This is a genomic window from Rhizobium sp. CF142 (genome assembly GCF_000281145.1).
Classification (GTDB): domain Bacteria; phylum Pseudomonadota; class Alphaproteobacteria; order Rhizobiales; family Rhizobiaceae; genus Rhizobium.
On record NZ_AJWE01000118.1, the window covers coordinates 1 to 52,156 of the forward strand.

The 52,156-nt window shown below is 59.4% G+C and carries 49 protein-coding genes; 1 reads left to right on the forward strand and 48 read right to left on the reverse strand.

Going from position 1 to position 52,156, the window contains the following annotated elements:
* The 18 genes from PMI11_RS30065 to PMI11_RS30155 form a co-directional block, all read right to left on the reverse strand.
* Positions 1–638: methionine ABC transporter permease (locus PMI11_RS30065; protein WP_007824948.1), on the reverse strand; the 638-nt coding region annotated here is incomplete at its 3' end.
* Positions 619–1,701 (reverse strand): methionine ABC transporter ATP-binding protein, encoded by a 1,083-nt coding sequence (locus PMI11_RS30070; protein ID WP_007824949.1) that lies wholly within the window; start codon positions 1,699–1,701, stop codon positions 619–621. The genes PMI11_RS30070 and PMI11_RS30065, both read right to left, overlap by 20 nt.
* Positions 1,702–1,787: 86 nt before the next feature.
* Positions 1,788–2,624 (reverse strand): MetQ/NlpA family lipoprotein, encoded by an 837-nt coding sequence (locus PMI11_RS30075; RefSeq protein ID WP_007824952.1) that lies wholly within the window; start codon positions 2,622–2,624, stop codon positions 1,788–1,790.
* Positions 2,625–2,865: 241 nt separating this feature from the next.
* Positions 2,866–3,426 carry an FMN reductase gene (gene msuE / locus PMI11_RS30080; RefSeq protein ID WP_007824954.1) on the reverse strand — a complete coding sequence of 187 codons (561 nt, stop codon included), beginning with the start codon at positions 3,424–3,426 and terminating at the stop codon, positions 2,866–2,868.
* Between the two features lie 206 nt (positions 3,427–3,632).
* The gene (locus PMI11_RS30085) at positions 3,633–4,835 is read right to left on the reverse strand and encodes an MFS transporter (protein WP_007824956.1); all 1,203 of its coding nucleotides are present in this window, start codon (positions 4,833–4,835) and stop codon (positions 3,633–3,635) included.
* A gap of 302 nt (positions 4,836–5,137) precedes the next feature.
* A complete protein-coding gene (panB, locus tag PMI11_RS30090; RefSeq protein WP_007824958.1) occupies positions 5,138–5,959 on the reverse strand; it encodes a 3-methyl-2-oxobutanoate hydroxymethyltransferase in 822 nt (273 codons plus the stop codon).
* The gene (gene panC, locus PMI11_RS30095; RefSeq protein ID WP_007824960.1) at positions 5,956–6,831 is read right to left on the reverse strand and encodes a pantoate--beta-alanine ligase; all 876 of its coding nucleotides are present in this window, start codon (positions 6,829–6,831) and stop codon (positions 5,956–5,958) included. Before panC ends, panB begins: the two co-directional genes overlap by 4 nt.
* A 167-nt stretch (positions 6,832–6,998) precedes the next feature.
* Positions 6,999–7,592 (reverse strand): transglutaminase-like cysteine peptidase, encoded by a 594-nt coding sequence (locus PMI11_RS30100; RefSeq protein ID WP_007824962.1) that lies wholly within the window; start codon positions 7,590–7,592, stop codon positions 6,999–7,001.
* 703 nt (positions 7,593–8,295) lie between these two features.
* Entirely contained in the window at positions 8,296–8,892 is a 597-nt protein-coding gene (locus PMI11_RS30105) for a 2-hydroxychromene-2-carboxylate isomerase (protein ID WP_007824963.1), read from the reverse strand.
* A 38-nt stretch (positions 8,893–8,930) separates the two neighbouring features.
* Positions 8,931–9,968, reverse strand: a complete 1,038-nt coding sequence (locus PMI11_RS30110; RefSeq protein ID WP_007824964.1) for an LLM class flavin-dependent oxidoreductase — start codon at positions 9,966–9,968, stop codon at positions 8,931–8,933.
* 11 nt (positions 9,969–9,979) lie between these two features.
* Complete coding sequence (locus PMI11_RS30115) at positions 9,980–10,933, reverse strand: ABC transporter substrate-binding protein (protein ID WP_037072496.1); 954 nt, start codon at positions 10,931–10,933, stop codon at positions 9,980–9,982.
* A 63-nt stretch (positions 10,934–10,996) separates the two neighbouring features.
* The gene (locus tag PMI11_RS30120; RefSeq protein WP_007824968.1) at positions 10,997–11,941 is read right to left on the reverse strand and encodes an ABC transporter substrate-binding protein; all 945 of its coding nucleotides are present in this window, start codon (positions 11,939–11,941) and stop codon (positions 10,997–10,999) included.
* 90 nt (positions 11,942–12,031) lie between these two features.
* A complete protein-coding gene (locus PMI11_RS38440) occupies positions 12,032–13,810 on the reverse strand; it encodes an amino acid ABC transporter permease/ATP-binding protein (RefSeq protein ID WP_007824970.1) in 1,779 nt (592 codons plus the stop codon).
* 38 nt (positions 13,811–13,848) lie between these two features.
* On the reverse strand, positions 13,849–14,406 hold the full coding sequence (locus tag PMI11_RS30135; RefSeq protein WP_037072497.1) for a GNAT family N-acetyltransferase: 558 nt from the start codon (positions 14,404–14,406) through the stop codon (positions 13,849–13,851).
* On the reverse strand, positions 14,403–15,602 hold the full coding sequence (locus PMI11_RS30140; RefSeq protein WP_007824972.1) for a M20 aminoacylase family protein: 1,200 nt from the start codon (positions 15,600–15,602) through the stop codon (positions 14,403–14,405). Before PMI11_RS30140 ends, PMI11_RS30135 begins: the two co-directional genes overlap by 4 nt.
* An 18-nt stretch (positions 15,603–15,620) precedes the next feature.
* The gene (locus PMI11_RS30145; protein ID WP_007824973.1) at positions 15,621–16,970 is read right to left on the reverse strand and encodes an LLM class flavin-dependent oxidoreductase; all 1,350 of its coding nucleotides are present in this window, start codon (positions 16,968–16,970) and stop codon (positions 15,621–15,623) included.
* Positions 16,971–16,993: 23 nt separating this feature from the next.
* Positions 16,994–17,986, reverse strand: a complete 993-nt coding sequence (locus tag PMI11_RS30150) for an LLM class flavin-dependent oxidoreductase (RefSeq protein WP_007824978.1) — start codon at positions 17,984–17,986, stop codon at positions 16,994–16,996.
* A 447-nt stretch (positions 17,987–18,433) separates the two neighbouring features.
* Complete coding sequence (locus tag PMI11_RS30155; protein WP_007824980.1) at positions 18,434–20,218, reverse strand: APC family permease; 1,785 nt, start codon at positions 20,216–20,218, stop codon at positions 18,434–18,436.
* 247 nt (positions 20,219–20,465) lie between these two features.
* On the opposite strand from PMI11_RS30155, the gene PMI11_RS30160 reads away from it, so the two are divergent.
* Positions 20,466–22,835 carry a DUF1989 domain-containing protein gene (locus PMI11_RS30160; protein WP_007824981.1) on the forward strand — a complete coding sequence of 790 codons (2,370 nt, stop codon included), beginning with the start codon at positions 20,466–20,468 and terminating at the stop codon, positions 22,833–22,835.
* Between the two features lie 6 nt (positions 22,836–22,841).
* On the opposite strand, the gene PMI11_RS30165 is transcribed toward PMI11_RS30160, so the two are convergent.
* The 30 genes from PMI11_RS30165 to PMI11_RS30310 all read right to left on the reverse strand — a co-directional run bounded on the left by PMI11_RS30165 (position 22,842) and on the right by PMI11_RS30310 (position 51,883).
* Positions 22,842–23,441, reverse strand: coding sequence for a PAS domain-containing protein (locus PMI11_RS30165; protein WP_007824983.1), 600 nt, complete (start codon positions 23,439–23,441; stop codon positions 22,842–22,844).
* Between the two features lie 118 nt (positions 23,442–23,559).
* On the reverse strand, positions 23,560–24,897 hold the full coding sequence (locus PMI11_RS30170; protein ID WP_007824984.1) for an NAD(P)-binding domain-containing protein: 1,338 nt from the start codon (positions 24,895–24,897) through the stop codon (positions 23,560–23,562).
* Positions 24,898–24,964: 67 nt separating this feature from the next.
* Positions 24,965–26,005 (reverse strand): heme-dependent oxidative N-demethylase family protein, encoded by a 1,041-nt coding sequence (locus tag PMI11_RS30175; protein ID WP_007824986.1) that lies wholly within the window; start codon positions 26,003–26,005, stop codon positions 24,965–24,967.
* 28 nt (positions 26,006–26,033) lie between these two features.
* A complete protein-coding gene (locus PMI11_RS30180; RefSeq protein WP_007824994.1) occupies positions 26,034–26,996 on the reverse strand; it encodes a PDR/VanB family oxidoreductase in 963 nt (320 codons plus the stop codon).
* The gene (locus PMI11_RS30185; RefSeq protein WP_007824997.1) at positions 26,993–27,598 is read right to left on the reverse strand and encodes a dimethylamine monooxygenase subunit DmmA family protein; all 606 of its coding nucleotides are present in this window, start codon (positions 27,596–27,598) and stop codon (positions 26,993–26,995) included. The genes PMI11_RS30180 and PMI11_RS30185 overlap by 4 nt, the downstream gene beginning before the upstream one ends.
* Before the next feature lie 12 nt (positions 27,599–27,610).
* A complete protein-coding gene (locus PMI11_RS30190; protein WP_007824999.1) occupies positions 27,611–28,744 on the reverse strand; it encodes an aminomethyltransferase family protein in 1,134 nt (377 codons plus the stop codon).
* Positions 28,745–28,858: 114 nt separating this feature from the next.
* Complete coding sequence (gene folD, locus PMI11_RS30195; RefSeq protein WP_007825001.1) at positions 28,859–29,758, reverse strand: bifunctional methylenetetrahydrofolate dehydrogenase/methenyltetrahydrofolate cyclohydrolase FolD; 900 nt, start codon at positions 29,756–29,758, stop codon at positions 28,859–28,861.
* 120 nt (positions 29,759–29,878) lie between these two features.
* Positions 29,879–31,660, reverse strand: a complete 1,782-nt coding sequence (locus PMI11_RS30200) for a succinoglycan biosynthesis protein exop (RefSeq protein WP_037072499.1) — start codon at positions 31,658–31,660, stop codon at positions 29,879–29,881.
* Positions 31,661–31,781: 121 nt separating this feature from the next.
* On the reverse strand, positions 31,782–32,630 hold the full coding sequence (locus PMI11_RS30205) for a WecB/TagA/CpsF family glycosyltransferase (RefSeq protein ID WP_007825005.1): 849 nt from the start codon (positions 32,628–32,630) through the stop codon (positions 31,782–31,784).
* Positions 32,631–32,920: 290 nt separating this feature from the next.
* The gene (locus PMI11_RS30210; protein ID WP_007825007.1) at positions 32,921–33,463 is read right to left on the reverse strand and encodes a hypothetical protein; all 543 of its coding nucleotides are present in this window, start codon (positions 33,461–33,463) and stop codon (positions 32,921–32,923) included.
* Positions 33,463–33,828 carry a hypothetical protein gene (locus PMI11_RS30215; protein WP_007825008.1) on the reverse strand — a complete coding sequence of 122 codons (366 nt, stop codon included), beginning with the start codon at positions 33,826–33,828 and terminating at the stop codon, positions 33,463–33,465. Before PMI11_RS30215 ends, PMI11_RS30210 begins: the two co-directional genes overlap by 1 nt.
* 11 nt (positions 33,829–33,839) lie before the next feature.
* Positions 33,840–34,406 (reverse strand): rod-binding protein, encoded by a 567-nt coding sequence (locus PMI11_RS30220; protein ID WP_007825009.1) that lies wholly within the window; start codon positions 34,404–34,406, stop codon positions 33,840–33,842.
* 34 nt (positions 34,407–34,440) lie between these two features.
* Positions 34,441–34,851 carry a hypothetical protein gene (locus PMI11_RS30225; protein ID WP_007825010.1) on the reverse strand — a complete coding sequence of 137 codons (411 nt, stop codon included), beginning with the start codon at positions 34,849–34,851 and terminating at the stop codon, positions 34,441–34,443.
* Positions 34,852–34,857: 6 nt separating this feature from the next.
* On the reverse strand, positions 34,858–35,610 hold the full coding sequence (gene fliR, locus PMI11_RS30230) for a flagellar biosynthetic protein FliR (RefSeq protein ID WP_007825011.1): 753 nt from the start codon (positions 35,608–35,610) through the stop codon (positions 34,858–34,860).
* Positions 35,607–37,694, reverse strand: a complete 2,088-nt coding sequence (flhA, locus tag PMI11_RS30235; RefSeq protein ID WP_007825013.1) for a flagellar biosynthesis protein FlhA — start codon at positions 37,692–37,694, stop codon at positions 35,607–35,609. Before flhA ends, fliR begins: the two co-directional genes overlap by 4 nt.
* A 91-nt stretch (positions 37,695–37,785) precedes the next feature.
* A complete protein-coding gene (fliQ, locus tag PMI11_RS30240) occupies positions 37,786–38,052 on the reverse strand; it encodes a flagellar biosynthesis protein FliQ (protein ID WP_007825014.1) in 267 nt (88 codons plus the stop codon).
* Between the two features lie 122 nt (positions 38,053–38,174).
* Entirely contained in the window at positions 38,175–38,633 is a 459-nt protein-coding gene (gene flgD / locus PMI11_RS30245) for a flagellar hook assembly protein FlgD (RefSeq protein WP_007825015.1), read from the reverse strand.
* Positions 38,624–39,073, reverse strand: coding sequence for a flagellar biosynthesis repressor FlbT (gene flbT, locus PMI11_RS30250; protein WP_007825016.1), 450 nt, complete (start codon positions 39,071–39,073; stop codon positions 38,624–38,626). Before flbT ends, flgD begins: the two co-directional genes overlap by 10 nt.
* Entirely contained in the window at positions 39,070–39,417 is a 348-nt protein-coding gene (flaF, locus tag PMI11_RS30255; RefSeq protein WP_007825020.1) for a flagellar biosynthesis regulator FlaF, read from the reverse strand. The genes flbT and flaF overlap by 4 nt, the downstream gene beginning before the upstream one ends.
* A gap of 36 nt (positions 39,418–39,453) precedes the next feature.
* A complete protein-coding gene (locus PMI11_RS30260; protein ID WP_007825022.1) occupies positions 39,454–40,506 on the reverse strand; it encodes a flagellar hook-associated family protein in 1,053 nt (350 codons plus the stop codon).
* A 3-nt stretch (positions 40,507–40,509) separates the two neighbouring features.
* Complete coding sequence (flgK, locus tag PMI11_RS30265) at positions 40,510–41,964, reverse strand: flagellar hook-associated protein FlgK (protein WP_007825024.1); 1,455 nt, start codon at positions 41,962–41,964, stop codon at positions 40,510–40,512.
* Between the two features lie 19 nt (positions 41,965–41,983).
* On the reverse strand, positions 41,984–43,285 hold the full coding sequence (locus PMI11_RS30270; RefSeq protein ID WP_007825026.1) for a flagellar hook protein FlgE: 1,302 nt from the start codon (positions 43,283–43,285) through the stop codon (positions 41,984–41,986).
* A 127-nt stretch (positions 43,286–43,412) separates the two neighbouring features.
* Positions 43,413–44,084: a transcriptional activator Rem gene (locus PMI11_RS30275; protein ID WP_007825028.1), complete on the reverse strand. Its 672-nt coding sequence runs from the start codon at positions 44,082–44,084 to the stop codon at positions 43,413–43,415.
* 280 nt (positions 44,085–44,364) lie between these two features.
* Complete coding sequence (locus PMI11_RS30280; RefSeq protein ID WP_037072501.1) at positions 44,365–44,928, reverse strand: lytic transglycosylase domain-containing protein; 564 nt, start codon at positions 44,926–44,928, stop codon at positions 44,365–44,367.
* Positions 44,870–46,315, reverse strand: a complete 1,446-nt coding sequence (locus tag PMI11_RS30285; RefSeq protein WP_037072504.1) for a flagellar hook-length control protein FliK — start codon at positions 46,313–46,315, stop codon at positions 44,870–44,872. Before PMI11_RS30285 ends, PMI11_RS30280 begins: the two co-directional genes overlap by 59 nt.
* A gap of 4 nt (positions 46,316–46,319) precedes the next feature.
* On the reverse strand, positions 46,320–47,618 hold the full coding sequence (motC, locus tag PMI11_RS30290; RefSeq protein ID WP_007825033.1) for a chemotaxis protein MotC: 1,299 nt from the start codon (positions 47,616–47,618) through the stop codon (positions 46,320–46,322).
* A gap of 4 nt (positions 47,619–47,622) precedes the next feature.
* Complete coding sequence (locus PMI11_RS30295) at positions 47,623–48,903, reverse strand: MotB family protein (RefSeq protein ID WP_007825035.1); 1,281 nt, start codon at positions 48,901–48,903, stop codon at positions 47,623–47,625.
* Positions 48,900–49,538: a hypothetical protein gene (locus PMI11_RS30300; RefSeq protein WP_007825036.1), complete on the reverse strand. Its 639-nt coding sequence runs from the start codon at positions 49,536–49,538 to the stop codon at positions 48,900–48,902. The genes PMI11_RS30295 and PMI11_RS30300 overlap by 4 nt, the downstream gene beginning before the upstream one ends.
* A gap of 196 nt (positions 49,539–49,734) precedes the next feature.
* Positions 49,735–50,688, reverse strand: coding sequence for a flagellin N-terminal helical domain-containing protein (locus tag PMI11_RS30305; RefSeq protein WP_007825045.1), 954 nt, complete (start codon positions 50,686–50,688; stop codon positions 49,735–49,737).
* A 286-nt stretch (positions 50,689–50,974) separates the two neighbouring features.
* Positions 50,975–51,883: a flagellin N-terminal helical domain-containing protein gene (locus PMI11_RS30310; RefSeq protein WP_007825047.1), complete on the reverse strand. Its 909-nt coding sequence runs from the start codon at positions 51,881–51,883 to the stop codon at positions 50,975–50,977.
* Positions 51,884–52,156 lie beyond the last annotated feature (273 nt).

Below are 52,156 nucleotides of genomic sequence, written 5' to 3' on the forward strand. Positions count from 1 at the left end.
CGGGCGACCAGCCGGTCCCCCAGCCACTGGATGCCGCAGACGAGAACGATGAGAACGACAACAACGGCAATCATGACATTGGTCTCGAAGCGCTGGTAGCCATAGCGGATGGCGAGATCGCCCAGACCGCCGGCACCGATGGCGCCGGCCATCGCTGAAGCGCCGATCAGTGTCACCAACGTGACGGTAAAGCCGGCAACGATGCCCGGCAGGGCTTCGGGCACGAGAACCTCGCGGATGATTGTCCAGCGATTGCCGCCCATGGCGCGCACTGCATCGATCAGTCCGCGATCGACCTCACGCAGCGAGACTTCCGCGATACGGGCATAGTAGGGAGTGGCCGCGATTGCGAGCGGAACGATGGCCGCCCAGGTGCCAATCGCCGTGCCGACGATAAGGCGCGTCAGCGGGATCAGTGCCACCAACAGGATGATGAATGGCACTGAACGAAAGCCGTTGATGACGGCGCCGAGAATGCGGTTGATCCAGAGACTTTCGGCAATGCCGCCGCGGTTCGTCAGCACCAGCGCCAGACCGAGCGGCAAGCCTGCTACCAGCGAAATCAGGCCGGATGCTGCCGTCATGAGCACCGTCTCCCAAAGCGAGCGCAGCAGCAGATTAATCATGATCGGTGACATAACCAAGCACCTCCACCCGGGCGGACCGGGCCTTCAGAAACTGTTCGACCGTCCCGGCAAGCGCGGGATCGCGCGCAGGAACGGCAATGAAGAACCGCGCCACGGGCTGGTTCTGGATATGATCGATACCACCGTGCACCAGGCGGAAGGAATGCGGCAACGCTGCCGAGAGGTCAGCAAAAAGCGCGCCCTGCGCTTCCGGTCCAGCAAGATCGACACTGAGGATAGCTTCCGTGCCGCCGGTCTGCGACAGGCGTGCAGCAATGTGTTCCGGAAGCTGCGGGCGGATGCCGCCGAGCAGGCTTTTTGTGATCACCGCCTGCGGATCGCCGAAGATCGACCAGACTTGGCCTTCCTCCACGATGCGCCCCGCATCGATGACGGCGACGCGATCGGCAATGCCGCGCACCACCTCCATCTCATGGGTAATCAGAAGAATGGTAAGACCAAGCTTACGGTTGATATCCTTCAACAGGGCGAGGATCGAACGCGTCGTCTCCGGATCGAGCGCCGAGGTCGCTTCGTCGGACAGCAACAGGGCTGGGCGGGCGGCGAGTGCGCGGGCAATGCCGACACGCTGCTTCTGGCCGCCAGAAAGCGAGGATGGATAGGCTTTGGCCTTGTCGGAAAGGCCGACCAGTTCCAGAAGCTCCCGCGCCCGCTTCAGTCGTTCGGCCTTAGCAATACCCTCGATCTTCAACGGCAGGGCGACATTCTCCTCGACCGTCTTGGCCGAGAGCAGGTTGAAATGCTGAAAGATCATGCCGATGCGGCGGCGTAAGGGCTGCAGCTCCTGCTCGGCAAGACCAGCAATGTCGCGGCCCTCGATGACGATCTCGCCGCTATCAGCCCGTTCGAGACCGTTGAGGCAGCGGATCAGCGTCGATTTGCCGGCACCGCTGCGGCCGATAATGCCGAGGATTTCGCCCTTCTTCACGCTGAGCGAAACGCCGTCGAGTGCTGCAGTCACGCCGAACTTGCGCATGACATCCTTCAGGCGCACGACCTCTTCGGCATCGGCCTGCCGCGTCTCGATGCCTGAAGCGGAGACAATTGAATTCATGCTCGTTCCTTCACAAACGCTGAAGGCGGCCCTGGCAAAAGTCCAGGGCCGCCTCGGTTGCTGACGCCCTTCCAAGGACGGCGAAATCAATAGGCGCTGAGGCCAGTACCTTTATAGACCTTATCGAATTCGGCCTTCACCGTCTCGTTCTGATAGGAGGAGACGAGGGTCTTTACCCAGTCGGCATCCTTGTTCTCTTCCTTGACGGCGATGAAGTTGCGATAGGGATTGTCGGCGATCGGCTCCTGCGCGATGCGCTCCTTCGGGGACAGACCACTCTTCAGCGCCCAATCGGTGTTGACGATGCCGGCGTCGAGATCATCGATCGAACGGCCGACGATACCGGCGTCAAGCTCGCGGATCTCGATGTTCTTCGGGTTTTCTGAGACGTCGACGATCGTTGCCAGAATGCCCGTGCCATCCTTCAGCTTGATCAGGCCCTCGTTCTGCAGAACGCGGAGCGCACGGCCTTCGTTGGACGGATCGTTCGGAACACCGATTACGGCGCCGTTGGGCAGTTCGGCAACGGACTTGTGCTTCTTGCTATAGAGGCCGATCGGCCAGACGCCCGTGTAGCCGACGGATACGATATGGTAGCCGTGCTGCTTGACCTGATTGTCCAGATAGGGCTGATGCTGGAAGGCGTTCGCGTCGATTTCGCCGCGCTCCAGAGCCTCGTTCGGCTGCGTATAATCGTTGAAGGTGATCGTCTCGATCTTGAGACCCTTCTTGGCGGCTTCGCTGATGACGACGCGCCAGACATCCTCGTCCTCGCCGCTCATGATGCCGACCTTGATCGACTTGTCTTCGGCAAAGGAAGGAGCCGGCGCAGCAAAGGCGATGAGCGCAGCCGCAGAGGCGGCAACAGAGAGAGCCGCGCGGCGCGAAAGCGAAATGGCGCCGAAATTCTTGTTCTTGGTCATTTTTTTATCCCGTCTGACTGAATGAGGCCGAGCCCCGAGCAGGCGGATAATTGCAAATGCGCTCACTGCGAGCGAAGCACGAACGTCTGATGTCTTCTCGCCACCGGAAAAACTCTTGCCGCGTCTTCGAGAGCGGCAGGATAAAATTCCACCAAATTTATGGATTAAATGCCAGCTGCAAGGCACACTCAAAACAAAACGGCGCCCGAAGGCGCCGCCGAAATCCCTCTTGCAATATCGTTCATTCCGCTGCGATCAGTCTCGAATTTCTGCCCGGAAAGAAGGCAGCGAGTTCGCCGATGACCTCCCCGATGCGCTTGGAAAGCTGTTCGGAGGAAACGCGATAGTCGGTGAAATCGCGGTCCGAGGCATAGACGGCGGTCGGCAGCGTGTGGGCCATGAAGAAGCCGAAGAGCGGGCGCAGCTGATGCTCGACCATCAGCGCATGGCGGTCGCCGCCGCCGGTCGCGGTGATGACGATCGGCTTTGCACGCAGCTCGTGCGGGTCGATGAGATCGATCAGATGTTTGAAAAGGCCTGGATAGCTACCCTTGAAGGTCGGCGCACCGATGACGAGGACGTCGGCATTGGCGATGTCGGCGATGATTTCCCTGGCGCGATTGTCGAGATCGTCGCGGCGCAACGCCTGGCCGAGCGAGGGGCCGACGTCCGTCAGGTCGTAAATCGTATTGTCGAAGCCATATTTTTCGGCGGCGAGGCCGGCGATATTCTCGACCAGCGCAAAAGTCTTCGAGGGACGATTGAAGCTGCCGGCAAGACCGACCAGTTTGGGTGCAGACATATCATTTCCTTCCACTATCGCGCCGTCGATGGCTGCATCATATGACGGATATTATCCATCAAAATAGTAGATTAAAGAAATGACGATCCGTCTTCGCCGAAGGCCGGGGAAAAAATGTTCGTTCGAACGCAACGCCGCGCCGTGCGCTTGCCCTGACGCAAAAGAGGCACCGAAACGCTTTAGGTGCCTCCTTCGGAGTGCGAAACTTAAACCGCTCGATGCTTCGGGATGCGCGGTAGGAAGATGGTGAACAGGCCGAGCAGCGGCAGGTAGGAGCAGATGCGGTAGACGAAGGCGATACCGTGCGTATCGGCAAAGCCCCCGAGCAAGGCCGCACCGAGACCGCCCGCACCGAAGGCGAAACCGAAGAAGACGCCGGCGATCAGGCCGACGCGCCCCGGCACCAGCTCCTGCGCGAAGACGACGATGGCCGAGAAGGCAGAGGCGAAGATCAGGCCGATGACGACGCTGAGCACGCCCGTCCAGAAGAGGTTCGCATAGGGCAACAGCAGCGCGAAGGGAATGACGCCGAGGATCGAGAACCAGATGACGAAGCGGGCGCCGAAACGATCGCCGATCGGGCCGCCGAGGAAGGTGCCGGTGGCAACGGAACCTAAGAACAGGAAGAGCATGAGCTGCGCCTGCTGCACATCGAGCTGGAAACGGTCGATGACGTAGAAGGTGAAGTAGCTTGAGACGCTTGCCATGTAGACATTCTTCGTCGCCGTCAGCAACACGAGGATGAGTAGCGCCCAGACGACCTTGCTCTGAGGCAGCGGTAGCGTGCGGCTTGGGGCCGCCTTGCTGGCGTGCTGGCGGCGGTGACTTATGTACCAGTTCCCGACCCAGCTCAGGACCACCATGCCGACCATGGCGATGCCGGAAAGCCAGGACACGCTGTGCTGACCGTTCGGCAGCACGATGAAGGCGGCCAGCAGCGGACCGATCGCCTGGCCGGCATTGCCGCCCACCTGAAAGAAGGACTGGGCGAAGCCGTGACGGCCGCCGGAAGCAAGACGCGCGACGCGCGAGGATTCCGGATGGAAGACGGCCGAACCAAAGCCGATCAGGCTTGCGGCAACCAGGAGCAACTCAAAACTGCCGGCATTGCCGAGGAGGATCAGGCCGCAGAAGGTGCTTGCCATGCCGACCGGCAACGAATAGGGCATCGGCCAGCGGTCGGTGACGATGCCCACGAGCGGCTGAAGCAGCGAGGCCGTGACCTGGAAGGTCATGGTCAGGAGACCGATCTGCACGAAATCGAGGTTGTAATTGGCCTTGAAGAGTGGATAGAGCGAGGCAAGCAGCGACTGCATGATGTCGTTGAGCATGTGGCAGAAGCTGACTGCCACCAGGATGGACATTGCGGTCTTTTCAAAGCGGGGGGCGCTCTCGGCAACGGATGCCATTGGTCTTCCTCCTGCGCGGCCGGAATCGTGCCGGGCCATCGTCGGTTTTCGTGCGGGCTGTTCTTAAGGCGATCGGGGCTTGGGAAGTGAATTGTCAGCGGCGGTCGCTGAAAAAGCATTTATCGTATGAAGAGGAACGATTACAGCCCAGTTTTACGCGGATCGGTACGCCGTTTTTAAGATTTTTGTTCCCGATCCTGCAATTCGGCCACCTCACGCGCCGATCCCGCTCTGGCGACTGTTCCAGGGGTTGGAGCCGATATGGCTTATTGCCGGGCTCTCCAACGCAATAGGCCGCGTGATCAAGACCGGCGCTTGAATGTATGTTTTTCCGTGGGGAATGCGCGGGAGCGCACCTCCTCTGCATAGGCGGCAGCCGCCACCCCGACCCTCTTTCCAAGTTCGTCGTATCGTTTAACGAAGCGCGGCGTGAAATCGTTGAACAGTCCGAGTATGTCGTCCGAAACCAGGATCTGGCCGTCACAGGCAGCCGAGGCACCGATCCCGATCGTCGGAACAGGAATTGCCGTCGTCACCTCGCGGGCAAATGTTTCGACCGTGCCCTCGATGACGACCGCGAAGGCTCCCGAGTTGCCGATCGCGTCGGCGTCACGCCGGATCTTGGCAACCTCCTCCTCGGAATGTCCGACAGATCGGTAGCCGCCTGCGGTGTGAACCTGCTGCGGCATGAGCCCGATATGCCCGAGGGCCGGAATACCGCGCGCGGTGAGGAAGGAAATTGTCTCGGCCATCTCCTCGCCACCTTCGAGCTTGACCGCGTCGCACCCGGTTTCCTGCAGAATGCGTACAGCATTGCGATAGGCCAGCTCCTTCGACTCCTGGTAGCTGCCGAAGGGCATGTCGACGACCACGCAGGATTTAGCGACGCCACGCATCACCGCCTTGCCATGGGCAATCATCATGTCGAGCGTCACCGCCACGGTGCTCTCCATGCCGTAAAGAACCATGCCGAGCGAATCCCCAACGAGCAGGAGATCGCAGTGTTCGTCCAGGAGCCGCGCCATCGGCGTAGTATAGGCCGTCAAACACACAATCGGCGTTCCGCCCTTCATCGCCCGGATTCGTGTTGGCGTCAGGCGTTTTGCGGAGCTGACAGCGCTCATTGTGCGTCTCCCGTTCCAGACGAACCTTTTCTCGCGATCACCCGGTTATCGAGAAGCTTGGTCGAACCAATCCGCACGAACAGTGCGACAACCACCGCGTCCTCGATTTCCGCCACATGCTTCAACGTCGAGGCGTCCCTTACAGCGACGACTTCCGGCTTTGCCAGGGGTTCACGGCCGATGAAGCCGACTAGCTTCGCTTCAAGGACCTGCGGGTCGGTGAGGCCCTGAGCGACAAGGCGCTCTGCCTCGTCCAATGCGCGCGGGATGATGACCGCTGCGCGTCGCTCCTCCTCGTTGAGATAGACGTTGCGAGAAGATAGAGCGAGACCATCCGCATCCCGAACCGTCGGCACCGAAACGATGCGCACTGGCAGAGCCAGATCGTCTGCCATCCGTTTGATGATGACGACTTGCTGGTAATCCTTCTCGCCGAAATAGGCGTTGCCTGGCTGGACGATATTGAAGAGCTTGCTGACAACGGTAGCAACGCCCGCGAAATGCCCCGGTCGAACGGCGCCTTCGAGCTCGCAGCCAAGCTCCGGCACATCGACCACGGTTTTCATCGGGTGCGGATACATATCCTCAACACCGGGCGCAAACAGAATATCGACGCCAGCCTTTTCCAGCATCGTTCTGTCGCGTTCCAGATCACGCGGGTATCTGGTCAGGTCCTCTGTTGGCCCGAACTGGAGCGGATTGACGAAGATCGAGGCAACGACGATTTCGTTTTCAGCGCGCGCTCGCGCGACAAGTTCCATGTGCCCCGCGTGAAGATAACCCATCGTCGGCACGAAACCGACAGCTCCGCCATCTGTCTTCACCGCTGCAAGCGCTGCGCGCACCGCCTCAATGCTCGATAGGACCTGCATGTGCCCTCCCTGGCCGCCTTCCTGACATTGGGGGCGGATAGAAGATGTAAGCGGGGGCCCAGGTCAATGGTTTCTTTTCGATAAGACTGATTAGATGAAGAAGCTTCCATCAGGGCGTGTTCAAATATTGCGGACCGCAACCGAAGCGGCGGATTTCCTACTGGCATCTAAAGTTCGTACCATATCCGCGGATTGTCACCCGACTGGATCATCAGCCAGCGAAGATCCGTGTCCCTCCAGCTCTTGATTGCATTCGTGCGGTTATCGAGCACCAGATCGCCACGATCGGTCTTGACGACCAGAACCGCATGGCCCTTGCCGGCGGGCGTCTTGGTCACCGCGATCCGAAGTGCCTTCGTCGACCAGCCCAAGGCGATGAGGTGGTCGCGCTTCGTCAACGCAAAATCCTCGCAATCGCCCGCCGTGACGTTCACCTGCCAGACATCGCCCTGATCGGGCCGGTCGTCGAGCGAGCGGATCGAGCGGTTGACCGAGGTGTTGACAGCGCGAAGCTGCTCGTCCGCCAGGGGACTTAAGGAGACTTCTGAAGCATCGCCACGAGCAGTGCACTCATCGGGATTTCGAGCGCAAAACATCACATGCGCGAAAGGCGCGGCAGTCCGGCGCTTTTCAGAAATATAGCTGAACACAGGCGCCGTCTTCAGGCCACGGGCTGCACCGGCAGGACCGTCCGCATAAGCAGTCTGAACCGCGAACAGGGATGCAAGTGTCACCACGATAACCACTTCATGCTTATACATATTCTACCTCCGTGTGGTGGTTGATCGAACAATGATGAGGTTCGCCCAGCGGTGATGAAGCCCTTTCAGGCGCGCGTCATTCGGACGACTGGGCGCTTGGTCGCGATCTCTTATTTTCCGGGATGCTTCCGGAGGCGATCACCTTTCAAATGCATACACCCTATGCGTGTCACACTTTGCGAGCCAGATGCATCCAAGTTCAGGGCGTATCCGTTCCTTCAGTCACAACGCAGCTGGCGGCATGCGCATCGCAACCAGACGCATGCCACCAACGGTTTGACAATTTAAACTAGTGCGGCTGGAAGACAATTCAATTGTCGAGAGAGGTGCTGATTTGGAAAGGCCACGTACTCGACAACAGGAGATATCACACCATGTCCGAGCGACGCCGGACTGAGATCTAATGCCCGTCGCGGACTGGATTCTGGTCGCCCTTCAATCCGTCCCGACATCGACGATCGAGCCTAGCGGCTAGGGACGCCAGGCCTCCAGGTTCCGTCAGGAAGGGTGGTGTCAGCTCTGACAAAGAAGCCGCCGATATTGCCGGAGCGGGAGGCTGCGTTGCCGTCGCTGCCGCCATGTCCCATTCGCCGTGGCCGCTCTGCAAGAGAGCAAGAGCGCCTGCATCGGCAATTGCAGCCGCGCCGGAAGATGCGCTTGCAGCCGCCACCAGCTCTTCGTCGGAACGCGCTGCGTCGGCCTTTTACGGCTTGTCGCCATGAAGATGGCGTTCGAGGAAGGGCAAATTGTCCTGTCCCCAGTAGAGCTCGTTCTCATGGACAAAGGTCGGGAAGCCGAAGACGCCTCTTTCGCGTGCATGAATGCGATCGGCTGCCCATTTCTGCTGGACATCGTCATCGGCCTGCCGGCGCAACAGGGCCGTGCCGTCGAGACCGACAGCGTTGACGATCGCTTCGCGGATATCGGGCCTGCCGATATCCTTTGCCTCGCTCCAGAAGGCATGCTGAAGAGCGCGCGTCACGCCGATCCAATCCTGGCCATCGAGATATGCGGCAATGACGAAGAAGGAGGCCGGTGTCGGATCGCTGAGCTCGGGGCGATTTTCGAGGATGAGAGGCTTGCCGCGCACCCCTGCCCAGCGCTTGAGATCGCGGATCCAGTAGGCACGGCGGATTTCAGGGCGATTGCGCGAGAAAATCCCGCCATTCTCCTCAACGACCGTCGTCAGATACGGCTTGACGGTGATGTCGTTCTTTACGGCAAGTTCGGCAAAGGCATCAAGGCCGATATAGGACCAAGGCGAGCTGATGGAGAAGAAATATTCAACTGATTTCGTCACGGAGAGATTTCCTACAATTCTGGCGTTTGTCGCGCCGCTCACGACGCCGCTCGGAGGGCAGCCTTCGTGTTCCAGCCGAGCTCGGGAGCAATGCGCGTGGCGAAGTCATGCAGAATCTGGCGATATTCGTCATGCTCGAACTCATAGGGCAATTCCAGCCTGAGCTCGCTCACATGCGGCAAAATGGGATCGGCAAGAAGGCGCTCGAGTATCTGCTCTGACGTACCAACGAGATCACGGGCAAACAGCGTGCGTCGTTCACCCTGGGGAGACAGCGTGCGCTCATATCGTCCGGCGGCATAGTCTGAGTATCGCTGACGGGTGGCTGCATCCGCACTGTCAAAGGGCACGATGACCCGACCGAGCGCCACGCGCCGTTCCGCTCCGCCGGAAGCCCGATAGGCTTCGAGCTGACGGGACTGGGCGAGGAAAAAGTCATCAGTCTCCTCGCCGGATGTGACATTGCCGATCAGCAGGTTGAAACCGTTCTGGCCAGCCCATGAGGCCGACCGCAGCGAGCCACCGCCATACCAGATCCGATCGATCAGGCCTTTCGCGTAGGGCTGAAGGCGCGGACGCTGCGGTCCGAAGGGCGTCTTGATGAACGTATTTTCGTCGCCGAGATAGGTTCCTTTGAGATTGCCGGCAAAGCGCAGCACGCGCTCATGCGAGAAATCATGGTTCTGCCAATCGCCGTCGAAGGCAAGCGGACCGATGAGATCAGCATGCAGCGGACGGCCGGCGCTCAGGCCCACATTCAGTCGTCCCTTCGACAGGATATCGACCGTCGAGAGATCCTCGGCAAGCCGATAGGGACTTTCGTAACCGATCGGAATGACAGCGGTACCGAGTTCGATACGGCCTGTGCGCTGGGTGGCGGCCGCGAGGAAGGCGGTCGCCGATGAGATGCCGGGCTCCAGATGCCGCTGACGGGCCCAGGCACTGTTGAAACCCAGCTTTTCACCGAAGCCAAGAAGCTGCAACGTCTTTTCGAGGCCGGAGAGCGGGTCGTCATCCGGGTAGTTGCCAGGTGTCAGGAAGCCGATATGGCCGATCGAAATCGTGTTTCCGCTCATCTCATCCTCACTCAGAATTTCGGCAGGCCGGGCGGGTTTGTCTCGGAGGCAGGTAGTGCCTCTTCCGAGAGCTGCCAATGCTCGAGGATTTTTGCGTAGGTTCCGTCCTTGATCAGGCCATTTGTGGCGAGCGTCAGCGTGTCAGCAATGCCGCTTCCCTTGCGGGTGGTGATCGCGACGTCGGAGCGATCGGGCCAGCCGGCGCTCAGCGTTCCGACCCGCTTGAGGTTCTTGTCGCGGGCGGCGATATAGACGAGCTGCGCATGCGGCTGGACGATGACATCGGCACGGCCGGATCGCAACGCCAGCAGGCTTGCCGCCTCGTCGTCATAATATTGCAGCTCGAGCGGCTTGAGGCCGGCAGCGACATCCTCGTCGCTCCACTTCAGCAGGATGCGTTCCTGATTGGTGCCGGCACCGACGATGAAGCGCAGTCCCGCCGCATCCTTCGGCTCCTTGATCGAATTTATCGCACTGTCCGCCTTGACGAAGAAGCCGTGCAGACCTTTCCGGTAGGTGGAGAAATCGAACTTCTCCTTGCGCTGTTCGGTCACACCGACATTGGAAATAACAGCATCATATTTGCCCGACGTCAGGCCAAGCGGCCAGTCGATCCAGGCAACCGGGACGAGTTCAAGCTGCAGCCCGAGGCTTTCGGCAATGGCGTTCGCATACTCGGGATCGGCTCCGACGACGGTCTTGGCATCCGTCGCATAGGTGGCAAGCGGCGGTCCTCCCGGGCTCACGGCAACCGTGAATTTGCCTGATGTGACGAACTTGAAATCCTTGGGAATGGACGCGATCGCCGCCTCGTCGCGCTGAGCGTGCACGCGGTTGGGCTGCTCGGGGCTTAGGTCGAATTCATCAGCCGCAGCCATGCCCGAATAGCAGGTTATCAGAGATGCGATGGCGGCAATCGATGCGATGCGCAGCCTTGAAAATATCGTCACGAGAGAACTCTCCATAATTACATATGAAAACGAGGACGGACCGGCGCGACCTCCAACGCCAGTCCGTCAGACCATCCTTTACGAACCGCTCTTCGGCAGCCCCGGCGGGTTGGTCTTGGCTTCGTCGATCGCTTCGGCGTTCAGGCTCCAGTGCTTCAGCACTTCGCCGTATTTGCCGTTCTTGATAAGGTCGTTGAGGGCGACGGTTACGGCATCGGCAAGGCCGGCGCCCTTCTTCGTGGTGACGGCGATTTCAGCCGTCAGCGGCCAGCCGCCGGATACGATACCGACAAGCTTGGTATGACCCTTGATGGAAGAGCTATACGCCTGCGTCGCGTTCGGATTGAACTCGACATCGGCACGGCCGGACTGCAGCGCTAGGTCGGCTGCGGCGCGGTCGTCATAATATTGAACCTCGATCGGCTTCAAGCCGGCGGCAACATTCTGGCGATCCCATTCCAGGATGATCTTTTCTTGGTTGGTGCCAGCACCGGTAATCACCTTGAGACCGGCAACGTCCTTCGGTTCCTTGATCTCGGTGATCTTGCTGTCGGACTTGACGTAGAAGCCGAGCACATCCTTGCGATAGGTGGAGAAATCGAATTTCTCCTTGCGCTCCTCCGTCACCGTGACGTTGGAGATGACGGCGTCATACTTGCCGGAGGAGACGCCGAGTGGCCAATCCGCCCAGGCAACCGAAACGAGGTTCAGTTCGAGGCCGAAGGAATCGGCGAGCAGTTGCGCCAGATCCGGATCGGCGCCGACCACGGTCGCAGCATCCGATGCATAGGTTGCGATCGGCGGGTCCCAGGCGTTGACCGCCACGGTAAACTTGCCCGGTTCGACGAACTTGAAGTTCGGCGCGATAGTCTTGATCGCGGCTTCGTCCTTTTCAGCACGCACGCGATTTGACGTATCAGGGCTGAGGTTGAACTTCTCGGCGGCCTGCGCCGTGCCAAGACCGAGTGCCGTCAGGGCGACGACCCCGGCAAGCAGGTAGTTGGCTCTATTTCTGAATGCCATTTCCCTTCTCCATTTCATCTTAGGGTTGTTGTTCTTTTCATACCCTCCGGACGCCCGTCGCGGCCGGATCTGCTGATGCCTCGCTCTTTTTCAGAGAACCTTGGCGAGGAATTCTCGTGTGCGGGGGTGTTCCGCGCCATTGAAGATGCGGGCCGGCGAGCCGGCCTCGAGGATATGGCCGCCATCCATGAAGACGACGGTATCGGCAACTTCGCGGGCAAAGCCGATTTCGTGGGTGACGATGACAAGCGTCGTACCCGTGCGCGCCAGCTCCTTGATCACATCGAGGACTTCGCCGACCAGTTCCGGATCGAGCGCAGAGGTCGGCTCATCGAACAGCAATACCTTCGGACGCAGCGCCAGGGCGCGGGCAATGGCGACACGCTGCTGCTGGCCGCCGGAAAGCTGGCGCGGATAGGCATTGATCTTGTCGCTGAGGCCGATGCGGGCAAGCAGTTCCTGGGCAAGCTGGATGGCCTCTTCACGGCTCACGCCACGCACCTGGATCGGCGCTTCGATCAGGTTTTCGAGCACTGTCAGATGAGGGAAAAGGTTGAAGCTCTGGAAGACCATGCCGATATCGGCGCGCCGCTTGAGGATGTCCTTCTCTTTGAGCTCGTAGAGCACATCACCTTTCTGCTCATATCCGACGAGATCGCCGTCGACCGAGATGAAGCCGCCATCGACGCGCTCCAGATGGTTGATGGCGCGTAGCAGCGTGGACTTGCCCGAGCCCGAGGGACCGAGAATGGCGGTGACGCTGCCGGCCGGCAGATTGAGGTCGATACTATCGAGCACTTTCAGAGAGCCGAAGCTCTTGGAAATGCCGTGGATGCGCACCGTCCCGCCGGTGCGAAGAACTGCTGCGTCACGGAAGCCGGAGGTACGGGTAAAGTCGCCGGAGATCGCCGCTATAGGCAAAGGGCGGGCAAAACGCTTGAGGAAAGACTGGAAGGGCAAGGGCTTCGGGTTGCGCAATGCGCCCTTGGAAAAATAACGCTCGATATAATGCTGGGCGATCGACAGCACCGTCATGATGACGAGGTACCAGACGGTCGCCACCATCAGCAGCGGAATGACTTCGAGGTTACGGCGATAGATGACCTGCACCGTATAGAACAGTTCCGGCAAGGCAAGCACGTAGACCATGGAGGTCGCCTTGGCGAGACCGATGATCTCATTGAACCCGGTCGGCAGGATCGAGCGCATCGCCTGCGGCAGCACGATACGGAATGCCTGACGACGGCGCGAGAGACCGAGCGCCGAAGCAGCTTCAAGTTGCCCCTGATCGACGGACAGGATGCCACCGCGGACGATCTCGGCGAAGAAGGCCGACTGATTGAGCGTGAGGCCGAAGAACGCCGCGGCAAAGGGCGTCAGCAATTGTGTCGTCGGATATTCGAAGAGGACGGTGCCGGTGAACGGCACACCGAGCGTAATCGTTTCATATAGATAGCCGAGATTGTTCAACACCAACAGCAGAACGATGACGGGTATAGATCGCAGCAGCCAGATGTAGCCCCAGGATAATCCTGACAGCAGCGGCGATCTCGAGACGCGGGCAAGCGCCAGCGCCGTGCCGAGGATCGAACCGGAAATCGTTGCCAACAGTGTCAAGAGCAGAGTGCGCCCGAGGCCGGCAAGAACGGGTGCCGCAAAGAACCATTCGGCAAAAACATCCCAGCCCCAGCGCGGATTGGTGAAGGTCGAATAGAGGACGGCGGCAATGACGAGAGCAGCGAATATGGTGCCGGCAACCCGGCCGGGATGCCGCGCCGGGACGATCCTCAGTCGGGAATAGTCCTGAAGCGTCCGGTCCCCTGCCCTGCTGCCGGTATCGATGCAGGCATAGTTACTCGTCAGTGCCATCGTATATCCCCTTTTTATGGAGCGTTCTTTGCCTGGATTCAGCGACCTGCTGCTGCCTGTAGTGGTGGGCGATCGGCGTTGGCCGACAGCTGCGGTGCGAGGTGGCGGATGTCCTTCTCGAAGGGCAGCGTCTTGTAGACTTCCGGGTCGACCTTGGGGTCGAAGAGCGCCGTATAGCCGTAGTTGAGATAGAGGCCGACCGCCTCCGGCTGGCGAAAGCCGGTCGTCAGGTAGATCCGCTGATAGCCCTGGCGAGCAGCCTGCCCTTCCAGCTCGACGAGAACCTTGCGGGCAAGGCCCTGCCGGCGCAGGTCGGAGCGTGTCCAGATACGTTTGAATTCGGCCGTCTGCTCATCGTAATATTTGAAGGCGCCACCGCCGATCGTCTCGCCATCGCGTACAAGCAGCACGAAATTGCCGACGGGCGGCGCGAAGGCCTCGGGCGGATAGCGGTTGAGCTCTGCCGCGGCACCCTCTTCGCTGAAATAGTTTCCGTAGCGGCTGTCATATTCGTGGATAAGTTCGTCGATCAGCGGCTTGGCGCGGGGGTCGAGGGGGGAAGTGTAGAGAAACGTGTCGCTCATGTCGTTCGTCACCCGTTGTCGTCAGTGAGGAAGGTCTCGGCGAGCCGCACCCAGTAGCGGGCGGCCGGTGCAATGATCGCATCGTTGAAATCGTAATGGGCACTGTGAAGAGGCGCGCTGTCGCCATTGCCGATGAAGAGATAGCTGCCCGGCTTCTCCTGCAGCATGAAGGCAAAATCCTCGCTTGCCGTGCGCGGGCGAAACCCCGCCTCAATGCTTTCCGGCTCGAAGCAGGACAGCGCGACATCGCGGGCAAAGGCCGTCTCGGCTCGATGGTTGATGAGCGCCGGAAAGCCAAGCCGGTAATCGACCTCGGCTGTCGCACCGAAGCTCTCGGCTTGAGCGCGGGCAAGCGCCGGCACGCGTGCCTGGAGCTTGTCGCGCACCGCCTGGCTGAAGGCACGCATGGTGAGCTTCAGCTCGACGCTCTCCGGAATGACATTCGACGCCGACCCGGCATGGATCGAGCCGACGGTGACGACGGCCATATCCTGCGGATCGACATTGCGAGAGACGATGCTTTGCAACGCGGTGATGAAGGAGGCCGAGGCCAGCACCGGATCGACGGCGCGGTGCGGTTCGGCGCCATGTCCGCCCTTGCCGACAATGCGGATGGCCGCCTGGTCGACCGAGGCCATGGCGGCATCGGCTACAAAGCCGAACTTACCGGCTGGCACGGCCGGCCAATTGTGCAGGCCGAAGACTGCATCGACCGGAAACCGTTCGAACAGGCCTTCCGAGATCATTTTGCGGGCGCCGGCACCGATTTCCTCGGCCGGCTGGAAGATCAGCCGCAACGTACCGCTGAAATTGCCGGCCTCTGCCAGATAGCGCGCAGCGGCAAGCAGGATCGTCGTATGGCCATCGTGGCCGCACGCATGCATGACACCGGGATTGCTGCTTGCATAGGAAAGGCTTGTCGCCTCCTCGATCGGCAGGGCATCCATATCGGCTCGGATGGCGATGGAGCGCTTGCCGTTTCCGCGGGCCAGTGTGGCGACGATGCCGGTGCCGGCAATGCCCGTCGCCACCTCATAACCCCAGGAGGAAAGGTGTGATGCCACGAGCTTGCTCGTGCGGCGCTCCTGAAAAGCAAGCTCCGGATATTGGTGAAGGTCGTGGCGCAGCGCGATGAATTCATCGAGATAGGCGGCAATTCCCGTCTCGATCGGATCGTGGCTGCGCGAAGGTTTTGGAATGACGTTCATGGAATTGTCCGCCACGCCTCAGGCGCTGGCAGCCTTTCCCTGTTCGACCTCACTGGCATCTGTCGCATAGCGGCTCTCGCGGAAGGGCAACCCCAGATGATCACGGAGCGTCTCGCCCTTCAGGACCGGATCGAAGTAGCCGCGCTTTTCGAGGATCGGCAGCACATGGCGGGAGAAATCATCGAAGCCTTCGGCGATGACGGGGAAACCGAGGATGAAACCATCGGCAGCCTCACCGTCGATCCAGCGGATGATCTCGTTGGCGATATGATCCGCAGTACCGATGAACGCCGTGCGCGGCGTTGCCGCGTCGAGCGCGACATCCCGGAGGATGAGCCCCTTTTCGCGCGCCGTCTTCTTGATCCGGTCCGTCGTGGCACGGAAGTTGTTGCGGCCGATATCGCCAATATCAGGGAAAGGTTCGTCGAGCGGATAGGCGCTGAAATCATGATGGTCGAAGAAGCGGCCGAGATAGAGCAGCGCCTCTTCGATGGTGACGAGATTGCGGATCGCCTGATACTTGGCCTCCGCTTCCTCTGTCGTCGAGCCGACGATCGGGCCGATGCCGGGATAGACGCCGATCTCTGCGGTCCGTCGCCCTTGCGCGATCGCGCTCTGCTTGAGTTGCTTGTAGAAAACCTGCGCTTCCTCGATCGGTCCGCCGTTGGTGAAGACCGCATCGGCATGTTTGCCGGCGAGCCGGATACCGGAATCTGAGGCGCCCGCCTGGAAGACCACCGGCTGGCCCTGTTTCGAGCGACCGATATTGAGCGGCCCTTCGATGCGGAAGAAGCGCCCCTTGTGGTTCAGCCGGTGCAGTTTGGTCTTGTCGGCGTAGACGCCGCTCTGACGGTCGCGCACGAAGGCATCGTCATCCCAGGAGTCCCAGAGACCCTTGATGGCGTCGATATATTCCTCGGCTATCTCGTAACGCAGCTCGTGCTCGGGATGTTCACGCCCATAGTTGCGACCCGAGCCCTCGAGTGGCGAGGTCACGGCATTCCAGCCGGCACGGCCGCCGCTAACCAGATCGATCGAGGCGAACTGGCGGGCGATCGTGAAGGGATCGCTGTAGGAAGTGGAAACCGTGCCGACCAGGCCGATCTTCGAGGTCGACGCCGCAAGCGCGGCCAGGATCGTCAGCGGCTCGAACCGGTTGAGAAAGTGCGGGATCGATTGTTCGTTGATATAAAGGCCGTCGGCAACGAAGGCGAAGGCGATACCGGCGTCCTCGGCCTTACGCGCCGTCTTGACGAAAAAGTCGAAATTGGTGCTGGCGTCAGCCGGGCCGCTTGGATGTTTCCAGGCATTCATATGGCCGCCTGGGCCCTGCAGCATGATACCGAAAGTGATTTTCTTCTTGGCCATGGGTTCAATCCTCCTGGGGATGGTCAGGCTGCGAGGGAAAGCCGTTCCTTGGCGAGCAATTCGATCGAGGAAAGCCGTTCCGAAGCGGCGAGCGCCGGTGTATCGAGAACGAATTCCTTGACCCCGTAGCGGCGATGCAGCTCGTCCAGTTCCTTGCGGATCTGGGCCGCGGTGCCGTGCAGCACGCTCGGCACTTTTTCCTCGATGCGATACTCGGTGACACCGGCCTGTCTTGCGAATTCGGCCGCCTGCTCTTCACTGCCGACATTTACGGTCTGGCCGTTCGGCAGGAAGACCTTGACGATGCGCAGATTGCCGACGCGCTCGCGCGCCTGTTCCTCACTGTCGGCTGCGAAGGCAGCCAGCGCCAGGATCGGCTTCTTGCCACCGGAGGCTTGTTCATAGGCTTCGAAAGTTTTGCGCAGATTCTCCGGATCGCCGTTGAGATGGCCGGCAAAAACCAACTCCCAGCCTTTCTCGGCGGCAAGCACTGCGCTCTCTACGCTTGCGCCGAGAAGGAAGCGCTCCGGCGCATGAGGTGGAAAGGGCGTCGCCTGCGCACCTTCATAGTCGGGATCAGCCGCAAGATAGGTGTTGATATCAGAAAGCTGGACAGCGAAATCCGGCTTTCTTTCAGGATCGAAAGCCGCCTGAAGAGCCCGCGTCGACAGCGGAAAGCCGCCTGGCGCCTTGCCGACGCCGAGGTCGACGCGGCCGGGCGCAAGCGAGGCGAGAAGATTGAACGTCTCGGCCACTTTGTAGGCGCTGTAATGCTGGAGCATCACCCCACCCGACCCGATGCGAATTTTCGAAGTTCGCGCCAGGAGATAGGCAATCAGTGTCTCCGGCGCAGAACTCGCCAGGTTGGACATATTGTGATGCTCGGCGACCCAGAACCGGTGATAGCCGAGTTCCTCGGCCCGGATCGCCAGCCGCACGCTTGCCTGCAAGGCTTCGCTAGCGCTTTTTCCCTGTTCGATCGGGCTCTTGTCGAGAAGGCTGAGAAAATAGGTCATGCGAAAACGCCTCATTCGAGTCCATATAATCTATAAAAACAGTAGATAATATGGATTATAAGAAATCGCTTTCTCATTTCAGGGCAGCGGCAGGAAAAAGCGTTTGGGAGACGGAAGGGAAAGCGAAGTTCAAAACGCATCTCACCGACAGGCGGATCACGCGCCTCGGGAGCCACGACCGATGCCGACAAGCCAAAAGGGCGAGCAGATCCGACCACGCCGGCGATGGACGGCACAGGAGGTTATGAATGCTATTTAGGGATTACATAGTGAAAAGTGTTTCTCGATCTCTGATCGGCGCCGCCGAGCCCCGGCAGGTCCTGACACCACATATATGCATGCAGACCGGCGTCAGCCGTTTCCAACTGACGCCGGTCTGCATGCATATGGTTTCTGCCCGAGCCCGAACATCAGACAAACCTGTCAGAATACCCGGGCCAACGATCCTTAAGCGGGCAATTGGAAGATCCAATTGGCGATCAATACGATGGCGAGGCCACCGGCAAGCGCCAAGTATGGCAATATCCCGGCCTTTTTGACACCGAGGTCCTGGCCCACGAGACCGAGGTCGTCCATAGCGCCCGGCGGGAATTTTCCTCCGTCGCGGACGTAGTGGCGATAGGCGAAAACCGGCAGGATAAGCGCGGCGAAGATGAAGCCGACCCAGAGCGCGTTGGCGTAGCCCCAGACCTTGGCGCCGGCGCCGAGGAAGAGCGCGTTGACGAAGGCAAGCACGGTATTGACGCCGATCAGCCAGGTGGGGGCCTTCCAGGGACGCTCGACATGACCAGAATCCATGCGATGGATCCAGCCGGAATTAAGGTTCAGGAAGTTGAAGATGATGTAACCGACATTGGAGACGGCGAGCACGAAGAAATAGCCGCCTGCATCGGACGCGATCGCCAACAGGAAAAGATTGAAGGCAAAGTCCGTCCACATCGCCCGGGTCGGGGCGCCGTGTTCGTTGACATGGTCGAGATATTTCGGCAGCCAGCCATCCTTCGAGCCTTGGTAGAGCGTGCGCGAGGAGCCTGCCATCGCCGTCATGATGGCGAGGAAAAGCGCCATGATCATCAGCACGACGAGAAGTTGGGTGACGATACGGCCGGCGCCGATCAGTCCGCCGAGTGCCTCGGCGACGCCCGTGCCGTCAATGATGCCCGGCGCCAGCATGCCCGCATGACCGAGCACGCCCTGGAAGGCGAAAGGTACGAGGAAGAAGAACAGGCAGCAAGCAAGGCCGGAATAGAAGATCGCCTTGAAGGTATCCGTCTTAGGGTTCTTCAATTCGCGCGTATAGCAGACCGCAGTCTCGAAACCGTATGTCGACCAGGCGGCGATATAGAGACCACCGAGGAAGAGCGTCCAGCCGCCATTGCTCCAGGTACCGTCGGTGCCGGCATAGGCCGCCGTCGGCGGAACCAGCCCGGTGACGTTGGCGCCAACGATCTGGCCGCTGATGATCGGATAGAGACCGATGATGAGCAGCGGTACGAGCACGATGATCGCCAGCCATTTCTGAACGCTCGCCGTCTCGGAGATGCCGCGATGCTGGATCGCAAAGATGATCAGCATCAGGATGCCCCCGATGAAGAAGGTGGCGTTGATATTGGCGGTGGCGAGGAAGGGAATGCTGAAGCTGACGAGCGACCAGCTGCGGATCGCCGGCGTCAGCGCGGCGACGCCGTCCGCGCTCAGCAGTGCCTTGACCGCATCCTCAGGCGAAGTGCCAGCATGGGCAGCAATATATTCGGCGACGCGGGGGCTATCGGCCGTGATCGAAGCGGCATGCGCGCTGATCCAGGCGAGGACCGCCTGCGAATCCGCTGCCGGGATCGGGAAGAAGGCATTGAGGATATATCCGGCCGCAATGGCGCAGCCGAGCGAAAGCACCGGAGACCAGGCAAACCAGTTGCACCAGACGGACAGCGGCGCGATGAATTTCGAATAGCGCAGCCAGGCCGTGGCGCCATAGACCGATGCGCCGCCCGACTTGTTGCCGAACATGCCGGCGATTTCGGCATAGGTGAAGGATTGCAGGAAGCCCATGATCATCGAGATGATCCAGACCACAAAGGCGAGCTTGCCGGTCGTGCCCGCAATACCGCCGATGGAGAAGAGAACAAGCGGTGGCACGCCGGCTGCCACCCAAAACGCGCCCTTCCAGTCAAGCGCGCGTATAAGTTTACCTTCGGTACCGGCGGCAACGCCGGCGTCCACGATATCCGTCATCGGTGAAATTCCCCATTCTATTTGTTCGGGACGTAGCTTTGCGTACGTCTCCCTGAACGCGCCTCCCGTGGCATTGCATGGGCTGCCCGGCATTTTCTCGATCCGCGTTCCCGAGCGGATTTCCGAGTCTCGACCCTTTATGCATAGTGAAGATATTTTCTTTTTAGTCAACATGCCTTTACTTTCGACCGGCATTTTGTCAGCATGATTTGCGTGCCGGAGGGCACATCAATCCCATGAGGATCATATGCGAGATCTCCATCCCGGGATCGTTGGGGTGCGGCCCGTATCGGCAAGTATCATCCGCTATCCCGGTATCCCCGCGCTACCCGAGGGTGTTGAGCGTTACCGCTGCAAGGGCGGTGGATCCCTTGTTGTTCGCGTCGAGGCAGGCGACCACGTTACCCTGATCGACAGCGAAGGCGGACAGGCCTGCGAGCTTTCCTTCCTCGACGAAAACGGCCGGTTTCAATCGGCCGGTCTCGGCGCCGCCTTCACCGGTTCGGCCGACGGACTGAAGGCCATTCTCTCTTCCGATGATGAGAGTGCCGCCCGGACCCGCACGGCGCTTCAGCGACGCGGAGCTGATTTTGGCACGGCAGGCGCGATCCGCATTTTCAGCGAAGCTTCCACTCCCGGCAGCAGGGCGGAGTTTGCGATCACGATGAAGGGTCTGCTGATTGCCGCCGCACCTGCGACGGCGATGTCGCCGGACGCGCAGGATACGGCAACGCCGATCGAGATCCGCATCAGGCGCAGCAGGCTGATCCGCGACTATGCCGCGGCCCTCCCCGAGCCGATGGCCGATCCAATCGAGGACATCCGCATCAAGGCGGCGACCGCCTCAGCCTATTTCGTCCGTGCCGGAGAGTTCATCCAGATCATCGATGTCTACGGGAGGCAATGCACTGATTTTCAGGCCTTTGCCGCACGCAAGATCGACAAGGGTCTCGATCTTGCGCTCGATTCCACCGTCACCCGCACCCTGCTTGGCCGTAGCTATCCCGCCCCCGGCCTGCCGTCGAAAGCGTTCGACCGCGACTTCGAGCCGTTGGTGGAGATCGTGCAGGACACGGTCGGCCGCCATGACGCATTCGCGACCGCCTGCAATTCACGCTACTACGACGACATGGGCTATCCCGGCCATGTCAATTGCACCGACAATTTCAATACGGCGCTGGCGCCGTACGGCATATCCGGCCGCAAAGGCTGGGAGGCGCTCAACTATTTCTACAATACGAACATCGACCACAACAACCAGCTCTACCTCGACGAGCCGTGGTCTCGGCCGGGCGATTATGTGCTGATGCGGGCGATGACCGATCTCGTCTGTGTTTCCTCCTCCTGCCCGGACGATATCGATGCGGCCAATGGCTGGGACCCGACCGACATCCACGTCCGCACCTTTTCCGGAAAAGAGAAATTCTCAAGAGCGGTAGCCTATCGCATGACCCCTGACGCTGATGCAGAACTGACGCGGGAAACCGCTTTCCACCCTCGCCTTGCGGCACTGACGCGGGATTACACCGAATATCGCGGCTACTGGCTGCCAAACCGGTTTTCCTCCGAAGGTCCGGTCGAGGAATATTGGGCCTGCCGCGAGAAGGCCGCCGTCATCGACCTGTCGCCGTTGCGCAAATTCGAAGTGACGGGTCCAGATGCCGAGGAACTGCTGCAATACTGCCTGACGCGTGACGTGCGCAAGCTGTCGACCGGACAGGTCGTCTATTCCGCCATGTGCTACGAGCACGGCGGCATGATCGACGACGGCACGCTCTTCCGCCTCGGCGACAAGAATTTCCGCTGGATCGGCGGCGACGACTACAGCGGCATATGGCTGCGCGAACAGGCAGAGAAGAAGGGCTTCAAGGCCTGGGTGCGCTCCTCGACGGACCAGATGCACAATATCGCCCTACAGGGACCAAAGAGCCGCGACATTCTCAAGGAGATCATCTGGACGGCGCCACGCCAGCCCGATATCGGCGAGCTCGAATGGTTCCGCTTTACCGTCGGGCGCATCGGTGGCTTTGAAGGCGCGCCTGTCGTCGTCTCGCGTACCGGCTATACCGGCGAACTCGGCTACGAGATCTTCTGTCATCCGAAGGATGCGCTGACCGTCTTCGATGCGGTCTGGAAGGCCGGCGAACCCTATGGGTTGAAGCCGATGGGGCTTGAAGCGCTCGACATGGTCCGCATCGAGGCGGGCCTCGTCTTCGCCCATCACGAATTCGACGATCAGACCGATCCGTTCGAGGCCGGAATCGGCTTCACCGTGCCGCTCAAGTCCAAGCAGGACGATTTCATCGGCCGCGAGGCGCTCCTGCGCCGCAAGGAGCATCCGCGCCACCTGATGGTTGGCCTGGATGTGCAGGCGAACGAAACGGTCGGCCACGGCGATTGCATCCATCTCGGCCGCGCCCAGATCGGCGTTGTCACCAGCGCGACGCGCTCTCCGATCCTCGGCAAGACGATTGCGCTCGCCCGCGTCAACGTCACCCATGCCGCCGTCGGCACTGAGGTTGAGATCGGCAAGCTCGACGGCCAGCAGAAGCGCCTGCCGGCGGTGGTGGTGCCGCTGTCACACTACGACCCGCAGAAGACCCGGCCGCGTTCGTAAAAACCTTTACTCCGCCCTGCGCTGGGCGCTGGTAATCGCCCTCGCTGCCTCTTCGGAGGAGTTGGCAAGCTGGCGCATCTCGGCGGCGAGCACGGCGAAGCCGGATCCCGCCGTCCCCGCCCTTGCGGCCTCGATCCCGGCATTGACGGCGAGCAGCTTCAGGTAGCGCAGCGAGTGCAGGATCTCGCTGGTCTTCGAGGCAGTGATGCGCATGCCGGCAGTCTGCTCGTCGATGCGCCGGTAGAGTGACTCGATGTTGATGATGCTGCCCTCGAGATAGAGCAGCTCGCCGTTTTCGTCCCAAACGCCGCCTCCCGTCTCCGTCACCCAGACGTAATGTCCGTCACGGTGGCGGATACGATATTCCATCGTCCAGTCGGTGCGGCTTTCCAGCGCGATGCCGACGACCTCATCCATCAGCGGCACATCCTCCTCGCACATGATCGAGGTGAAGGTGCGTGTGGTGTTGCCGATGATCTCTTCGGGCGGATAGCCGAAGATGCGTTCGATGCCATCGGTCATCTCCAGCATCGTATAGTTTTCATCCGCGCGGCAGCGATAGAGAAAACCGCTCATGCGGCCGAGAACACTGCTCTGAAAATCCATAAAGACCACGCCTTGAGAAAATGAGTTGCAGATCGGGTTTGCTTCGTCTCATTTCAAACACGCCGGAAAGGGCCGCGACGGACGACCCTTTCTCGGTTACGCGGGAGCCTGGGAAAGATCAGTTGCGCAGATATTCCTCCATGGAATCGTCGAGCGCCTCGACCCAGGGTGTGTGATGCGTCGGCGACATGTTGCCGGTCATCAGCGACCGGTAGGCATGGTCGCGGAACCCCATGATGTTGTGGGCCTTGTGATGCTCCCACTCCATGAAGGTCTTGTTGGTCCCCTCGATGTCGAAGCTCGGATAGTCGGTTTCGGCGAGCAGTTCCTTCACATAGTCACCCTGATACCAGATCATCTGCTCGGCATCCTCGAGCGTCTCCTCGCGGGCCCGCCACATGTCGAAATTCGCCTTCAGCTCCTCTTCCGGCGGCAATTTGATACGGCCCATCATGACGTCGCGGGCCCACCAGGCCTGCACGTCGAACATGTTGAAGGTGTAGAACTGATCCTGCATGCCGATATAGAAAAGCTGCGGATTCTCGTCGAAGACCACTCCCTTGTAGAGGTGGTCGGCCCAGAGGCGGTTGGCGGTCTTGAGCCTCAACTCGTCGGGCAGGAAGGGAAAGTGATGCTGGTATCCCGTACATAGGATCAGCGCATCCACTTCCTTCGTCGAACCGTCGAGGAAATGGGCGGTGCGGTTTTCGAGCCTGGTGAGCAACGGCCGCTCTTCGAAGTTATCCGGCCAGTTGAAACCCATCGGCTTCGACCGATAGCTCGTGGTGACCGACTTGGCGCCGTATTTCCAGCATTGCGAACCGATATCCTCGGCCGAGTAGCTGCGGCCGACAATGAGGATATCCTTGCCCTTGAATTCCAAAGCATCGCGAAAGTCGTGGGCATGCAGGACGCGGCCGTTGAAGGTCTTCACGCCCTCGAAATAAGGGACATTCGGGGTCGAGAAGTGGCCGCTCGCCACCACGACATAGTCGAATTCCTCGTCGTACATATGGTCTTCGAGGCGGTTGTGCGCAGTGACCGTGAATTTCTTCGTGCCCTCATCGAAACGCACCATGCGAACAGGCGTATTGAAGCGCACCCAATGGCGGACATTCGCCTTCTCGACGCGGCCCTTGATATAATCCCAGAGCACGGCGCGCGGCGGATAGGAGGCGATCGGCTTGCCGAAATGCTCCTCGAAGGAATAGTCAGCAAATTCCAGGCATTCCTTCGGTCCGTTCGACCAGAGATAACGATACATGCTGCCGTGAACCGGCTCGCCATATTCGTCGAGCCCGGTGCGCCAAGTATAGTTCCAAAGCCCGCCCCAGTCGGACTGCTTTTCGAAGCAGACGATCTCCGGGATCTCCGCACCCTTCTTTGCGGCCGACTGGAAGGCCCGTAACTGGGCAAGCCCGGAAGGACCGGCGCCGATGACGGCAACTCTTGTCATGAAGCATTCCCCTTTTCGATTATATCGACATTCTTATCTTATGCAGTCGTTCGCCACCCGCCCGGCACTAGTCAGGAAAGATGCCGGGGCTTGTCGGCGCGCCGTCGTCAAATCTGGAAAGCCAGTCGATGGTCGTCTCGCGATAGCGGGTCAGTCCCTTGTAGTCGATGAGCTCTACTGGCAGGGTTTTCAGCACGCGCGGAAAGCGGCGCGCCCATTTCGGCACCGTCACCAGCTCCTCCATATTCATCAGGTAGCAACGGATGACGAAGAGGATCGCGTTCGAGCGCGGCAGGCGCCAGAGGCTCTGCAGCTCTACGCGCAGATGCACCTTCTCCCCGACATTCTCTGATGTCACCGTCGTACGGTCCGGTCCCCATTTGTGATAGTTCTCCGGACTGGTATCCAGCCGCGGGTTGATGGTCATCGTCCAGTTGAAACGGCGCGTCGGCTTGCCCTGCTGCAGGTTCAGGAGGAATTTGAGCGCCCTGTCGAAGACGCCGATCTGGTGGGCGAGCGGCACCGGACCATGCCATTCCATGAAATTCATGCCGATATCGAAATCCAGCGACCAGTCGGCCTGGGTCGTCACCATGCCGGCATCCATCCAGAGATTGCCGTCACGCTGGTCGACGATGCAGAAATCTCCCTGAGCCTGGCGGGTGATGTATTCAAGCGGCTCATAGGGCAGCGTCGAACGGTCGCCGAAGGTGAAACTGTCGTCGATGCCGAGCGGCCGGTTGATCCAGCGCCACTGGTCGCCGTTCCTGATCAGCGTGAAATGCTCGGGATAGCCGGCAGCCTGCTCTTCCATCAGGAGTTCCAGCGTATCCCATTGCGCCGTCATCATATGCGGCAGTGCCTGATAGCGCAGCGGATCTTCCTTCAGCACCAGCGCCCGATCCTGCATCTCGGCGACGTAATGTTCGTCGACATCGATGAGGCTTTCGAAGACGGTGCCTTCACGGCCCTTCACATGCGGCTCCATGTTGACCGAATACATGTATTCGTCGCGATCGAAGGGAAACGGAAAGCGCCGAATGTTTTCCGGGCTGTTGCGATAAGTGAAGTCGTCGCGGAAGGTTTCTTGTTTGAAGGCGATGGCCATGTCCGTTCTCCTTGTTCCGCTTTCAGCTCTAGAGGTCGAGGCTGAGCCTGTTTCCCTCGAAGCGGGAGACACAGATCATCACCTTGCGGCCGGAGGCCTTTTCTTCGTCAGTCAGATAGACATCCTGATGCAGGAGCCTGCCCTCGCAGGCCGCAACTACCGTTTCGCATTGTCCGCAGGCGCCTCCTCGACAGAGGAAGGGCGCGTCAACGCCCGCCGCCTCGATCGCCTCCAGCATGCTTTCGTGATGGCCGACATGAACCGTCTTTTCCGACCGCAGCAGCTCTATGTCGAAGGGCTTGCCCGGCTGGGAGGATAGAAACCGTTCCGAATGCAGGTTCTGCTCCGGCCAGCCGGCCTCCAATCCCGCTCTCAATACGCCATCAATCATGCCCGAGGGGCCGCAGACATAAAGATGCGTGCCGAGCGGCTGGCTGTCGAGCAGGCGGGCGAGAGGAATGAAGTTGCTCTCCGCATCGCAATAGATCTTAACCCGATGCTCGTAGCGGTCGACCAGTTCCCGGCAATAAGCGCCACGATCGTGGGAGCGTACCGCATAATGCAGCTCGAAATTGGCACCCTCGCGGGAAAACTGCTCCATCATCGCGATGAAGGGCGTAATACCGATCCCGCCGGCGATCAGAAGATGCTTGCGGGCACGCCAGTCCGGCTGAAAGAGGTTGACCGGATAGGAGACCTTCATCTCGTCTCCTTCGCGCACCTTCTCGTGCATGAAGGTCGAGCCGCCGCGGGAATTCTCGACATGCAGCACGCTGATCTCATAGGCCGAACAATCCTGCGGCGGCGACATCAGCGAATAGGCATTGCGTCGCATATGGCCTTCGTCATTCATCGAGACGATGATATGTGCTCCGCCGGAAAAATAGGGCATCGGCCGGCCATCGAGGCGTTCGAAACGGAAGCGCTTGATGCGGTCGACGACCGGCGTCACCTTCGTTACGCGGACAGGAATTTCTGTACCACCGCTCACAGGAACAATTCCTCCGGATCAGGGGCGCTACCCGGCTCTTCGGCATCGATATTGACGCCCTGGAAGGCGCCGAGCCGGCGCGAATAGTGGTCACGTACGAGGAGCGGCAGGCCGCAATGGCTGCAGGTAAACGGGCTATGCGTGACGTTCTCGGTGATGCCCTTGCAATGCACGCATTGCACCCGCCGCGCGAGAGATCCACGATGTTCCGCAATGATCGAGGCGTGGTCCATGCCATGATCGAGGGCGACCATCATCGCCTGACCGATGAAACCTTCGGTGCCTGATATATAGAGCCTCGTCCCCATATGGGCTGTTGCCAGCGATCCCTTCAATCGAAAGAGCAGAGTGGCAATCGTCGGGGCAACGAAGAACATGTCGGCGTCGAGATGGCGAAGCGCCTCGTCATGACCGGCTCCCTGTGAACCGCGAGCAACATAGAGGATCTCGCTGCGAGAAAGAATGCCTGCGTCAAGTGCCTCTTTCTGGTCGAGGAGTGCATGTGCGCCCTCCCCCTCCAGTGCGAAAATATGATGCCGGGCATGCGGCTGGATTGTGAGACCCTTGTAGACCGGCCGGCTCTTGATGCCTTCGACAAGCATGCCTTCGCCTCCTTAACCGACCGCCGTCCTCTTCTTCTTTTCCGGATCGTCGAAGGGCAGCGCATGGGCAATCGCGCTGGTCTTCAGGGTCTTGCCGCGCACCTCGAGCTTCGTGCCCTGGACGGCCTTGTCGACGTCGAGACGGGCGATCGCCATCGACTTCTTCGTCAGCGCAGAATAGCTCGGGCAGGTGATGACGCCGACCTTTTTTCCGTCGGCGTAGACTTCGTCGCCGAGATCGGCCGGGCCGTCGGCATCGATCAGCATGCCGAAGATCTTGAAGCGTTCCTTGCCCTTTAGCCGCGCATGTTCCTCGGCGCCACGGAAGCCGGTCTTGCCGGGGCTGACCGTGAAATCGAGGCCAAGCTCCCACAGGCTATCGCCGGGCGGCTGGTCGGCAAAGGGATACATCTGCGAGTTGTCGTAGGGATAGAAGAGCAGGTAGCTCTCGACGCGCAGCATGTCGAGCACAGAGAAGCAGCAGGGGATGATGCCCATATCGGCGCCTTCGGCGACGATCCGATCCCAGACCATGACGGCATCCTGGCCACGCACGAAGATCTCGTAGCCGCGCTCGCCGGTATAGCCGGTGCGCGAGATCATGACCGGGGCGCCGAACAGGGTCGTCTGCATGTGATGGAAATATTTGAGGTCGCGGATGCCGGGCACATATTTGGCGAGGTAGTCGACCGCGAGCGGTCCCTGCAGCGAGAGATCATGCAGGTCGTCGTCGAAGAGCACGGCGCAATTGCGGCCGGCGGCCTGCTTGACGATCTCCTCATGGCCGGAGCCGGAGCCGTGCACCAGCATCCAGGAATTCGGGCCGGTGCGGTAGACGATGCAATCGTCGGTGAAGTGACCGCGGTCGTTCAGCATCGTCGCGTAGACCGAGCGGCCGGGATAGATCTTCGTCATGTCGCGGGTGGTGATATAGTCGAGGACGGCGATCGCATGCGGGCCGACCAGATGCACCTTCTTCAGGCCCGAGACATCCATGATGCCGGCCTTGGTGCGGACCGCGACATGCTCGTCTGACATGTCCTTGTCGTAGGTCCAGGCGGTTCCCATGCCGCTCCAGTCCTCAAGCTTCGATCCGAGAGCGCGATGCCGATCCGCCAAGGCGGAGAAACGCCAAGATAATGCCATTTCCGTTCCCTCTTATTTCCTCTACGGAATATTTATTTCCTGACTATATTCGTCTTTCACGCTGTGGCAAGCCGATCCCGGTGATTTTTGTCGGCTGTCCCAGCGGCATTTTCACTAGAATACCGGCGGCGTGAGCCCTGCCGAACGATGGGCGGCAATCACGGTGTTGGCCATCAGCATGGCGATCGTCATCGGGCCGACGCCACCGGGAACCGGGGTGATGACGGCGGCAACCGGAGAAACCTCCGCGAAGGCGACGTCGCCGACGAGCCGGGTCTTGCCCTCGCCGCGTTCGGGGGCCGCGATGCGATTGATGCCAACATCGATGACGGTGGCGCCGGGCTTGACCCAATCGGCCCTGACCATTTCCGGACGACCGACGGCGGCCACCAGAATATCGGCGTTGCGGCAGATGCCGGCGAGGTTCTTCGTGCGCGAATGGGCGATGGTGATCGTCGCATTGGCATTCAGCAGAAGCTGCGCCATCGGCTTGCCAAACAGGTTGGAGCGGCCGACGACGACAGCATTGAGGCCGGACAGGTCCTCACCATGGGTGCGGCGCACGAACACCATGGCACCGGCCGGCGTGCAGGAGACGAGGCCGGTCTTCAGATCGCCGGTCGCAAGCTTGCCGGCATTGACGACGCTCAAACCATCGACATCCTTTTGCGGCAGGATCGACTGGATGATCGGCTCGCTGTCGAGATGTTTGGGCAGCGGCAGCTGCACGAGAATGCCGTGGATCGACGGATCGGCATTGAGCGAGGCGACGAGGGCTGCAAGTTCCTCCTGGCTGGTCTCGACCGGCAGCGTGTGCTGGACGGATTTGAAGCCGCATTCCTTGGCCATGCGGCTCTTGGAGCTGACATAGGTGTGGCTCGCCGGGTCGTCGCCGACAATGATGACCGCAAGGCCCGCCTGGACGCCTTTGGCGGCTTCTAGCGCGGCATTTGCCGATTTAACGGTTTCGATTACGGAAGCGGCAACCTGCTTGCCGTCGATTACTGTCGTCACGCGTCTTCTCCGCCCAATTTCGCGCCAGTCTATTCGCCCGCGTCGGGAATGATTTCCCGATAACGCCCTATCCCGTTTAAAAACGGCAAATGCAAGAGCAATCTGCGGTCGGGCGTTCGCTTACCGTGAGACCTGGTAGGCATGCAAGCGATCGCGCAGGCTGGCGATCTGCGAGCGCAGCGCATCGACCTCCTCAGCCGCTTGCGGGACCGGCGCCGGCTCTGGTGTCTGCACCAACGCCGGCACCGGTGCAAGTTCAGGCACGGGGGTGAGGATTGGAGCCTCGACGGAAACTTGGACCCGCACCTGTTCGGGCTGTCGGCGGAAGAAACGCGGCACGAAGGCGAGGCCGAGGCCGACTGCCAAACCGGCAAAGCCACCAACCAAGGCACTGAAACCGAAATTACTGTCGCCGGAAACCGGCAGCACAAGAGCGGGCTTGCGAACCGTGACCCGGCCGTCACCACCGATGGCACCTGTCGTGGAGACCTCCTCTTCCAGGCGCGATCGGGCTGCCGACGCCTTTTCCCGCAGTTCGGTCAGCTTGGCGAGATCGACGCCAGTATCGCGGCTCTGGGCAATCAGCGCGTTGCGGCGATCGCTGAGCTGTCTGCGCGCATCGACGGCCGCCTTGGCTGCTGCATTTGCGTTCTGGGCGAGGCGCGCCAATTCCTTGCCGATGTTATCTTTCAGACCATCGACCTCGGACTGCTGTTGGAGCAGGCGCGGATGGCGCGGTCCGAGGTCTGCCGAAAGCTGTGCCAATGCGGTCTTGGCAATCGCGTATCTATCGCGCAGATCCGACAGGGCGGGCGAGATCATATCCGGAGCGAGTGAGCCTTCCAGCACGTCCGCCAGCTTAGCGGCCTTCAGCTTGTCGGCCTGTTCCTTGGCGGTCAGGATATTGTCGTCGGCATTCTTCAGATCGGCATCGAGCCCGGCGATCTGGCGCTGCAGCTGCGTCGCGACCTTGACATTGCCCTCGCCGTTCTTCTGACCGAAGGCCGTGAGCTCTGCTTGAGCCTGATCATTTTCCTTCTTCAAGGCGGTGGCCATCTCGGCCGCTTTGCCCATGGCGCTGCCACCCGTCACCGCATCGGACAGTCGCATGGCGATGCGCGTCGATTTGCCGCCATCGCCTGTCGTTACCATCAGACGGATCGTGCCAGTGCGGTCGTCGGGAATAATCGCCATCGCAGATTTCAGCGCGGCCTCTGCACGCGATGCCGGATCGGCGGCCGCACCGCTGCCGGAGAGAAGATCGAAGGCCACACCCAATGCATTGGCGCTGTTACCGGCAAATTCCGGATCGCGGTCCAGCTTCAGTGCCGCAACGGCAGAGGTGATGACAGGTACCGAAGACAGTCTTTTGACGGTATCCCCAACGAGTGCAGCCCGGTTACCTGCGCCTGCATCCACGGCAAGCGTCGTTTCTGCGGTGTAAAACGCGGGGGAGGATGGCATCAGGATGGGGGTGGCAGCGCCGCCAAACGAGAGGGCAGCCACGATGAGAGCACTCCTGATCCAGTTCGGGCGCCGCATTTCGCCTGAAGCTGTCGAAATGGATGCTTTTTCAACGGGAGCGACGTGGTGAACCTGGACGAATTGCGTCATTGGCTCTGGCGCAGGACGAGAGCGTTCAGGAGCGGGAGCAGAGGCGATATCGTTTGCAGCCTGAAGACGCGAACCGAGGATCGTTTCGATCCGGTCCACCAGCGGTTCGGTCTGCCGCGCTTTCGCACGCTGTTCGTCGAGCAGCCGGCCTATGGCGCGCAGCAGTTCAGCTTCGGAAGGAAGGACCTCCGGCGGATGGGTGCTCTTTTCGGCATGACTTTGCCGCTGGCCGCGCGAAGAGGTGGTTGCGCGATCATGGAAACTGCTTTTCGCCCTGGAATCGTGCATTGGCGTCACATCTCATGCGCATGATGGCCGAGTTCGCTCAACCGCGCTGACGCGGAGGATTAAGCTACTCTAAATATACATGGCAAAGAAATGGTTAACCGGAACCTGCAGAAATCTGTAATCAGCCGGCTTTCTTCATCTGCTCGATTCTCTTCTGTTCGCCTGTAGCTAGCGCCCGTTCATCCGGCTGACTGAGGATGCGCGCACGCCGGCTGAAGCGATACTGGAAGACCCGGAAGAGGAAGACCGGAATACCGAGAATATAGCGGCGCCAGAGGCGCGTCGGCTCCTGTACCAGGCGGTAGGCCCATTCCAGACGCATCATGCGCACGGTCTTCGGGGCGCGTGGCACGGTGCCCGAAACGAAATCGAAAAGTGCACCGACCGTCAGGACGAGACGTGCATGATCGGCGCGGATATTCTGGCTAACCCATTTTTCCTGCAGCGGCGTGCCCATGCCAACGATCAGGATATCGAGCTTCTGGCGCTCCACCTCGGCGATAACGGGTTCGGGATTGGCCTTGTCGAAAAAGCCGTCAGAGATCACGAAGAATTCGTGCCAGGGCGCGTGCCTGGAAAAGTTCTCGGCTGCCTTCTCAACGACCGCGCGCGTGCCACCGATAAGGCCGATCCGACGCGGCGCTTCCATGAAAGTCAGGAAGGCCGGTACGAAATCGGTGCCATTCAGATTTGCGGGAAACGGCGAACCATGCGTGACCTGAGATGCGATATTGAGACCGATGCCGTCAGGCAGAACGAGGTTGTGCGACATGATCTGATAATACTCATCGTCGCGCAGGGCCGTCAGCATGTTATGGGCGTTGACGAAGCAAACCACGGTCTGCCCGACGGGAATGGAAGCCAGTTCGTTGATGAAAACCAGCGCGTCGTCCCAGCCGAGATCGCAGACCGGCAGATCGAAAATCGTCCGCCGCGATGCAAGCACCGCAAAGTTTGCAATCAGATTCATTCCAACCTCCTGCCGAGGGTGCGTCATGCGCCCGACATCCCGGAAAATAAGCCTACGTTTCCGCAGCGGAGGTCTTGTGAAGACCAGCAGCGTCCTGCCTGAAGCGATCTCCCCCAACCCCGTGGCGGCCATCCTCCCAAGCTTGTGCCGCGTTTATACCAACTCGGTTTCAAACAACCCTTAGGAAAAATCCTTGGATTTTCCTGCGCGCATAAGTAGTTCATTAACCAAGGCATGAACGCAGAAACGGCGCCTTTCGGCGCCGCCTTTTACTGGTCGGTCGATGGTGATCAGTGACTGGCGGCTGGAGCCGGCGTTCCGGATGCAGGCGCGGTCTCGATGATCTTGACCGGCGCGCCAACCTTCTGCGGCTTGCCGCCGGAAGTGTCCTTCACGTCTTCTTTCGAAAGGTAGTCGAGTTGTTCCAGCATGACTTCGGCCACATATTCACCGCCAAGACGCTCGTTCATGCCCTTCTTGATCTCTTCGCGGAAAGCTCCGGGATCGAAGGCCTTGATGTTGGAAACGTCGATCATCTTGTTACCGACGAGCAGGCTGAAGAGTTCGTCGGTCGTCATCTCCGTGATCGGCAGGTTGAGGCCCGCGATCATATCCTTGTGCATCATGAAGGAGATGCGACCGAGGAAATAACCGTTGACCGCACCGTTGCCGATGACGGGCACAGTGATGGTCTCGCCCTTCACGAGTTCGAGCGCGCTTTGCTTGGTATCCGCTGCAGCCGGCGCCGGCGCGGTCGCCATGTTCACCGAGAAATAGACCGATGCCAAGGTGACGGCGCAGACCCAGACGCCTGTGAGGACGAGCTTGATCATCAGGCATCCCGCGCGACAAACTGTTCCTGGGAATAGGTGCCGTCAGCATCGGCATCCTGCACGGCATTCTTCAGAAGATCGGCAACGGCGCGAACCGCCTCCAGATGCGCTTCGACGCGACGGGCGTTCAGCACCAGCTTCTTCTTGAGACCGTGAAGCTGGTCCAGATGCGAAGCGGCAAGTTCGGCCGGATCGGTGTCACGGAAAAGCATCGAGAGCTCGTACAGGCACCGGCTCTTATGTGCATTGGAGACCTTGAGATCGAACTGCGGATCGCTGCCGATCCGAGTGTTCTCATTGTCGATTATCATTTCGAGGCGTCCGAGAACGGATTTGATCCTGTATTCGTTCGAAACTATTTCCATTTTATCCTCGATTATGCGTCGCTTGTTGCGGACTTATTGTCGGCAGTCGGAGTGCCGAAGGTCTTGCGCTGAAATTCGTCGATCATGCTCATCGCGGTCTTGCGATCGTCTTCATCCGTGGAGGCGTTGACGATCTTGCCTTCCTGGCGATGGAGCTGCTCGGCATACATCTGCTTGGCGATGCCGATGCCGTCACCCTTGGCCATGACGTTGCCGAGCTGCTCAGCCATCATGCCCTTCCAGATGTCACCCGTTGCGCCCTTGCCGAAGACATTCTCGGCATCGCTCGGCAGCATGGACTTCACGAAGTTCTGCAGAACCATGGCCTCGAACTTCCGGTAGGTTTCCGGTACTTCCTCGGTCTTGGTACGGTTCTGAATGTTGTTCAGTCCGCTCTTCTGCTTGACGTGGTCGAGAATGTCGACTGCGGAAGAAAAGCCGTTGCCGCTGTCGGCGAGGCTCGTTGCAGCAAAGGCTGCGCGGTTGGCCTTCAGCTTTTCCTGGGCAGCCTGAACCTCCATGGGGTCGGCCGCCTTGACGACGTCCATCACCAGATCGCTGGGGGGTGAAATAGCCACGTTACAATCCTCTAATGTAAGATCGTGGCGATTATTATTTTTGAAGCTTGCTGGAGGCTGGCGTTGCGAATTGCTGATCGATTACGTCGTAAACCGCATTGTCATCTGCTTCGCGACGCTCTGCCTGGAGGGCATCGAGCATGTTTTCTTCAAGCCGGTCACCTTTGGCACGCTCGCGCGTCAGGCGCATTTCGTGCACCTGCTGCATGCCGGTCAACTGCTGGTCCTTGATGCTTAGCCTGCCGAATCGGTCGGCATAACTCTGCGAAAAAGCACGATGGATAGGGTCCAGCGAACCGAGCGCAAGAATGGCGACATCCATGGAGGCATTGACTTCGGCGCGCTGGCGGCTGGTTTCTGCGAGATCGTATTCCGCCATCTTTTCAAGATGCCGTTGCACCGCGACCAGGCGCTTGAGTTTGTCGGAACGCTTCTTCTCGATCATCGCCCCTCACCTTCCCACATATAGTGCAGCGAAGGATTGGCCGAACTGGCTGATCATTGCCGCGATCGAGAAATAGAGCAGAAATAGGCCGCCCATCAGCAGATAAGGCGTAGAGATGAAGTAGACCGGAATCTGGGGCGCGAGCTTGTTGATGAAGCCGATCGAGATGTTGAAGATCAGCCCGTAAATCAGATAGGGGCTCGCCAGCCGCAGCATGATGTAGGTGGTCTGCTCCAGCGTATCGGTAAAGGTGATGAGCGTGGAGCGCATCTGCATCAACCCGCCGAAGGGCATGGTCGTGTAGGAATCGATCAGCGCGCGGAAGACGATGTGATGGAAGTCCATGATGAAGAGAACCATCAGACCGGTCATCGTGATAAAGGCCGTCAAGCTGATTTCGGCCGAGTCTTCGACGACATCGCTTGTGCTCGGCTGTGTGTAGCCAACCATCATGGAGACGATCGAGGCGGCGAATTGCAGGCCGAGCGTATAGAGCCGGGCGAGCATGCCGTACATCACACCGATCAGCGATTCGCTGAAAATCAGGCCGATATAGGTGCCCGAACTGGTGTGAACGGACGGATAAACCGTGTCCCAGAGCACCGGCAGCACCGCAAGCGAAAGTCCGCCGGCGATGAAGACGCGCAATTGCTCCGGCACACGGGCGGAAGAAAAACCCGGAAGGGTCAGCACACAGCCACCGATCCGGCAGAAAACCAGAAACAGCGCCAGAACTGTCCCTTGCGGGTCTGAAATCATGAAATCGAGCCCAAAATCTTGATTTCGATGCCCTTGGCCAGTTCCACATGCGAGAGCACGGGAAGCGTTGCGAAGAGTCGCTCGATGATCATGCGGACATAGGAGCGTGTTTCCGGCGACGTGACAAGGGCGAATGGCAGGCCTCTATCCATGAATTCACGGATAACCTTCGTGGCCTGTTCGCTAAACTCTTCCAGAGTGCGCGGGTCGATGTCGAATTCGACGACTTCGCCCTTGGCATCGCGCTTGAGCGCCTGGTGGAAGGCGAGATCCCATTTGCTGCCGAGTCGCAACACGCGCAGCACACCGTTGTCCGCCAAGTCGCCGCAGAGTTGCTGGGCCATGCGGATGCGGACGTGTTCGACGATCTGCTCCGTCTTTCTGACATGCGGGGCAAGTTCGGCAACCGCTTCCAGAATGAGGTGCAGGTTGCGGATCGAGACACGCTCGGCGAGAAGCAGCTTCAGCACCGCCTGCAGGCCCGAATAGGACATGTGCGACGAGCAGATCTCGTCTGCGAGCTTCTTATATTCGGGGTCGAGACGATCGATCAGGATCTTCACGTCCTTGTAGGAGAGAAGCTGCGGCAGGTTGTTTCTGATAACCTCGCTCATATGTGTCAACACGACCGAGACGTTGTCGATCGGCTGGAAGCCCTCGCGCTTCAAATCTTCGGCGAAGTTTTCAAGGATCGAAACCGCCGGCATGCCGAATGCGGGTTCGCGAATCTCGTCGCCCGGAATGCTCGGCTTGCGGCCAGCGCCAGTGACGACGAGAACTTCGCCGACGCGCAGAAGGTTCGAAGCAACGGTCGTGCCGTGGATGCGGATCTGGTACGACTTCTCGGGAATGCCGATATCGTCCGTGACCTTGATTTCCGGCACGACAAAACCGTACTGGGTGGCAAACTTCTTGCGCATCTTGCCGACGCGGAAGGCGAGCTCCTGGTGGGCGCCAAGCAGGCGGGTCGAAACCATCTTGCCAAGAGCAAGCTCGATTTCGGACGTGCGGAGAACCGACTTGACCGAGTCCTTTTCGAGCTCCTTGTTCTGGACAACCTTCTTTTCCTCAGCATCACGGCGGATCTTGTTTTCGGCTTCGACCTGACGCGGAATGAACCAGGCCCCGAAGGCGAGAAGACTGCCGAGGATCACGAAGGGGACAAACGGCAGGCCCGGCATCAGGGCCAGGACGAACATCAGCACGGCCGAGACGGAGAGCGCGCGGGGATAGCCGCTCAGTTGATTGACGACCGCCTGGTCGGTGGAGCCGGTGGTGCCGCCGCGCGAAACGAGAAGGCCGGCGGCGAGCGAAACGATGAGGGCCGGCATCTGCGAGACGAGGCCGTCACCCACCGACAGCTTGACGAAGACGTCGGCCGCTTCGCCGATCGGCATTCCGTGGCGGAAGTAACCGATGATGATGCCGCCGAAGACGTTGATGGCGGTAATGAGAAGACCTGCGACCGCGTCACCGCGAACGAATTTCGACGCACCGTCCATGGCACCGAAGAAGGAGCTTTCTTCTTCCAGTTCCTTGCGCCGGCGCTGGGCTTCCTTCTCGTCGATGATACCGGCCGAAAGGTCGGCGTCGATCGACATCTGCTTGCCGGGGATGGCATCCAGGGTGAAACGCGCGCCGACTTCCGCGATACGCGTGGCGCCCTTGGTGATGACGATGAAGTTGATGGTGATGAGGATCAGGAACACGATCAGACCGATGACGAAGTCACCAGACATGACCAGGCTTGCAAAGCCGGCGATGACGCCGCCCGCAGCATCGTGCCCCTCGTTGCCGTGCGAAAGGATGACACGGGTCGTCGCAATGTTCAGCGCCAGTCGCGTCATCGTCGCGATCAGAAGGATGGTCGGGAAGGACGAGAAATCGAGAGGTTTCTGGATCCACAGCGCGACCATGAGAATCAGCACCGAGAAAGCGATCGAGAATGCCAGCCCCATGTCGATCAGGAACGGCGGGATCGGCAGGAAGAGGATGCAGATGATGCCGATGATGCCCATGGCAAAGCCGACATCACGCAGGCTCGGAGCGACTTTCGGAAGGGGTAGTGCAGGTGGTTGCGCCATAACGATTCCGTCTCTTCATGAGAGGAGGCGAACATCAGAGTCCGCCCAGTTCGGATCGACAGTTAAATGGCGAAGCTTGCGCGAAGTTGGCTCAGAAGCCGGACTGGATTCGCGAGAAGACCAGATTGGTAAAAATGGAAATCTGGGAGCCCACGAAAGGGGCAGAAATACCGACCGTCACCAGAACGGCAACGATCTTCGGGACGAAGGTGAGCGTCGCTTCCTGCACCTGTGTGAGCGCCTGAATCAGCGCGATCACGAGACCGACGACCATTGCCGCAATGACCGCAGGACCCGCGGCAACGAGAACGGTCCAGATCGCAGCCTGGAACAGGTCGAGTGCATCAGCTTCATTCATCGTCAGGCAACCTCATATCGCCTCGAAAGCAGCCAGCCCGGCTTTAACCGGACTGGTATTTTTGACATCACCCAAACGAACGAGCGTCAGATCCCATCCGTTTCGTATGCACCGTCGTCACTTCAGGTATCATCCGAACCGCTATCGTCGCCCGAAGTGTTGGTCGGCGCCGAATCAGAAACGGAGATACCGGCCTGGATGAGAATTTTACCGCCATTGTCCAGCGTTGCAATGAGGCCGTCGGAATAAACCTTGACGGATTCGACCGTACCCTTGGTCTTGCCGTCGGCGCTTTCCATGTACTTGCCGATATAGCCGCTTGCCTGGGTCAGGCTGGAGCTCGTCAGCAGCGTGTCGAGCTTCGAGTTCGTCTGGATCGTCTGCTCGACCTGCGAGAAGCTCGCGAGCTGCGACATCTGCTCGCTGGCATCCATCGGATCGGTCGGATCCTGGTTTTTCATCTGCGCGACGAGCAACTGAAGGAAGTTGTCGTAGTTCAGCGTGGCCTTCTGCTGCGCGGTATTGGACGAGCCATACGTGCTGCTGCCTCCACCTACGCTCTGAGTTCCATCTACCGCCATGGTGCGATCTCCCTGCGAATCTGCTCGACCATTGTCGGGGGCAGCTCGTGATTGTTGAGAATGCCGTCTTCGATCGTGTAGAGACCGCGAATCGCCTTCAGCGCGTCGAAGGCGCGGCCAGTCGAAACGAGTGCATCGATGCGCTTCAGTTCGGCGAGGATTTCCTCGTTCTTGAAGCATGTGAGCAGCATCGTGATCGACTTGCGGAACATCGCCGTCGAATGTTCTTTGCCCTCGGGATTGATGAGGATCATCTGGGCAATGAAGTAGAGCTGGCGCAGCGGCGTGGTCGCGCCTTCCGGCTGAAGCACGTGATTTTCGAGAAGGAACGTCACATCATTCAGGAATTCCAGTGCGACCTTACGGTCGACACGCAGGACAGCGCCGTTGATGAAGATTCTTTCTCCGGCTTTCAGAGAAATGCGAAGTGTACTTTTCATTTAAGTCCATCCCTGATGATGGTGGTAACGTCGATGATGCCCTGGTAGTTATTCGACTGACGTTTTCTAATTCTGTCGCATTCCTTCAATATCCAGATCGCAATCGAGATGAGGTTCGCCCTGAGCTCGACTTCCAACTGGTTGTCGGGATGCTTCAAATCCTCAATGAAGCTGATCCACACCCTTCGCGTATAGAAGAGAGCTTCAATAGCCTCCCGGCTGTACTTCTCTTTGTCGCGCGCCACCGAAAGCAGTTCGATCGAGCGTTCGAGAACCTGCCATTCCCGCTCTTTCGCGTCGGCAACCGAGTCTTGCATGACCTCGGCATAAGAGAACTGATACATTCATGCATCCTTCTTTATATTGCGCGCCTTTGCTCATCAAAGGTAGTTTACGAGACTCAACTGCTGGATCTTCGATACGATCGTGTAGGCGGTTTCGAGCTGGGTTTCCAAAGTCTTAACAAGGGTCGAGGCCTCATAGGGATCGACGCCCTGGATATCAACGAGCTTGGTCTGCATGATGTTCGACTGGGCATCGAGGGCATCATTTGCCTTCTCGACGCGCTCCTGTGACAGACCGAGCTGACTACCCTGAGTGACGATACCCGTGGTGGCTCTGGTCGTATAGGTGATCGCCTTTGAAGAGACCGCGCTCATCGCGTCCGAGCTGAGGCTCTGCCCCATCAGCGCAGAGGTCACCACCGTCGCCAGAGCGAAGTAACGCATGCCTTCGGAATTGGCGTTGGTCGAGGATTCAACGACTTCCGAATTGCTGATACGGCTCGTCATATTCTGGCTGGACGCCTTCGACCAGCCAGTCGTCGGGTCCGTCCAGGCCGTTTCGCTGAACATTGGCTCGACCTTGGTCTCGATGAAGGTCTTCATCTCGTCGCCGGTAAGTTGGTTAACCGGCTTCGGTGTCGGCAGGCCTGCCGCATAGGCGTTCAGAGCTGTCACGATCGCCGCCGAAGTCGCAGCGGTTTTATCCGTCAGCGGCTGGATGTCGGTGTTGATGCCGGCAAAAAGATATTCGCCGTTCACCATCGAGTTCGACGTGTCCATCATCGTGGAAAGCGCGCTCGTGGCCGACTGGATTGCGACCGTGATGCTGCCCGGATCGTGGCTACTCTGAAGTGCGGTCAGCTTGGAGAGAAAGCCGTCGCCCGCCTTCTTCATTTTATCGAGCCCGGTTTGAGCCGATTCCATACGAGCGTCGACGAGGGCATTGCTCAGCTTGATCGATTTGATGCGGTCGACTTCACGGGTAAAGTCGATGCTCTTGGCTGCGTAACCGCCAAGCGACACACCGATATCTGCGTAGGTGCCCGTGGTCGCTTCCATCGTCGCCTTCGTCATCTGGTTCTGCGCCTGACGGATCGTCAATCGCATGGCGTTTTGGATGGCCGAACTTGAAATAAATGAGCTTTTCATGGCTTAACTCGCAATATCCAGCAATGCTTTCAACATTTCGTCAACGGCATTCAAAATCTTTGTCGCCGCCTTGTAGGACTGCTCTATATCGAGAAGGAGCGTCAGTTCCTCATCGAGGTTGACACCGGTTTCATTGGAATAAGCTTCATCGGTTCGTGCTGCGGCAGCTTGAGTATTTTCCGCCGCCGTCGTCGCGTTGCTGCGGTTCTGCTCGAGCCAGCCGATAGAATTGGTGGCAAAGGTCAGGATGCTGACATTGGTGTCCAGACCGGTACTCGGATCGAATGCAATCCCCGAATCCATCGACGTATAAAGACGGTCGAGTTCCGCGGTATAACCGCTCGAACCCGTCGGGTTCGCAGCCGTGCTGCTTGCATTGATGTTGCCGTCACGCAACCGCATCGGATCGCCGCCCTTGGAGGTGACGACACGGTCGTTGATCGCGATCGTTCCGGCGATGCCCTTGATGACGGTGCCAGCCGGCGGAACCCCGCCTGCGGTGCCGGTCGTCGGGTTTGTCCAGACGAAGAGGCCAGGATTGCCGTCTTCCTGGTAAAGGTTCACGAGGCCACGAGCGACTTCGTCGAGCTGGCTCTGGAACGTCGGTGCGATATCGTCGCGGATCTGCAGAAGCGAAGCCAGGCTACCCTTGGCATTGGTCGTCGAGCCCGAGCCCATATTGACGGCCACACCATCGACATAGACCTTGTTGCCGACTGTGTCGGCCGCATAGGATTGTGTCGGCTCAAAGCTGACCGTGCGCGGGATCGTCTCGAACAGCGTCGTGCCGTCGGCTGTATAGAGCACCATGTCGTTGTTAGCGCGTGTCGTCGTAGAGACGCCAACGATCTGGTTGATCTGCTTGAGGACCTTTTCGCGCTCATCGAGAGCGCTCGAAGGATCTTCGTTGGATGATGTCGCCTTCTTGACGGCATTGTTGGCCGTTTCGAACTGCTTCAGCAGGCTGTTCAGCGAGTCGACCTGGTTCTTGACCTGCTTGTCGGCATCGGCACGCTGCTGCTGCACCGCCTTGGAGGCATTGTTCAGCGAGGTTACCACGTCCTGCGCCGCCGTAATCGCACCCTGGGCGGCAATGAGGTCGCCCGGGGTGGCGCGGAAGGTTCCAAGCTTGTCGCGGAAGGTACGCAGGGCCGTTTCGGGCGAGGTTTCGTTATCGTTGCCGCCCATGATCGACTTCAGATCTTCGAGGCCGCTCAGCAGAGTTTGCTGGGCGCTGTCCTGTGAGGACGCCTTGAGATACTGTTTCAGCAGCGCATCTTCCTGTGCGCGGCTGATCTTGACCACCTGGGCGCCGTTCAGCGAGGTGGTGAGCATCGCCTGCCGGCGCACATAGTCCTTGTTGCCGGCGTTCGAGATATTGTTCGATACGATGCTGCTCTGCGCGCCCGTATTGTTGAATATGCTCTGCGCGGTGTTAAGTGCTGAAGTGAGCGACATGGCTTACCCGTTACCCTTATTAACGCTTGAGGTTGACGAGAACGTCCATGAGATCGGAACCCGTCTGGAACACCTTGGAGTTGGCGGTGTAGCTGCGCTGGGATTCGATCATCTCAGTCAGTTCGCCGGCGAGATCGACGTTCGAGCCTTCAAGGGCGCCCGACTGGATCTTGCCCAAGCCGCTGGTCTGCGGGAAACCGGTGACGGTCACGCCCGACTTGCCGTTGGCCGAGTAGACGTTGCCCGACATCAGCGTCAGCAGGTCCGGGCTCGGTACGTTGGCGAGCGGGATCTGGAAGACGGGCTTGGTGCTGCCGTCATCATACTTGGAGTAGACAATACCATCGGAGTCGATGGTGATATCGACCGGCGAATTTGCGCCCTGGCCGTCGACGTTACCTGTACCAGAAAAATTGTCGCCGACCTGGGAAAGATCGAGCTTCATATTGATGGTGAGGCCGGTTACCGGATCGACGATGTTGGTCGTCGACGGGGCCGCGGGGACCGTCATCTGGCCTTTGTCATTGAACTGGATCGAGGTGACATTCACGGCCGCTGAGGAATAGGGGAACGAGCTGGTGCCCGTCGTCGCCTTATCGGCATTGCGAAAGACTGCCATTTCCCACTGGGTCGTGCCGGCTGCGGCCGGCGGCGATGCGGGATTGGGAACCTTCGTGTAGTAGATGTCGTACATCACCTTACTGCCGAGCTTGTCGTAGGTGACCATCGAGTATTTCTGCGTGTCGGAAGTCGCCGTAGCGGCGTTTGCGCTTGGCAGGTTGGCCGGAACCGTCACAATCTTTGCGCCGGGCTTCAGGTTGCCGGTCCACGAACCGTTTGCGGTCGGAACCGCCGCCAACTTCTGGTCGCCGAGAACGTTGATCGGAACGAGGCCGTCAAAACCGTTGACGACGACCGCAGGAGCCGAAGAGCCCCATGGATAACCCATGAGCGTGAAGCCGGCCGAGTTGACGAGGTTGCCGCTGTCGTCCTTCGTGAAGTCACCGGCACGGGTCAGGACGGGAACACCGTCGGCGCCCTGGACGATGAAGAAGCCGTCACCGGAGATGGCAAGGTCGTAACCGGAGGTCGTGTAGGAAATATCACCCTGGTCGGAAACGGCCTGACGAACCGTCGTCGTCACGCCGCCCGAGTTGTAGTTACCGGAGCCCGATGGCAGGACCAGCGACGAGAACGCGGTCGAAACTGCCTTGTAGCCGCTGGTGTTCACGTTCGCGATGTTATCGGAGACGGTGCTGAGGCGGTTTGCCTGCGCATTCATCCCCGATACTGCCGTCTTCATGCTGCCAAAAATGCTCATCTGAAAACCTCGTTTTACCTGCTAAGTGCAACAGTATTTGGCGGGCCTTGCGTGAAGCTGTCTGTTGTGCCCGGTCGCCGACCGAAATATTCCGGCTTTCCCGCGCGGCACGACCCGCGCCGAAAAATCAATTCCAATCAATGCAGTAGCCAAGGAAGCGCTTGGAATCGACCGGGTCGACGCCGAGCTTCTTGCGCAGCTTCTTGCGCAGCTTGGAGATGTGGCTTTCGACGACGTTTTCTTCGACTTCCTCGTCGAAAATGCCGTAGATCGCATTGAAGATCTGGGTCTTGGTGACGCGACGGCCGCGATTGGCAATCAAATATTCGAGGATGCGGCGCTCGCGGCGCGGCAAAGCGAAGGTCTCGCCGTTGATTTCCGGATCGCGCCCATCGGAGAAGACGCGGATGGCACCGATGTCGGTGTGGTTTGCGATCGCCTTCAGGCGACGGCGGATTGCAGCGGCGCGCGCGAGAATCTCACGCGGATGCACCGGTTTGCGTACAACGTCGTCCACGCCGCAATCGAAAAGCGCAAGCGTGTTTTCGAGCGAGGGCTGATCGCTGACAGCGATCACCGGCGCCATCGAGCGATCCCTGATCGCACGCGGCAATTCCATGGCGCGCTGCCCCTGGCCGATCAGGAATGCCTCGACCGCGGCGATATCGGAATCAGCCGCCGTCTGCACCCATTCGCCGAATTCATTGGGATCGAAGCCGGTTGAGGGAATGCCCTCCCGACCAAACAAAGAAGTGTAACCATCCTTCACGAGCTCACGCTCATCAACCACTACGATCATTCGTCCGCCTCCGAATCAGTGTGGCACATCGATGATCTATGGATACGAATCGCGCGAATCAGCGGCTACTCGTGAAAGTTAATGGCGGAAATTAATAATTGATTAAGATTTGGGTACCGATTTGATCTACATATAGTGGGTCAATGACGTTATGCACACAAAAATTTCGTGGAAAAGTTAACACCCGCTTAATTACACCTTGCAAGCAGGAATCGTGCCGGATTCTTGCCACACTGTGGCACAGTTTGGTCACAATTGGTGAATTCAATTATTAATTGAATTAATTTCCGCAGAAATTACTCGCATTGGGAGTCCACTTGCCGTAGCCGGTGGCAACCAGATTTGCGATGACGCGGCAGACATACTGCTTCTGCGCCGGATTATTGTTCGGTCCTGCATGGTATCTGGCTACCGCCATGGTCCACGTTTCGTGACGGTCGTGGAGGTTGCGCAAGAACTTTGCTGCATATTCCACGTTGCGGTGAGGGTCGAACATTTCCTCCACGGAGCTGAAGTTCTCGCCGTGGAAATAGTGATTGATCTGCATACATCCGATATCGATGAGCTTCGCACCGCCCCTGCTGGCGGTGTCGAATTGCAGCAACGCGGCCTGCTCTGAGGCTGGAAACAGAGCCTTCCCCTCGACGTTCATCGCATAGGGATAGAGCGATCCCTTGCGCCCGGTTTCCGTCAGCCCGACCGAATAGAGAATTCCCTCGGGGATCCCATATTTGGCCGCAGCGGACTGAATCTCACGCTCACAGGCGCCGGTAGAGGCGGATGCGCTAGAGGTAAACGCTGCCAGAGCGGCTGCCGCCAGCGTCGACAGCAGAAGCGTTCTCAACACCGTTCCCGCCCGCACCATTGAAGCCTCCATCCGTCTGCCGCGCTGTCTGGTTCTGGCGCTCGCGCGCCTCGCCGCCCTGGCCTTGCTGGGCGAGCGACTGTTGCTGCTGCTGGGAAGTCTGTCCCTGGCTACTTGCCTGGTTGCCGGCATCAGCGCGTTCCACAGGGGCCATGCTGATGGTCACGTTATCGACCGCATAGCCCTGGCTGCGCAGCGCCTCGAGGATCTTGCCGTGATCTTCCTTGAGCTGGCGATAGGCCGCGCCGGTCTCGACCTTAAGATCGACGTTCAGCGTATCGCCCGACAGACGCATCGTAGCCGTGACGAGGCCAAGATCGATCGGGCTCATCTGGATCTTGAGGGTGTTTACCACCTTGCCGGTGCTTGTCCATTCGGCGGCGTTCGACAAGGCGGAGCTCGGCTGCATAGCCTGCGCCCATTCCTTGTCACCCGAAAGTGCGGCTGTCACGTTCGCGGAATTCGGGTTCTGAACCAGGCCGAGATAGCGGCGTGATTCCAGAACGGAGACATTTTCGACGCTCGACTTTGCCGACTTCTCGGAGCCCGGCTGTTCGGCGCCGATCTGCATGTCCATCGTCTGGCCACGGCCATCGGCGCGGCTGATCCTGAACGTTTTGCCTTCGACACCTTCAGTATTTTCTGTTCCCGGCACATGCGCGTCGTTGCCATGCGGGGCAACGGCTGCCAATGCATCCGACACATGCGCATCAGCCTTGGCACCGTTTACGCCTTCGGCCTTGGCGTCTTTCTTGCCGGCCGCAGCGTCATCCACCTTCGCGACGGCATGATGAGCGGAAGCCTGCAGGATAGCCGCGGCATCACCGGGCTCCTTGTTCAGCAGGCCAAGAACGTCGGTGATGTCGCCGTCGCCAGCTTCAGTGTCCGTATCGACAGCGGTGTCGCCATCGAGCGCGCTGGTCTTGATCTGCTTGGCAGGCTTGCCCACTGCCTGAGCAGCGGTCTCGGCTGCTTGATCCTTGGCACCCGGCTTGCCCAATCCAAAGACAGCTGCATCCTTGCTCTGGTCCTTTGCAGACTTCACAGGCATCTTGCCGGCGTTTGCGATGGTTTCAGACTGCGCGTCTACCTGTCCCTTGAGCGAGGCGTCGTTCAGATCGATCAGCGGCTTAGGGTTGCGGCCGCGCAGGTTGTGCGCCACGGTCTCTGCGCCATCGTTGGCGCCCTGCTGGTCGGATGTATCGACGGTATCGGCATCCTGATCGTTATTGCCGGCCTTGGAGAGGACATCCGAGAAGCCGCCATTCTGATCCGCAGCCTCGCCTTTACCGGCCCCCCGACCGGATCTTACGGACGCAGACGCATCCGTGCCGGGCGCTCCGCCCGAGACGCTGATATCCATCATCATCTTACTTGCCTTCTTGGGCCAGGAGACCGTCGATTTCGTCGAGCTTGGATCGATTGGTCGTCACGAAAGAGGTGAATGAAGGGTCGACATCCTGGCTTCTCGTGCCAGCAGAAGCCGCGCCTTCGACAACAGGTTCCGGAGCAGCGGCTGGCGCTCCTTCCGGTTGCGCAGCCGTGGCGGCTGCAGCCTGTTCAGAAGTAATTTCTTGATTAGTATTATTAGGGGTCGAGCCTTGTGTCAGGCTTGCCGGATCTGGAGCCCGCAATATCTGCTCGGCAACGGATCTTGCGGCAGCTTGCAGCGCCTGGTCCTGTGGCGAGAGCGATGCGCCGGAGATATTGGCGATATATTTGGCAGCCTGGTCAATATCGTCGGTGGGGACGTTCGCCATGCCGTTATAGAAATCGGCGAGCGGGCCAAAAGGATTGTCCGTCCCCTCGCCCAGCGACTGAACGCGCTGCGCAGCCATACGGGCAAGATCGGGCTTTCCGGCGATCGCGGCAGCGCGCGCGACACGCAGATAGACCTCGCGCTGACGCGGCGCGTCCATGAAGGACAGGATATCGACAACCGTCTGCGGACTGACATCGTGATCGTGGCTGACGATCAGCTTGACGAAGAGATCGGCGAACTGGCTGGCATAGGGCGAATGGAGGAAGCGGCGGACATAGCGTTGCGAATAGGCGAGCCCCTTGTCGACCTGCCCGGTTTCGACGCAGATGGCGACCGAGCGGCGTAGCGCCGCCTCCTCCACGATCGTACCAGGTGCATTGAGCCGCGCCCTGTCATAAAGGGTAAGAGCGTCCAGCGGCTTCGTGGCGATCAGCACATTGCCGCCGATCAGCGCCAGATAAGGGCCGATCTTCTTGCCTTCATACTCCTTAGCGGTTTCCTCCAGTGTCCTGGAGACAAGCAGGCCCTTGCCGCTCAGATATTTCCGCAACACGTCGGTGACGCGATTGTCGAAGTAGCCGTTGACGTCATGGGCGACGAGATATTCCAGCGTTTGAGGATTGCCGCCGCTCATCACATAGATCAGCGCCGCATCGACGTTGCGATCGTCATCGTAGACGGACGGATCAACATTGCGCAGGCGCTGATCGATCTTGCCAAGCATGAAGCGCTGCATTTCACCGGCGGAATGATCGCCTGCTACAACCGAGTCCTGAACGAACTGCAGGGAGCGCAGCATCTTGTACGGCGCGAGATCGTCCGCATCCGCGGCATGACCGACGGCAGGCGACATCATCGCCAGGCCGAAGACCGCATATCTGAAATAGCGATGCTGCCTGCGCGTCATACGACTATCCTTGATCTGCCTGTACGAGAATCTCGATCCGGCGGTTTGACGCGTTGTAGGGGTCCTCGGGCAGCTTGAGGCGACGGTCGGCGAAGCCGGAAACCTGGGAAATACGCTTCTCATCGAGGCCCCCGCGAACGAGCATGTAATAAGCGCTCTGGGCACGATCCATCGACAGACGCCAGTTCTCGTTGAGATCGCCCTTGAACTTCCGGCCGTCCGTATGACCACGGACGGCGACGGCGCCACCCCTCTGCTTCAGGATCGCACCGATCTTCTGCATCGCGAGAACCATTTCCTGGCGCGGCACTGCAGAGCCGATGTTGAACATGGAGTCGTCGTTCTGGTCGGAAATGCTCACCAGCAGGCCGCCCTCGGACGCCGTCACCGTCAGACCCTCGGCGAGCTTGCCTGCGACGCCCGCGATCTGCTGGGCAATCTCCTGCTGTAGTTCCTCGGCCTGCTGCTTCTGTTCGGCTTGCTTAGCCTCTTCTTTTTTGTCAGCGTCCTTGGTCTTGTCCGCCTGCTTGTCCTTGGTCTTATCCGCCTTCTTGTCTGCCTGTTTCTCTGTCGAAGCGGCGACGGCAGCGCTGTTGGGGTCCTTGCTCAGCAGAGTGGAGGGCTGGGTATTTTCGGCCTTGGCGAGTTCATTCGGTTCGGCCTGCGAATCGAGCGGCGAAGGCTGTTGCGGCTTGCCGGCGGTGGTAACTTCGACCTGCTTGGTCCAGAAATCCGGATCGAAGGGGTCGCGGTAGGCTTCGCCGCCATCGGCACCGGTCGCCGGCCCTGAATCCGCCGCACCGCCGTCACCCTTGGCGCTGACGTTTGCCTGCTGACCAACTTCCTGGGCAATCTCTGCGAGAACCGAATAGGGATTCTCGAAGAAATCGGCTTCCGAGTAATTGGTCTTGTCGCCGGAGGTCGAGGTCTGGTCCTCACCGTCAGCGGCGGACTTGCCCTGGTTCGGATTCTCTTCCTTATTCTTCGACTTTTCCTGGTTCTGCTCGCCCTCGGCCTGGTCGACGGGCTTCTTCAAGCCTTTTTCGGTCGGCTTTTCGTCGGAAAGCTTGATAGGATTAAAATAGGTCGCGATCGAGGCCTTGGTTTCTTCATTGGCGGCGTTGACGAGCCACATGACGAGGAAGAAGGCCATCATTGCCGTCATGAAGTCGGCATAGGCAATTTTCCATGCACCGCCATGGGCGCCATCGTGATCTCCACCGCCATGTTTCTTGACGATGATGATCTCGTTCTTGCCGTGGTGATGGTTTTCGCCGTCGCTCATTCGGAAACTTTCTTCAAGCCAGCCGCCCAGGCGGAAATACGGGTCACGAGCACGGTTTCACCAATCTCGGCAGCAAGGTCGACGTCATCAGCCTCATGATGGCGAACCAATGCGGCATGCTCTCCAAGTTCATCCTTGAGGATATCGAAAAGCTTGGCCGGACCACGCACGACGATCGGCGCCGCCGCACCGTCGAGGATCGCCTCCCGCAGCAGGACGGCAAGATTTTCGGTCGCTTTTTTTGCGAGCGCTTCGGTCATGACCGGTGTGATGGCTGCCGCGGTCACTTCGCTGACGAGCGTGGCGATCTCTTCAGCCATGTCGCGGATACGCGAAGCGATCACGGCGGCGGCCTCGATCTCGTATCGGAGTTTCAACTCCTCAATCTCACGGACATGCGCTTCGGCGGCCGCCTGGGCTTCGCCTTCGTATTTTTCCGTCAATTCGACGGTTGCTGCCGCGAAGCCTTCGGAATAGGCCTCGCGCCGCTCCGCCTCGACGTCGATTTCGGGCTCCCGCGGCAGATCCGCAAATGCGGGGACGGTTTCGGCGGAGAAATCATCCACATCGATGATCGGTGCCGAGGGACTCGGCTCACCGAAATCCTTCAAATACCGGGAAAGCATAATGCTCATAAAAAACCGTCCAGTATTCGGGAGGCACGCGGCATGCCCCCGCTTGAAAAATGACCATCGTCCTTGCCGGCATGCCGTTCCGGTTCGGGAGAGGCTCAGGGCCTTTCGCCGGCATGGATTCGGACGCTGCCTTCATGCCGGAAACTAGAAACCCAAACTTGCGCGAGGATGAATGGTGCCGCCCCCGCGCCGATCATTATTCAAGCAGGATGAGAATCTTGCTGGCGGACGTGTTCAGAATGGAGATAGCTTCGACGGCCATCTGCTTCTGGGTTTCGATAGCCTTCTGGCGGGTCGAGGCCTCGTCCATATCGGTGTCGACGAGGGCGCCAACGCTCTTGTCGACAGCGTCAGACAGGTCTGCGGTATAGTCGATCTGATCGTCGATTCGGGCCTTCATGATACCAATCCCTGCTGCCGAATTCGTAAGCTGCTTGAGCATGGCGTCCGTGGCCGTCAGCATATCCGTGAGTTGGGAGTCGGTGGTCGACTTGCTGATGGAGATTTCCGTGCCGGTCGCCGGCGACGCGGAGTTCGCGTTCAGGAGATAATAATTGCGCACCGGCGTGCCGTCGGCATTGCCGTTGACGTCCTTAGTGAACAGGCCGCCATTGGCATTGTTCCTGTCTATCAGAATGGTTTGGGACGACGGAAAGTCGATAGTCTGCGCCTGATACTCACCTGTCGGGGCGCGCACGAAGCTGCCGATGATCTTCCACTGCGGGGGTGCCGCAGGCTCGCCGTTCAACAGCCAGTTTTCGCCGGCGAAGGACGTTCCTTCGACCATCGTCTGCAGCTGGTTCTTGTATTCGGTGATTTCCGCATTGATCTTGTCCTTATCGGCGCCCGGCTCACGCGCGGCAACCAGTTTGGCTCTGAGATCGCCGAGAAGATCGATGGCGGAGTTCATCGCCGTATAGGTCGAATCAACCTTTGCGGCGCCGAGGCCAAGGGCATCGCCAATGGTGCCCAGATTGGTACTGTCGCCGCGCATGACGCTCGCGATCGACCAATAGGTCGCATCGTCGGCCGCAGTCGCGACCCGCTTCGCTGTGGAAATCTGCTGCTGTACGTCGGTTGATTCTTTAGTGATGCTGCGCAGCACCGCCAGCGCACTCACCGCGGCCGCGTTGGTAATCTTAACGGTCATCGACATGGTCTCGGAAAGGTGAAGGGGCAGGCCGGTTTTGCCGGCAGCGACTGAACTGGCTTCATGCCGCCGGCGGGTCTCCCACACCGGTGCGTCGCAAACAAATCAACTCCCGGCAACGTTAACCCGATATCAACCACTTCCGCAAGAGCGGAACGAGGATTGAAGCAGCAGCGCCGTTACTCTCTTAACCTATTGAAACAAAAGGAAAACCGCGCCGTTTCGGCGCGGTTTCCAGGCTGCCGGGAATTGCCGGCACAAGGTTTGGTCCAGCTTCGACGCTGGCTTAGCTGCGGAAGAGCGTGAGGACGTTCTGAGCGCTGGAGTTTGCAATCGAGAGCGACTGGATCGCCAGCTGCTGCTGTGTCTGCAGTGCCGTGAGCCTGCTCGATTCCTCTTCCATATCGGCGTCCACGAGACGGCCGACACCGGAGTCGATCGAGTCGCCGAGGGCCGCGACGAAGTTTTCCTGCAGCTCGATGCGGTTGGAGATGGAGCCGAGCTGAGAAGCTGCCTTCGTCATTGCCTCCAGGCCGGCTTCGATTGCCGTCAGTGCCATAGCAATTTCCGGCTGACCAAAGGAGGTGATGTTCATGGTGTAGATCGAGCCGATCGTGCCGTTGGAGGTGCCGATAATGCCGGTGCTCGAATCGATAGTGCCTGTCGTGGTCATGCCGAACAGGACGTTGCCGCTGGAAGACGAGTCCAGGACATAGTCGGTCGTCTTGACCGAGACATTGCCGTTGCCGTCGCGGACGAAGGTTGAAACGACGCTCTTGGTCGTGTTGCCGGCAACCCAGTTTTCACCGGAGAAGGAAGCCGACTGGGAGATGCTCATGAGCTGAGCCTGGAGCTGGCTGATTTCTTCCTGGATCTTGGTCTTGTCGACACCCTTTTCAGTTGCGGCGACGATCTTGGACTTGATTTCGCTGACGACATCAATGGCGTTGTCCATGGCCGTGTAAGCCGTATCGACCTTTGCGGCACCGAGACCGAGAGCGTCGGAAACAGCCGAGAGGGCCTTGTTGTCCGAACGCATGGTCGTTGCGATGGACCAGTAAGCTGCGTTGTCTGCTGCCTTTTCAACGCGATAGCCGGAAGATACGCGGTTTTGAGTATCCTGAAGATTATTGCTGATACCACGGAGGGTCTGGAGGGCGGCCATGGCCGCTACGTTGGTCAAAATGCTTGTCATGAAATGATTGCCCCTTATTGGCAGGCGTTAATAAAAGGGACATTCCGGAATAGCGCCCGGGAACGACGATCAGCCTTCATGCCTGTTAACCCGTTCTTAAATTTGGTTAACTCGCCGTCTCGTTGAGACGCAGATGACAGCAATATGGTTAATCAATCGTTAACGGAAATTAAAAAAAGCCGCGCTCCATCGAAGCGCGGCTCGATTTCCATAGTGCCCGCCGGTTAACCGGCGGGCTGAGTTTCGCGATCCTATTAGCCGCGGAAGAGCGAC

What these genes read in the sequence shown, in the direction of transcription:
- PMI11_RS30070 (WP_007824949.1), bottom strand. Translation starts at nt 1,701, where the DNA reads ATGAATTCAATTGTCTCCGCTTCAGGCATCGAGACGCGGCAGGCCGAT.
- PMI11_RS30225 (WP_007825010.1), bottom strand. Translation starts at nt 34,851, where the DNA reads ATGATCGAGAAGAAGCGTTCCGACAAACTCAAGCGCCTGGTCGCGGTG.
- PMI11_RS38440 (WP_007824970.1), bottom strand. Translation starts at nt 13,810, where the DNA reads ATGGCACTGACGAGTAACTATGCCTGCATCGATACCGGCAGCAGGGCA.
- PMI11_RS30205 (WP_007825005.1), bottom strand. Translation starts at nt 32,630, where the DNA reads ATGAATCTGATTGCAAACTTTGCGGTGCTTGCATCGCGGCGGACGATT.
- PMI11_RS30145 (WP_007824973.1), bottom strand. Translation starts at nt 16,970, where the DNA reads ATGGCCAAGAAGAAAATCACTTTCGGTATCATGCTGCAGGGCCCAGGC.
- PMI11_RS30110 (WP_007824964.1), bottom strand. Translation starts at nt 9,968, where the DNA reads ATGAGCGGAAACACGATTTCGATCGGCCATATCGGCTTCCTGACACCT.
- PMI11_RS30210 (WP_007825007.1), bottom strand. Translation starts at nt 33,463, where the DNA reads ATGATCAAGCTCGTCCTCACAGGCGTCTGGGTCTGCGCCGTCACCTTG.
- PMI11_RS30215 (WP_007825008.1), bottom strand. Translation starts at nt 33,828, where the DNA reads ATGGAAATAGTTTCGAACGAATACAGGATCAAATCCGTTCTCGGACGC.
- flaF (WP_007825020.1), bottom strand. Translation starts at nt 39,417, where the DNA reads ATGTATCAGTTCTCTTATGCCGAGGTCATGCAAGACTCGGTTGCCGAC.
- PMI11_RS30305 (WP_007825045.1), bottom strand. Translation starts at nt 50,688, where the DNA reads ATGACCGTTAAGATTACCAACGCGGCCGCGGTGAGTGCGCTGGCGGTG.
- PMI11_RS30295 (WP_007825035.1), bottom strand. Translation starts at nt 48,903, where the DNA reads ATGAGCGACGGCGAAAACCATCACCACGGCAAGAACGAGATCATCATC.
- flbT (WP_007825016.1), bottom strand. Translation starts at nt 39,073, where the DNA reads ATGAAAAGTACACTTCGCATTTCTCTGAAAGCCGGAGAAAGAATCTTC.
- PMI11_RS30285 (WP_037072504.1), bottom strand. Translation starts at nt 46,315, where the DNA reads ATGATGGATATCAGCGTCTCGGGCGGAGCGCCCGGCACGGATGCGTCT.
- PMI11_RS30185 (WP_007824997.1), bottom strand. Translation starts at nt 27,598, where the DNA reads ATGCTTGTCGAAGGCATCAAGAGCCGGCCGGTCTACAAGGGTCTCACA.
- flhA (WP_007825013.1), bottom strand. Translation starts at nt 37,694, where the DNA reads ATGGCGCAACCACCTGCACTACCCCTTCCGAAAGTCGCTCCGAGCCTG.
- PMI11_RS30275 (WP_007825028.1), bottom strand. Translation starts at nt 44,084, where the DNA reads ATGATCGTAGTGGTTGATGAGCGTGAGCTCGTGAAGGATGGTTACACT.
- PMI11_RS30150 (WP_007824978.1), bottom strand. Translation starts at nt 17,986, where the DNA reads ATGACCTATTTTCTCAGCCTTCTCGACAAGAGCCCGATCGAACAGGGA.
- PMI11_RS30155 (WP_007824980.1), bottom strand. Translation starts at nt 20,218, where the DNA reads ATGACGGATATCGTGGACGCCGGCGTTGCCGCCGGTACCGAAGGTAAA.
- PMI11_RS30075 (WP_007824952.1), bottom strand. Translation starts at nt 2,624, where the DNA reads ATGACCAAGAACAAGAATTTCGGCGCCATTTCGCTTTCGCGCCGCGCG.
- flgD (WP_007825015.1), bottom strand. Translation starts at nt 38,633, where the DNA reads ATGGCGGTAGATGGAACTCAGAGCGTAGGTGGAGGCAGCAGCACGTAT.
- PMI11_RS30270 (WP_007825026.1), bottom strand. Translation starts at nt 43,285, where the DNA reads ATGAGCATTTTTGGCAGCATGAAGACGGCAGTATCGGGGATGAATGCG.
- PMI11_RS30140 (WP_007824972.1), bottom strand. Translation starts at nt 15,602, where the DNA reads ATGAACGTCATTCCAAAACCTTCGCGCAGCCACGATCCGATCGAGACG.
- motC (WP_007825033.1), bottom strand. Translation starts at nt 47,618, where the DNA reads ATGACGCGCAGGCAGCATCGCTATTTCAGATATGCGGTCTTCGGCCTG.
- panC (WP_007824960.1), bottom strand. Translation starts at nt 6,831, where the DNA reads ATGCAGGTCCTATCGAGCATTGAGGCGGTGCGCGCAGCGCTTGCAGCG.
- PMI11_RS30200 (WP_037072499.1), bottom strand. Translation starts at nt 31,660, where the DNA reads ATGCACGATTCCAGGGCGAAAAGCAGTTTCCATGATCGCGCAACCACC.
- PMI11_RS30170 (WP_007824984.1), bottom strand. Translation starts at nt 24,897, where the DNA reads ATGACAAGAGTTGCCGTCATCGGCGCCGGTCCTTCCGGGCTTGCCCAG.
- fliQ (WP_007825014.1), bottom strand. Translation starts at nt 38,052, where the DNA reads ATGAATGAAGCTGATGCACTCGACCTGTTCCAGGCTGCGATCTGGACC.
- PMI11_RS30300 (WP_007825036.1), bottom strand. Translation starts at nt 49,538, where the DNA reads ATGAGCATTATGCTTTCCCGGTATTTGAAGGATTTCGGTGAGCCGAGT.
- panB (WP_007824958.1), bottom strand. Translation starts at nt 5,959, where the DNA reads ATGAGCGCTGTCAGCTCCGCAAAACGCCTGACGCCAACACGAATCCGG.
- PMI11_RS30175 (WP_007824986.1), bottom strand. Translation starts at nt 26,005, where the DNA reads ATGGCCATCGCCTTCAAACAAGAAACCTTCCGCGACGACTTCACTTAT.
- PMI11_RS30115 (WP_037072496.1), bottom strand. Translation starts at nt 10,933, where the DNA reads ATGGAGAGTTCTCTCGTGACGATATTTTCAAGGCTGCGCATCGCATCG.
- PMI11_RS30165 (WP_007824983.1), bottom strand. Translation starts at nt 23,441, where the DNA reads ATGGATTTTCAGAGCAGTGTTCTCGGCCGCATGAGCGGTTTTCTCTAT.
- PMI11_RS30100 (WP_007824962.1), bottom strand. Translation starts at nt 7,592, where the DNA reads ATGTATAAGCATGAAGTGGTTATCGTGGTGACACTTGCATCCCTGTTC.
- PMI11_RS30160 (WP_007824981.1), top strand. Translation starts at nt 20,466, where the DNA reads ATGCGAGATCTCCATCCCGGGATCGTTGGGGTGCGGCCCGTATCGGCA.
- msuE (WP_007824954.1), bottom strand. Translation starts at nt 3,426, where the DNA reads ATGTCTGCACCCAAACTGGTCGGTCTTGCCGGCAGCTTCAATCGTCCC.
- PMI11_RS30190 (WP_007824999.1), bottom strand. Translation starts at nt 28,744, where the DNA reads ATGGCATTATCTTGGCGTTTCTCCGCCTTGGCGGATCGGCATCGCGCT.
- fliR (WP_007825011.1), bottom strand. Translation starts at nt 35,610, where the DNA reads ATGATTTCAGACCCGCAAGGGACAGTTCTGGCGCTGTTTCTGGTTTTC.
- PMI11_RS30120 (WP_007824968.1), bottom strand. Translation starts at nt 11,941, where the DNA reads ATGGCATTCAGAAATAGAGCCAACTACCTGCTTGCCGGGGTCGTCGCC.
- PMI11_RS30260 (WP_007825022.1), bottom strand. Translation starts at nt 40,506, where the DNA reads ATGAAAAGCTCATTTATTTCAAGTTCGGCCATCCAAAACGCCATGCGA.
- PMI11_RS30310 (WP_007825047.1), bottom strand. Translation starts at nt 51,883, where the DNA reads ATGACAAGCATTTTGACCAACGTAGCGGCCATGGCCGCCCTCCAGACC.
- PMI11_RS30085 (WP_007824956.1), bottom strand. Translation starts at nt 4,835, where the DNA reads ATGGCATCCGTTGCCGAGAGCGCCCCCCGCTTTGAAAAGACCGCAATG.
- flgK (WP_007825024.1), bottom strand. Translation starts at nt 41,964, where the DNA reads ATGTCGCTCACTTCAGCACTTAACACCGCGCAGAGCATATTCAACAAT.